Annotated in this window: 55 protein-coding genes (2 of these 55 running past the window's edge); 26 read left to right on the forward strand and 29 right to left on the reverse strand. The window is 61.5% G+C overall.

The genetic code is table 11. From position 1 onward, the window contains the following. The 3 genes from ACTJK9_RS02740 to ACTJK9_RS02750 form a co-directional block, all read right to left on the reverse strand. A protein-coding gene (locus tag ACTJK9_RS02740; protein WP_440811943.1) for an NAD-dependent epimerase/dehydratase family protein crosses the window boundary here: on the reverse strand, positions 1–227 show its beginning. It extends 598 nt beyond the left edge of the window; only the first 227 of its 825 coding nucleotides appear in the window; its start codon is at positions 225–227; its stop codon lies off the left edge, out of view. Between the two features lie 149 nt (positions 228–376). Next, a complete protein-coding gene (locus ACTJK9_RS02745; RefSeq protein WP_440811946.1) occupies positions 377–1,672 on the reverse strand; it encodes an OprD family porin in 1,296 nt (431 codons plus the stop codon). Positions 1,673–1,843: 171 nt separating this feature from the next. Beyond that, positions 1,844–2,794, reverse strand: coding sequence for a polysaccharide deacetylase family protein (locus ACTJK9_RS02750; RefSeq protein ID WP_440811948.1), 951 nt, complete (start codon positions 2,792–2,794; stop codon positions 1,844–1,846). 203 nt (positions 2,795–2,997) lie between these two features. On the opposite strand from ACTJK9_RS02750, the gene ACTJK9_RS02755 reads away from it, so the two are divergent. Both ACTJK9_RS02755 and ACTJK9_RS02760 read left to right on the forward strand, forming a co-directional pair. Then, a complete protein-coding gene (locus tag ACTJK9_RS02755; RefSeq protein ID WP_085613195.1) occupies positions 2,998–4,653 on the forward strand; it encodes an MFS transporter in 1,656 nt (551 codons plus the stop codon). Further along, complete coding sequence (locus tag ACTJK9_RS02760; RefSeq protein ID WP_039767224.1) at positions 4,650–5,792, forward strand: HlyD family secretion protein; 1,143 nt, start codon at positions 4,650–4,652, stop codon at positions 5,790–5,792. The genes ACTJK9_RS02755 and ACTJK9_RS02760 overlap by 4 nt, the downstream gene beginning before the upstream one ends. Before the next feature lie 2 nt (positions 5,793–5,794). Here the strand turns inward: ACTJK9_RS02760 and copD are convergent, their stop codons facing one another. From copD to ACTJK9_RS02775, 3 genes are read right to left on the reverse strand one after another with little or no spacing between them, the layout of a single operon-like run. After that, entirely contained in the window at positions 5,795–6,652 is an 858-nt protein-coding gene (gene copD, locus ACTJK9_RS02765; RefSeq protein WP_085613193.1) for a copper homeostasis membrane protein CopD, read from the reverse strand. A 3-nt stretch (positions 6,653–6,655) separates the two neighbouring features. Further along, positions 6,656–7,018, reverse strand: coding sequence for a copper homeostasis periplasmic binding protein CopC (gene copC, locus ACTJK9_RS02770; protein WP_085613192.1), 363 nt, complete (start codon positions 7,016–7,018; stop codon positions 6,656–6,658). Positions 7,019–7,065: 47 nt separating this feature from the next. Further along, the gene (locus ACTJK9_RS02775; RefSeq protein ID WP_440811952.1) at positions 7,066–7,500 is read right to left on the reverse strand and encodes a GNAT family N-acetyltransferase; all 435 of its coding nucleotides are present in this window, start codon (positions 7,498–7,500) and stop codon (positions 7,066–7,068) included. 146 nt (positions 7,501–7,646) lie between these two features. On the opposite strand from ACTJK9_RS02775, the gene ACTJK9_RS02780 reads away from it, so the two are divergent. After that, positions 7,647–8,267, forward strand: coding sequence for a TetR/AcrR family transcriptional regulator (locus ACTJK9_RS02780; protein WP_007952885.1), 621 nt, complete (start codon positions 7,647–7,649; stop codon positions 8,265–8,267). A 109-nt stretch (positions 8,268–8,376) separates the two neighbouring features. Here ACTJK9_RS02780 and preA read toward each other — a convergent pair whose 3' ends face one another. The 3 genes from preA to hydA all read right to left on the reverse strand — a co-directional run bounded on the left by preA (position 8,377) and on the right by hydA (position 12,625). Then, a complete protein-coding gene (gene preA, locus ACTJK9_RS02785) occupies positions 8,377–9,651 on the reverse strand; it encodes an NAD-dependent dihydropyrimidine dehydrogenase subunit PreA (RefSeq protein WP_440811955.1) in 1,275 nt (424 codons plus the stop codon). Beyond that, a complete protein-coding gene (locus tag ACTJK9_RS02790; RefSeq protein ID WP_440811957.1) occupies positions 9,652–11,019 on the reverse strand; it encodes an NAD(P)-dependent oxidoreductase in 1,368 nt (455 codons plus the stop codon). A 166-nt stretch (positions 11,020–11,185) separates the two neighbouring features. Beyond that, entirely contained in the window at positions 11,186–12,625 is a 1,440-nt protein-coding gene (gene hydA, locus ACTJK9_RS02795; protein WP_440811959.1) for a dihydropyrimidinase, read from the reverse strand. A gap of 620 nt (positions 12,626–13,245) precedes the next feature. Between hydA and ACTJK9_RS02800 the strand changes: the two genes are divergently transcribed. Then, positions 13,246–14,730 carry an NCS1 family nucleobase:cation symporter-1 gene (locus ACTJK9_RS02800; protein WP_440811962.1) on the forward strand — a complete coding sequence of 495 codons (1,485 nt, stop codon included), beginning with the start codon at positions 13,246–13,248 and terminating at the stop codon, positions 14,728–14,730. 30 nt (positions 14,731–14,760) lie between these two features. Further along, positions 14,761–16,044, forward strand: coding sequence for a Zn-dependent hydrolase (locus tag ACTJK9_RS02805; protein WP_440811964.1), 1,284 nt, complete (start codon positions 14,761–14,763; stop codon positions 16,042–16,044). A gap of 60 nt (positions 16,045–16,104) precedes the next feature. Here the strand turns inward: ACTJK9_RS02805 and ACTJK9_RS02810 are convergent, their stop codons facing one another. Continuing rightward, positions 16,105–16,311 (reverse strand): hypothetical protein, encoded by a 207-nt coding sequence (locus ACTJK9_RS02810; RefSeq protein ID WP_221397613.1) that lies wholly within the window; start codon positions 16,309–16,311, stop codon positions 16,105–16,107. A gap of 170 nt (positions 16,312–16,481) precedes the next feature. On the opposite strand from ACTJK9_RS02810, the gene ACTJK9_RS02815 reads away from it, so the two are divergent. The 4 genes from ACTJK9_RS02815 to ACTJK9_RS02830 all read left to right on the forward strand — a co-directional run bounded on the left by ACTJK9_RS02815 (position 16,482) and on the right by ACTJK9_RS02830 (position 19,973). Then, positions 16,482–17,972 carry a helix-turn-helix transcriptional regulator gene (locus ACTJK9_RS02815; RefSeq protein WP_085613185.1) on the forward strand — a complete coding sequence of 497 codons (1,491 nt, stop codon included), beginning with the start codon at positions 16,482–16,484 and terminating at the stop codon, positions 17,970–17,972. Positions 17,973–18,162: 190 nt separating this feature from the next. Further along, positions 18,163–18,405 (forward strand): DUF1652 domain-containing protein, encoded by a 243-nt coding sequence (locus ACTJK9_RS02820; protein ID WP_085613184.1) that lies wholly within the window; start codon positions 18,163–18,165, stop codon positions 18,403–18,405. 708 nt (positions 18,406–19,113) lie between these two features. Continuing rightward, the gene (locus tag ACTJK9_RS02825; protein WP_221397611.1) at positions 19,114–19,335 is read left to right on the forward strand and encodes a hypothetical protein; all 222 of its coding nucleotides are present in this window, start codon (positions 19,114–19,116) and stop codon (positions 19,333–19,335) included. Then, on the forward strand, positions 19,320–19,973 hold the full coding sequence (locus ACTJK9_RS02830) for a trimeric intracellular cation channel family protein (RefSeq protein ID WP_236189071.1): 654 nt from the start codon (positions 19,320–19,322) through the stop codon (positions 19,971–19,973). Before ACTJK9_RS02825 ends, ACTJK9_RS02830 begins: the two co-directional genes overlap by 16 nt. Positions 19,974–20,019: 46 nt before the next feature. Here the strand turns inward: ACTJK9_RS02830 and ACTJK9_RS02835 are convergent, their stop codons facing one another. The 4 genes from ACTJK9_RS02835 to ACTJK9_RS02850 form a co-directional block, all read right to left on the reverse strand. Next, positions 20,020–20,787, reverse strand: a complete 768-nt coding sequence (locus ACTJK9_RS02835) for an SDR family oxidoreductase (protein WP_064597516.1) — start codon at positions 20,785–20,787, stop codon at positions 20,020–20,022. Between the two features lie 38 nt (positions 20,788–20,825). Continuing rightward, entirely contained in the window at positions 20,826–21,893 is a 1,068-nt protein-coding gene (locus tag ACTJK9_RS02840) for a phosphotransferase family protein (RefSeq protein ID WP_085648346.1), read from the reverse strand. Positions 21,894–22,109: 216 nt separating this feature from the next. Then, the gene (locus ACTJK9_RS02845) at positions 22,110–23,078 is read right to left on the reverse strand and encodes a 2-hydroxyacid dehydrogenase (RefSeq protein ID WP_440811970.1); all 969 of its coding nucleotides are present in this window, start codon (positions 23,076–23,078) and stop codon (positions 22,110–22,112) included. Between the two features lie 172 nt (positions 23,079–23,250). Beyond that, entirely contained in the window at positions 23,251–23,634 is a 384-nt protein-coding gene (locus ACTJK9_RS02850) for a tautomerase family protein (RefSeq protein WP_064597510.1), read from the reverse strand. 274 nt (positions 23,635–23,908) lie between these two features. Here ACTJK9_RS02850 and ACTJK9_RS02855 point away from each other — a divergent pair, with 274 nt between their 5' ends. The 3 genes from ACTJK9_RS02855 to ACTJK9_RS02865 all read left to right on the forward strand — a co-directional run bounded on the left by ACTJK9_RS02855 (position 23,909) and on the right by ACTJK9_RS02865 (position 25,858). Continuing rightward, entirely contained in the window at positions 23,909–24,103 is a 195-nt protein-coding gene (locus ACTJK9_RS02855; protein ID WP_064597508.1) for a hypothetical protein, read from the forward strand. Positions 24,104–24,151: 48 nt separating this feature from the next. Then, positions 24,152–24,322, forward strand: a complete 171-nt coding sequence (locus ACTJK9_RS02860; RefSeq protein ID WP_167443778.1) for a hypothetical protein — start codon at positions 24,152–24,154, stop codon at positions 24,320–24,322. A 255-nt stretch (positions 24,323–24,577) separates the two neighbouring features. After that, entirely contained in the window at positions 24,578–25,858 is a 1,281-nt protein-coding gene (locus ACTJK9_RS02865; RefSeq protein ID WP_440811974.1) for an HAAAP family serine/threonine permease, read from the forward strand. A 168-nt stretch (positions 25,859–26,026) separates the two neighbouring features. Here ACTJK9_RS02865 and acnB read toward each other — a convergent pair whose 3' ends face one another. Beyond that, on the reverse strand, positions 26,027–28,636 hold the full coding sequence (gene acnB, locus ACTJK9_RS02870; protein WP_039767143.1) for a bifunctional aconitate hydratase 2/2-methylisocitrate dehydratase: 2,610 nt from the start codon (positions 28,634–28,636) through the stop codon (positions 26,027–26,029). 469 nt (positions 28,637–29,105) lie between these two features. Here acnB and ACTJK9_RS02875 point away from each other — a divergent pair, with 469 nt between their 5' ends. After that, on the forward strand, positions 29,106–29,576 hold the full coding sequence (locus ACTJK9_RS02875) for a DUF1289 domain-containing protein (protein WP_039767141.1): 471 nt from the start codon (positions 29,106–29,108) through the stop codon (positions 29,574–29,576). 126 nt (positions 29,577–29,702) lie between these two features. On the opposite strand, the gene ACTJK9_RS02880 is transcribed toward ACTJK9_RS02875, so the two are convergent. Continuing rightward, the gene (locus ACTJK9_RS02880; RefSeq protein WP_085610661.1) at positions 29,703–30,566 is read right to left on the reverse strand and encodes a universal stress protein; all 864 of its coding nucleotides are present in this window, start codon (positions 30,564–30,566) and stop codon (positions 29,703–29,705) included. A 159-nt stretch (positions 30,567–30,725) separates the two neighbouring features. Between ACTJK9_RS02880 and ACTJK9_RS02885 the strand changes: the two genes are divergently transcribed. From ACTJK9_RS02885 to ACTJK9_RS02895, 3 genes are all read left to right on the forward strand, one after another. Next, the gene (locus ACTJK9_RS02885) at positions 30,726–31,334 is read left to right on the forward strand and encodes a tRNA-(ms[2]io[6]A)-hydroxylase (protein WP_085610660.1); all 609 of its coding nucleotides are present in this window, start codon (positions 30,726–30,728) and stop codon (positions 31,332–31,334) included. A 140-nt stretch (positions 31,335–31,474) separates the two neighbouring features. Next, positions 31,475–32,182: a winged helix-turn-helix domain-containing protein gene (locus ACTJK9_RS02890; protein ID WP_440811977.1), complete on the forward strand. Its 708-nt coding sequence runs from the start codon at positions 31,475–31,477 to the stop codon at positions 32,180–32,182. Beyond that, complete coding sequence (locus ACTJK9_RS02895) at positions 32,183–33,469, forward strand: ATP-binding protein (RefSeq protein WP_440811979.1); 1,287 nt, start codon at positions 32,183–32,185, stop codon at positions 33,467–33,469. Positions 33,470–33,503: 34 nt separating this feature from the next. Here ACTJK9_RS02895 and ACTJK9_RS02900 read toward each other — a convergent pair whose 3' ends face one another. Then, positions 33,504–34,403, reverse strand: a complete 900-nt coding sequence (locus tag ACTJK9_RS02900; RefSeq protein WP_440811981.1) for a bestrophin family protein — start codon at positions 34,401–34,403, stop codon at positions 33,504–33,506. A gap of 29 nt (positions 34,404–34,432) precedes the next feature. Beyond that, the gene (gene moaA, locus ACTJK9_RS02905; RefSeq protein WP_440811983.1) at positions 34,433–35,431 is read right to left on the reverse strand and encodes a GTP 3',8-cyclase MoaA; all 999 of its coding nucleotides are present in this window, start codon (positions 35,429–35,431) and stop codon (positions 34,433–34,435) included. A 356-nt stretch (positions 35,432–35,787) separates the two neighbouring features. On the opposite strand from moaA, the gene ACTJK9_RS02910 reads away from it, so the two are divergent. The 4 genes from ACTJK9_RS02910 to ACTJK9_RS02925 all read left to right on the forward strand — a co-directional run bounded on the left by ACTJK9_RS02910 (position 35,788) and on the right by ACTJK9_RS02925 (position 40,810). Next, positions 35,788–38,112 (forward strand): FdhF/YdeP family oxidoreductase, encoded by a 2,325-nt coding sequence (locus tag ACTJK9_RS02910; RefSeq protein ID WP_221397604.1) that lies wholly within the window; start codon positions 35,788–35,790, stop codon positions 38,110–38,112. Positions 38,113–38,221: 109 nt separating this feature from the next. Continuing rightward, positions 38,222–39,637 (forward strand): cytochrome ubiquinol oxidase subunit I, encoded by a 1,416-nt coding sequence (locus tag ACTJK9_RS02915; protein ID WP_440811986.1) that lies wholly within the window; start codon positions 38,222–38,224, stop codon positions 39,635–39,637. Between the two features lie 17 nt (positions 39,638–39,654). Then, positions 39,655–40,671 carry a cytochrome d ubiquinol oxidase subunit II gene (gene cydB, locus ACTJK9_RS02920; protein ID WP_221397602.1) on the forward strand — a complete coding sequence of 339 codons (1,017 nt, stop codon included), beginning with the start codon at positions 39,655–39,657 and terminating at the stop codon, positions 40,669–40,671. Then, positions 40,658–40,810 carry a DUF2474 domain-containing protein gene (locus ACTJK9_RS02925; RefSeq protein WP_074688757.1) on the forward strand — a complete coding sequence of 51 codons (153 nt, stop codon included), beginning with the start codon at positions 40,658–40,660 and terminating at the stop codon, positions 40,808–40,810. Before cydB ends, ACTJK9_RS02925 begins: the two co-directional genes overlap by 14 nt. 84 nt (positions 40,811–40,894) lie before the next feature. Here ACTJK9_RS02925 and ACTJK9_RS02930 read toward each other — a convergent pair whose 3' ends face one another. Next, positions 40,895–41,746, reverse strand: a complete 852-nt coding sequence (locus ACTJK9_RS02930) for a CAP domain-containing protein (protein WP_064597492.1) — start codon at positions 41,744–41,746, stop codon at positions 40,895–40,897. A 199-nt stretch (positions 41,747–41,945) separates the two neighbouring features. Between ACTJK9_RS02930 and ACTJK9_RS02935 the strand changes: the two genes are divergently transcribed. Continuing rightward, a complete protein-coding gene (locus ACTJK9_RS02935; protein WP_085610654.1) occupies positions 41,946–42,566 on the forward strand; it encodes a cell wall hydrolase in 621 nt (206 codons plus the stop codon). Here the strand turns inward: ACTJK9_RS02935 and ACTJK9_RS02940 are convergent. Continuing rightward, positions 42,563–43,450, reverse strand: coding sequence for a LysR family transcriptional regulator (locus ACTJK9_RS02940; protein ID WP_085610653.1), 888 nt, complete (start codon positions 43,448–43,450; stop codon positions 42,563–42,565). The two genes, ACTJK9_RS02935 and ACTJK9_RS02940, sit on opposite strands and share 4 nt — an antisense overlap. A 103-nt stretch (positions 43,451–43,553) precedes the next feature. Between ACTJK9_RS02940 and ACTJK9_RS02945 the strand changes: the two genes are divergently transcribed. Next, positions 43,554–44,954: an MFS transporter gene (locus ACTJK9_RS02945; protein ID WP_085610652.1), complete on the forward strand. Its 1,401-nt coding sequence runs from the start codon at positions 43,554–43,556 to the stop codon at positions 44,952–44,954. Here the strand turns inward: ACTJK9_RS02945 and ACTJK9_RS02950 are convergent. From ACTJK9_RS02950 to ACTJK9_RS02965, 4 genes are all read right to left on the reverse strand, one after another. Continuing rightward, a complete protein-coding gene (locus ACTJK9_RS02950) occupies positions 44,899–46,314 on the reverse strand; it encodes a heavy metal sensor histidine kinase (protein WP_440811992.1) in 1,416 nt (471 codons plus the stop codon). The two genes, ACTJK9_RS02945 and ACTJK9_RS02950, sit on opposite strands and share 56 nt — an antisense overlap. Further along, a complete protein-coding gene (locus ACTJK9_RS02955; RefSeq protein WP_236189051.1) occupies positions 46,311–46,982 on the reverse strand; it encodes a heavy metal response regulator transcription factor in 672 nt (223 codons plus the stop codon). The genes ACTJK9_RS02950 and ACTJK9_RS02955 overlap by 4 nt, the downstream gene beginning before the upstream one ends. Positions 46,983–46,994: 12 nt before the next feature. After that, on the reverse strand, positions 46,995–47,252 hold the full coding sequence (locus ACTJK9_RS02960) for a DUF2790 domain-containing protein (RefSeq protein ID WP_064597487.1): 258 nt from the start codon (positions 47,250–47,252) through the stop codon (positions 46,995–46,997). A 147-nt stretch (positions 47,253–47,399) separates the two neighbouring features. Continuing rightward, positions 47,400–48,113 (reverse strand): murein L,D-transpeptidase catalytic domain family protein, encoded by a 714-nt coding sequence (locus ACTJK9_RS02965; protein ID WP_064597485.1) that lies wholly within the window; start codon positions 48,111–48,113, stop codon positions 47,400–47,402. Between the two features lie 151 nt (positions 48,114–48,264). Between ACTJK9_RS02965 and ACTJK9_RS02970 the strand changes: the two genes are divergently transcribed. Then, positions 48,265–49,878, forward strand: coding sequence for a L,D-transpeptidase family protein (locus ACTJK9_RS02970; protein ID WP_440811996.1), 1,614 nt, complete (start codon positions 48,265–48,267; stop codon positions 49,876–49,878). A 3-nt stretch (positions 49,879–49,881) separates the two neighbouring features. On the opposite strand, the gene ACTJK9_RS02975 is transcribed toward ACTJK9_RS02970, so the two are convergent. Beyond that, positions 49,882–50,397: an HvfX family Cu-binding RiPP maturation protein gene (locus ACTJK9_RS02975; RefSeq protein WP_440811999.1), complete on the reverse strand. Its 516-nt coding sequence runs from the start codon at positions 50,395–50,397 to the stop codon at positions 49,882–49,884. Between the two features lie 58 nt (positions 50,398–50,455). Beyond that, positions 50,456–50,659, reverse strand: a complete 204-nt coding sequence (locus tag ACTJK9_RS02980; protein ID WP_007950576.1) for an HvfA family oxazolone/thioamide-modified RiPP metallophore — start codon at positions 50,657–50,659, stop codon at positions 50,456–50,458. A gap of 241 nt (positions 50,660–50,900) precedes the next feature. On the opposite strand from ACTJK9_RS02980, the gene glsB reads away from it, so the two are divergent. Both glsB and ACTJK9_RS02990 read left to right on the forward strand, forming a co-directional pair. Then, positions 50,901–51,809, forward strand: a complete 909-nt coding sequence (glsB, locus tag ACTJK9_RS02985; RefSeq protein WP_440812003.1) for a glutaminase B — start codon at positions 50,901–50,903, stop codon at positions 51,807–51,809. A 69-nt stretch (positions 51,810–51,878) separates the two neighbouring features. Beyond that, a complete protein-coding gene (locus ACTJK9_RS02990; RefSeq protein ID WP_440812006.1) occupies positions 51,879–53,381 on the forward strand; it encodes an aldehyde dehydrogenase family protein in 1,503 nt (500 codons plus the stop codon). Positions 53,382–53,429: 48 nt separating this feature from the next. Here the strand turns inward: ACTJK9_RS02990 and ACTJK9_RS02995 are convergent, their stop codons facing one another. From ACTJK9_RS02995 to cynS, 3 genes are all read right to left on the reverse strand, one after another. Further along, on the reverse strand, positions 53,430–54,089 hold the full coding sequence (locus tag ACTJK9_RS02995; RefSeq protein ID WP_440812010.1) for a carbonic anhydrase: 660 nt from the start codon (positions 54,087–54,089) through the stop codon (positions 53,430–53,432). An 11-nt stretch (positions 54,090–54,100) separates the two neighbouring features. Further along, positions 54,101–54,337, reverse strand: a complete 237-nt coding sequence (locus tag ACTJK9_RS03000) for a DUF2790 domain-containing protein (RefSeq protein ID WP_064597472.1) — start codon at positions 54,335–54,337, stop codon at positions 54,101–54,103. A gap of 84 nt (positions 54,338–54,421) precedes the next feature. Further along, positions 54,422–54,886 (reverse strand): cyanase, encoded by a 465-nt coding sequence (gene cynS, locus ACTJK9_RS03005; protein ID WP_011334741.1) that lies wholly within the window; start codon positions 54,884–54,886, stop codon positions 54,422–54,424. A 119-nt stretch (positions 54,887–55,005) separates the two neighbouring features. On the opposite strand from cynS, the gene cynR reads away from it, so the two are divergent. Continuing rightward, on the forward strand, positions 55,006–55,124 hold the 5' portion of the coding sequence (gene cynR / locus ACTJK9_RS03010) for a transcriptional regulator CynR (protein WP_440812013.1). The gene runs 760 nt beyond the window's last position; the window shows 119 of its 879 coding nt (coding positions 1–119); its start codon is at positions 55,006–55,008; the stop codon falls past the right edge of the window.

Genomic DNA, 55,124 nt, shown 5'->3' on the forward strand with positions numbered 1-55,124 from the left:
GCATCCACGCCTTCGACCAGCTGATGCACGGCAGCTTTGTCGGCGAGGTCGCAGAGCACGACTTCTTCCCGGTCATCGATGGCCGGGGCGAGGGCCGCGATGTCCGACAGGCGCAGCACGTTGGCATACGGGCGCAGACGTTCACGCAAGACTTTGCCCAGGCCACCGGCGGCGCCGGTCAGCAGCAGGCGATTGAACGGAGTTGGGGCGGTGGAGGTGGACGTCATGGCAATCCCTTACACGTTGTTATTAGGTTTGTTGTAGGTTGTCGTATGACTGCGCTGAAGTATCGGTAGGGTTTCCGGAACTTGTCAACGCGACTTTCGGTGTAAGTGACGGAAGGCCGATTCACCCTCCGTTCACCCCATGCCAGGGTTTACAACAACGAAATCGGGTAACTGATGAAGATCCGGTTCTCGTCGAATTCATTGGTGCTGAAGTCCCGGCGAATTGTCGCGTTGCGCCATTTGACGTTGAGGTTCTTCAGCGGACCGCTCTGCACGGTGTAGGCCAGCTCCGACTCGCGCCCCCATTCCTTGCCGTCGGTGATGGTGCCGGTGTGCACGTTGTCACCGCTGATGTAGCGGTTCATCAGCGTCAGCCCGGGGACGCCGAGGACTACGAAGTTGTAGTCGTGGCGGATCTGCCAGGAACGCTCCTGCGCGTTGTCGTAACTGGCGTTGTAGCTGTCGTTGGCCAGGGTGCCGCCGCTGGTGCCGTTGACGCGCATCCAGGCATCGTCGCCGCTGAGCTTTTGCAGGCCGATGTAGAACGTGTTGCCGCCGTACCGGGCCGAGAGCATGGCGAATGCGGTTTTGTTGTCGAGGTCGCCGGCCTGGGCGCTGCCGTCTTCCTTGCCCGTGAAGAAACCGAGGTTGGCGCCCAGCGTCCAGTCGCCCAGTGGCTGGCTGTGGCTGAGGTTGAAGTACTGTTGTTGGTAGATGTCGCTGAGTTCGGCGTACCACAGACCGACAAGCGTGCGTTTGTCGTTGAAGGTGTATTCGCCGCCGCCGAAGTTGAAACGGTCGGAGGTGAAGGCGCCGCGGCCGTTCATCGACATGTCTTCCATGCTGGCATCGTTGCGCGGGCTGTTGCCACGGAACTGGCCACCGTAAAGGGTCAGGCCATTGATTTCGGTAGACGTGATCTGGCCGCCGCGAAACGTCTGCGGCAGGGAGCGGCCGTCGTCCGAGCGCAGGATGGGCAACACCGGCATCCACTCGCCGACCTTCAATTCGGTCTTCGACACCTTGGCCTTGAGTGCTACGCCGAGGCGCCCGAAGTTGTCCGCCGGACGCCCGTCATCGTGAATCGGCAACAACTGCGTACCGCCCGTACCTTTACCGCCATCGAGCTTCTGCGAATACATACCCAGCACGTCCAGGCCAAAGCCGACGGTGCCCTGGGTGAAACCGGATTTGGCGTCGAGGATGAAGTTCTGCGTCCACTCTTCAGCCTTGCCCTGGGGATAGTTCGGGTTGACGAAGTTGCGGTTGAAGTAGGCGTTGCGCAGGTTCAGCGTGGCTTTGCTGTCTTCGATGAAGCCTTCGGCGTCGGCGCTCATCGGCAAGGCGAGGGCGAGACTGCCGCAGCCGATCAGGCTCAGGGTGGAACGCGGGCGGGGGATGGAAAAACGGGACGTGCGGACGGAATTGCAGACGAGTGTGCTCACTGTGACGCTCCCTGTTTCATTTGTTGTTTTTATTATTTGTTATACGTCGTCGTACAACATGGTTGCGGATATTTGCGAGGTTTTCCGGAAAAGTCAACAGGGTGTCGTACGATGACTTTGGGTGAGCGGGCAGCCCTCAAAGCGCTGTGAAGAGGGCTGCTGTCGGCACGTTTACTGGTTGTAGAGCGCTTCAGTGTTATCGATCAGGGGATTTTTTTCGGTCAGCACGATCTGCGCGATCTGATCCTTGCGCATGAAACTCACCTTCGAATGCGACTGGGCGTACCGGATGAAGCGCTCCATGGCCTCGATTATCGCCGGGGTGCCGCCGATGCGGTCGTGCAGACTCACCGACATCATCCGCCGCTTGCTCGCGCCTTCGGCGTAGAGGCGATCGAATTCCAGCACCAGTTGCTGATAGAACTGTTCGGCGGAGAAATGCCGGCCCTCGACCAGCACGATGTCGTTGTTGCGCAGGGTGTACGGCACCACGGCGAATGTGCGTCCACGAACCATGGTCACGAACGGCTCGTCGCGGCTGACATCGTCGATGTGATAGGTGAAATTCAGATCCTGCAGCACCTTCAACGTATTGGGGCTGCGGCGCAGCCAGTTGGCGTTGTAGCCGACCGAGCGCTGGCCGGTGATTTTCTCCACCGCGGCGACGCCGTCGCCGATGAACTGTTTTTCCTGGGCGTAATTCATGTTGTACGAGTCGGCCCAGCGCATGCCGTGGGCCGCCAGTTCATGGCCGCGCTCGGCAATCGCCTTGGCCAGTTCCGGGTGCTTGAGCGCCGCTTCGCCGACCACGTGGGAGGTGACTTTGATGCCGGTGCGATCCCACAGATCGAGCATGCGCCACAGGCCTTCCTTGTAGCCGTAATCGAACCAGGTCTGCGCCGGTAGATCCGGGTAGCCTTTTGGCAGCGGTGTACCGGAAAACGGACTTTCAGCGCCTTCGGGCTGACCGCCGGTTTCGAATTGCATCGACACCGAAATCACCAGTTGCGAGCCGTCCGGCCACGGGCGTTCCTGGGCAAAAGCGAGGGCTGGCAGCAACAGCGCGGCGGCCAGCAGGTTTTTCAGCAGACGCGGGGAGCGTTGCCAACGGGGAGAGGTCATATCGGGCACCTTGCAGGTTGAGAAGTGCTGCAAGGTTGGCATCCGCTACGCTTGGGAAAAATCCGCTGCGGGCGAGATGACCTTTAAACAAAATTTACGAATCCACCCAAAATCCCTTGTGGGAGCAGGCTCGCTCCCACACTGGATAGGTGTTTGGCCAGGATTTGCGGCACACTTAAGCGACTACAAGACAAGGCCTTTCAATGGATCAATACGCCCCGCGCAACTGGCAGCCGCACGAGAAGCCCAGTCTGCCCGGTTCCCCCTCGACGCCGCTGCACTCCAACCCCAAGCGCCTGGCTTATGCGTTGGTGGGCTTGCTGGTGGCGGTGACCGGTGGGCTGGGTAATGCGCTGGTGGTCGCCAACCTGCCTTATCTGCAAGGCGCGCTCGGGGCGACCACGGCGGAGATGGCCTGGCTGCCGGCGGCGTATGTGATGACCAACGTGTCGATGAACCTGCTGCTGGTGAAGTTTCGACAGCAGTTCGGCCTTCGGGCGTTCACCGAGGTGTTTCTGGTGCTGTATGCGCTGGTGACCTTCGGCCATCTGTTCGTCAATGACCTGAATTCGGCGATCGCCGTGCGTGCGGCCCACGGCATGGTTGGCGCGGCGCTCAGTTCGCTGGGCCTGTATTACATGGTGCAGGCGTTCCCGGCCAAATGGCGGATGAAGGCGTTGGTGCTGGGCCTGGGCACCTCGCAACTGGCCTTGCCGCTGGCGCGGCTGTTTTCCGAAGACCTGTTGCAGATTGCCGAATGGCGCGGCCTGTACCTGTTTGAACTGGGTATGGCGCTGCTGTCGTTGGGCTGCGTCCTGATGCTCAAACTGCCGCCGGGTGACCGGTTCAAGACCTTCGAACCGCTCGACTTCCTGACCTTCGCGATCCTCGCCAGCGGCGTCGCGCTGTTGTGCGCGGTGTTGTCCCTGGGGCGGATCGACTGGTGGCTGGAGGCCGACTGGATCGGTATCGCCCTGGCCGCGTCGATTGCGCTGATTCTCGCGGGGCTGGCCATCGAACATAACCGCAGCAACCCGATGCTGATGACCCGCTGGCTCGGCAGCGGGGTGATGATCCGCCTGGCGCTGGCGGTGATCCTGATTCGCATGGTGACCTCGGAGCAATCCACCGGCGCCGTGGGCTTCATGCAGAACCTGAACATGAGCAGCCAGCAGCTTCATAGCCTGTATGTGGTGATGCTGATCGGCAGCGTCGCCGGGCTGCTGACCAGTGCGCTGACCATCGACCCGAAACACCTGTTGATGCCGCTGATCATTTCGCTGGCGTTGATGGCCACCGGCTCGATCATGGACAGCTCATCGAACAACCTGACCCGCCCCGGCAACCTGTATTTCAGCCAGTTCCTGCTGGCGTTCGGCAGTACCTTTTTCCTCGGCCCGACCATGGTGCTGGGCACGCGCAACGTGCTGACCAATCCACGCAACCTGGTGAGCTTTTCAGTGTTGTTCGGGATCTGCAACAACCTCGGCGGCCTGATCGGCGCGGCGTTGCTGGGGACGTTCCAGATCGTGCGCGAGAAGTTTCATTCCAGCCATATCGTCGAGCAATTGGTGATGTCCGACCCGCGTGTCGCCGCCCGGGTACAGAGCGGCGGATCGGCGGTCGGCTCCGTGATTGCCGACCCGAGCCTGCGCAACCTGCAAGGCATTCGCAGTCTGGCCAATGCCGCCACCCGCGAAGCCAACGTACTGGCCTATAACGATGTGTTCATGCTGATTGCGGTGATCGCGATCCTGACCATGATCTGGATTTCCATCCGTGCGCTGTGGCTGATCAGTACCACCAAAGCCGTCGCCCCGACACCTTCCGTACCTTCCAGCGGTGCCACTTCTTCATGACCGAACCGACCACTACGACCACCAATGCCATCGCCGCCACCCCTGAAGGTGTGGCGCCGCCGTCATCACCGAACACCGAGCCGCGCTCGTTGCGGGTGCGGATCATCTCATCGCTGGGGTTTGCCGCGATTGCCATCGTCGGCGTGCTGATCGTGCTTTACGCCTGGCAACTGCCGCCGTTCAGCAGCGCAGTTGAGACCACCGAAAACGCCTTGGTGCGCGGTCAGGTAACGATCATCGGCCCGCAGCTCAGTGGCTATGTGTTTGAAGTGCCGGTGCAGGATTTCCAGTTTGTGAAGGAAGGCGATTTGCTGGTGCGTCTCGATGACCGCATCTATCAGCAACGTCTCGACCAGTCGCTGGCACAACTGGCGGTGCAGAAGGCCTCGCTGGCCAACGTGGTGCAGCAGCGCAACAGCGCCGAAGCCACTATCAAGTTGCGGCAGGCGGTGGTGGCCGACAGCGAGGCGCAGTTGCGCAAAAGCGAGGCGGATCTGCGACGCAACAAGGCGCTGGTCAATGACGGCTCCGTGTCCAAGCGTGAGATGGACGTGGCGCTGGCCGCCAATGCGCAAAGCATTGCGGCGGTGGCGCAGGCCAAGGCCAATCTGGAGATCGCCCGACAGGATCTGCAAACGGTGATCGTCAATCGCGGCTCGCTGGAAGCGGCGGTGGCCAGCGCCGAGGCGGCGGTGCAGCTGGCGCGGATCGACTTGTCCAACACCCGGATCATTGCTCCGCGTGACGGTCAGCTCGGGCAGATCGGCGTGCGTCTCGGCGCCTACGTCAACTCCGGGGCGCAGTTGATGGCGCTGGTGCCGAACCAGAAATGGGTGATCGCCAACCTCAAGGAAACCCAGATGGACAATGTGCGCGTCGGGCAGCCGGCGAGTTTCACCGTCGATGCCTTGAACCACCGCAAATTCACCGGCCATGTGCAGCACATCTCGCCGGGCACCGGTTCCGAATTCGCGTTGTTGCAGGCCGACAACGCCACCGGCAACTTCGTGAAAATCGCCCAGCGAGTGCCGGTGCGCATCACCATCGATCCGGATCAGCAGGAGAGCGAGCGCCTGCGGCCGGGGATGTCGGTGGTGGTCAGCATTGATACGGCGGCGGGTGACACCCAGAAACACTGACCTCAGGCGGCGATCATCGGCGGCAAGGTGCCAAGCACGGAAACCGCCGCCACGGCGCCGATCCCCAGCAGCCATTCGAGCATGACGCTGCGCTTGAGGGTGTCGAGCCGCTGTTCGCAATCGTTGATCCGCAGGCGATTGAACAGCGCCAGGGCGAGCATGCCAAACACCAGCAGCGCCTTGATCAACAGGATCAGGGCGAAGCCCGAGAACAGCGGTGTCGGCCACCATTGGCCGGTGAGCACGCGCACGTTGATCAAACCAGTGATCAGCAGGCCGGCGACCAGTGCGTAACCGAGCCCGCTGAAACGCTGCAAGACTTCGCGCATGTCTTTGTCAGGTTGGCGCAGGATCATCACCAGCATCAACAACCCACCGAGCCAGGCGCCGACGCAGGTCAGGTGAATGACCTGATTGAGGATCAGCATCTGGCCACTGAAACCGTCGAGCATCGCGCCGTGTCCGACTGGTGCCAGCGTCATCAGCAGCAGCGCGCTCAGGCCCAACCGCAATGGCCGGTTCGAACGCCACGGCGTAAACAGCAACGCCAGCAACAGGGCATTGATCAGCAGATGCCAGCGCCAGACCTGACCGAAAAACGTATGACCGAGAACCAGCTCGACGGTGGGCGGATCAAACGCGGCAGCCGCCGAACCGGCCATGCTTGCGGTAATCAACAACGCCCAGGTGACGCCGCTGGCCAAGGCAATCGCCGCCAACCAGCGGGACAGTCGCGCCAGCTGCCGATCCAGCGCCGGCGCTTCACCTTTGAGCAGCAGCGGCCGGAACAGCCAGGCCCCGAACAGCATCAACACCACGATGAAATGCAGGAACCGGCACAGCAGCAGCGCTTCACTCATGAATTACTGGCCAACCTTGAACTGATAGGCGCCTTCGCTTTTGTGTGTGTCGACCGACACCGCATGCCATTCGACCTTGTATTCGCCAGCGGTCAGCGGTGCTTCGGGGGTGACGATCAGGGTTTTCTTGTCACCTTCGGTGGTCAGCGGTTTGACCGCCACCGGCTTGCCGTCGTGGGTCACGGTGACTTTGGTGAAGCTGGCTTCGACGCCTTCGGAAAACACCAGGCGCAGATCTGCCGGTGCGGCGACGGTGCTGTCGGCAGCCGGAGTCTGGCTTTTCAGATGGGCGTGTGCGAACGCCTGGGAAGTGACGATCAGCGAAGCCAGCAGCGCGCCAGCGGTGAAGAGTTTTTTCATCGGCATGGAAAGATTCCTTTCAGTGAAATGGCGGGCTGAGTATAGAACCTGGATCACAGGGCTTTCAGGCGCATGTGAATGACCGGAAAGGGCCGGCCTTCGCCGTCGAGTGCCGAGCGGCCGATGTCTTCGAATCCGTAGTGACGGTAGAAGCCGTGGGCTTGCGGGTTCTGTTCGTTGACGTCGACCTTCAGCAGTGGGCGGCGGACATGGTCGAGCAAGCGCCGGCCGATCCCCTGGCCACGCTGAGCCGGGTCGATGAATAGCATCTGCACGGTGTCGTCGTCGGTGGCGATGAAGCCTGCCGGGGAGTGATCGGGGTTTTCGAAAACCTGCACATCCAGCGCGGGCAGGTAGGTGTCACGCACCAGCGGGAACAGCCGATGGATATCGTCTTCCGGGAGGAAATCGTGGGTGGCGCGGACCGAGCGCTCCCACAGTGCGGCGAGCTGCGGATCATCCGCAGCGACGCGCTTTCGAATGGTCATGGACAGATCCTTCAGTGTCTGACGGGGAGAAGGAGGGCGATCCTAAACCAGAAAAAAGCCCAAGTGTGTGAAGAATCGTTCTTGGCTGTCGCCCCTTGCCCAGAGCGGATGCTAGTCTTCAACCACGTTGTCTTCAGGGAGCCCTCATGGGCAATCACAAGATCGAAATCCGCCGCACCAACGTCGACAAGATCCTGCTGGCGGCGGAAAAAGTCTTCGCCGAAAAAGGTTTCGGCGGCACCGCCATGGCCGACATCGCTGCTGAAGTGCAATTGCCGCGATCCAACCTGCATTACTACTTTTCGACCAAGAGCGAGCTGTACAGCGCGGTGCTGTTCGACCTGCTGGAAGTGTGGAAGCAGGACGCGCTGTGCTTCGAGATGTTCGACGATCCGCGCGTGGTGCTCAGCAGCTACATCCGCGCCAAGATGAACCACTCGCGCAGCCGGCCTTACGGGTCGAAAGTCTGGGCCAACGAAATCATCCACGGCGCGCCGACCCTCGGCGAGGCGCTGGATGTGAGCCTGTACGACTGGGCGAAGATGAAGGAGGCGAAGATCCGGCAGTGGGTGGAGGACAAGCGGATTCTGCCGGTGGAGCCGTCGAGCCTGCTGTACATGATCTGGGCCTCAACCCAGCACTATGCCGACTTTGATCATCAGGTGAATATTCTGAATGAGCACCAGCCGTTGTCGGACATGCAGTTCGAGCGGGCGGTGCAGACGGTGACTAGCGTGATTTTGCGGGGGATCGGATTAGAACCGTAACTGATCGTTCCCACGCTCCGCGTGGGAATGCCTCAAGTGACGCTCCGCGTTCCAGTGGGACGCAGAGCGTCCCGGGCTGCATTCCCACGCGGAGCGTGGGAACGATCATTCAAGGGCTGACGTGATAGGGATTGCGCGGATCATGATTCCAGTCCAGAAACGGCTTGCCCGTTTCCATCGGCACCATCTCGATGCAATCCGCCACCGGACAAGTGATCTGGCACAGATTGCACCCCACACACTCATCATCGATCACTTCATATTTATGCGTACCATCGGCCTGTTTCAGGCTGATGATCGCCTGGTGTGACGTGTCCTCGCAGGCAATGTGGCAACGCCCGCAACCGATGCACGCCTCCTGGTCGATCTTCGCGATCACCTGATAGTTGATGTCCAGGTACTTCCAGTCGGTCGTATTGCCCACCGCACGCCCGGAAAACTCGGCGATGCTGGCGTAACCCTGACTGTCCATCCACCGCGACAGGCCATCCTTCATTTCATCGACAATCCGGAAGCCATGCAGCATCGCCGCCGTGCACACCTGCACCGCGCCGCTGCCCAAAGCGATGAACTCCGCCGCGTCGCGCCAGCTGCCAATGCCGCCAATGCCGCAGATCGGCAGGCCCTGGGTCTGCGGATCACGGGCGATTTCCGCGACCATGTTCAGCGCGATCGGCTTGACCGCCGAACCGCAATACCCGCCGTGGGTGCTTTTGCTGCCGACGGTGGGCAGGGCGACCATGCGTTCCAGGTCGACGCTGGTGATCGAGTTGATGGTGTTGATCAGCGATACTGCATCCGCGCCACCCCGGTGCGCAGCGCGGGCGGCGACGCGGATGTCGGTGATGTTCGGCGTCAGCTTGACGATCACCGGCAGCGAGCAATAGGTCTTGCACCAGCGCGTAACCTGTTCGACGTACTCCGGCACCTGACCGACCGCCGCGCCCATGCCACGTTCCGGCATGCCGTGGGGGCAGCCGAAATTCAGTTCGATGCCATCAGCGCCGGTGGCTTCCACCAGCGGCAGGATGTGTTTCCACGACTCTTCGACGCACGGCACCATCAGCGAAACGATCAGCGCGCGGTCCGGCCAATCCTTTTTCACCTGAGTGATTTCCCGCAGGTTGATTTCCAGCGAGCGGTCGGTGATCAATTCGATGTTGTTGATGCCCAGCACTTCGCGGTTGTTGCCGTAATGCGCCGAATAACGCGAAGACACGTTGACCGCCGCCGGGTCTTCACCCAGGGTTTTCCAGACCACGCCACCCCAGCCGGCTTCGAAGGCGCGCACCACGTTGTAGGCCTTGTCGGTCGGCGGCGCGGAGGCCAGCCAGAACGGATTGGGGGCTTTGATACCGGCGAAGACAATCGAGAGATCGGCCATTTACGCAGCCTCCACATTGAGCATCAGTTGAGCGTTGATCGCCTCGGCGGCGCGCTTGCCGTGTTGCACCGCTTGCACGGTCAGGTCCTGATCGAGGCCGGTGCAGTCGCCGCCGGCATAGACGCCGGGGATGCTGGTGCGCAGGTTTTCATCGACCTGAATCCGTTCGCCCTGACGCTTGAGTTCGCGGGCCAGTGGGTCGGCGAGGGCGCTGCCGTCGAAGGCCTGGCCGATGGCTTTGAAGATCGCATCGGCGGCCAGCTCGAACGTTTCGCCAGTGGTTTGCAGGCGACTGTCCACCAGATGGGTGCGGGCGAAGCGCATGCCACGCACCTTGCCTTGGGCATCGAGCAGCACTTCATCCGGTTGCGCCCAGGTCAGCAGCCGCACCTGATTGGCCTTGGCGATGTCCTGCTCGTGGCCGGTGGCGCCCATGTCCGCTGCGCCACGGCGATAGACCAGGTTGACGTCGCTGGCACCGAGGCGGGCCATTTGCACGGCCATGTCGATGGCGGTATTGCCGGCGCCGAGGACGATGCAGCGCTCGGCCAGCGGCAGTTGCGACAGGTCGTCGGCCTGACGCAGTTCGCGGATGTAGTCGGTGGCGGCGAGCAGGCCGGGGGCGTCTTCGTGGGCCAGGCCGAGTTGCTTGCTCGCATTAAGACCGAGGCCGAGGAACACTGCGTCGAACTGTTGATGCAGTTCGCTCAAAGTCAGGTTGTCGCCGAGTTTCTGTCCGTGGCGGATTTCGATGCCGCCGATCTGCAGGAGGAAATCCAGCTCCTTCTGCGCGTAGTCGTCGACCAGTTTGTATTTGGCGATCCCGTATTCGTTGAGCCCGCCAGCCTTCTCCCGCGCTTCGAAAATCACCACGTCATGGCCGTGCATCGCGCTGCGATGTGCGCAGGACAAGCCCGCCGGGCCGGCACCGACCACGGCGATGCGTTTGCCGGTGGCGGCGGCGCGCTGGAACGGGTGCTCGGTGAAGTGCGCGTTGTCCACGGCATAACGCTGTAGCAGGCCGATCAGCACCGGCGCGCATTCGTGGGCGTTGTTGCGCACGCAGGCTTGCTGGCAGAGGATCTCGGTCGGACAGACTCGGGCGCAACTGCCGCCGAGGATGTTTGCCGAAAGGATTTTCTGCGCCGCGCCTGGCACGTTGTCCTGATGGATATTGCGGATGAACGACGGAATGTCGATCTCGCTCGGGCACGCGTTCACGCACGGCGCGTCGTAGCAATACAGGCAGCGCGAGGCTTCCAGATGTGCCTGGCGGTCGTTGAGCGGCGGCGCCAGATCGGTGAAATGGCCGGCGAGGGCGGCCGCACTTTCGTGTGGGTGCGGGAGATGGTTCAGGGTCTCGATCACGGTTTTTTGCCTCACGGTTATTTGAGGTTTTCCGCCTCTGTCGGGCAGTGGTTTTTTGTGGTGCTGAACCGGCCTTATCGCTGGCAAGCCAGCTCCCACAGGGATCTACGGCGCGCATAAAAACCTGTGGGAGCGGGCTTGCCCGCGATGAGGCCGAAGGCCGCTTTCAGCGTTTCACAGCAGTAGGCTTATGTTGCTCAGCCCGCTTGCTCAGCAAATCAAACACCGCCGGATACGCCGGCCGTTCGATATAGCGGCCTGCGCCACGCTCGGCGCGCAGGTCGCCGTCGGCCCAGACCACCCGGCCCTGGCTGACGGTATGGCTCGGCACACCGGTCACGGTCTTGCCTTCGAAGATGTTGAAGTCCACCTGCTGATGGTGGGTCTTGGCAGAGATGGTGCGAGTGCCTTGCGGGTCCCACAGCACCAGGTCGGCATCGGCGCCGACGCGGATCGCGCCCTTGCGCGGATAGAGATTGAAGATTTTCGCGGTGTTGGTGGAGGTGAGGGCGACGAAGTCCTGCATCGACAACCGCCCCGAGTTCACCCCTTCATCCCACAACACCGCCATGCGGTCTTCGATGCCGGCGGTGCCGTTGGGGATCTTGCTGAAATCGTCGCGGCCGGCGGCTTTCTGCTCGGCGCAGAAGCAGCAGTGGTCGGTGGCGGTGGTGTGCAGATTGCCGCTCTGCAAGCCATGCCAAAGCGCGTCCTGATGCCCGCGCGGACGGAACGGCGGGCTCATCACGTAACCGGCGGCGGTCTGCCAGTCCGGGTGCTGGTAGACACTGTCGTCCAGCAGCAGATGCCCGGCCAGCACTTCGCCGTAAACCGGTTGGCCCTTGCTGCGGGCATAGGTGATTTCGTCGAGGGCCTCTTTGGTCGAAACATGCACCAGGTACAGCGGCGTGCCGATGGTTTCAGCGATCCGGATTGCCCGGCTCGCGGCTTCACCTTCGACCTGAGATGGCCGCGACAGCGGATGCGCTTCCGGCCCGGTGATGCCCTGGGCCATCAACTTGCGTTGCAGGTGATAAACCAGCTCGCCGTTTTCCGCGTGCACGGTCGGCACCGCGCCGAGCTCCAGGCAGCGCTCGAAGCTCGCCACCAGCGTGTCATCGGCGGCCATGATCGCGTTCTTGTAGGCCATGAAATGCTTGAAGCTGTTGATCCCGTGATGGCTGACCAGCTCGGCCATTTCCTCCCGCACCTGCTCGCTCCACCAAGTGATCGCGACGTGGAAGCCGTAGTCGGAGGCGGACTTTTCCGCCCAGCCGCGCCACTGGTGAAACGCCTCGAGCAGCGATTGCTGCGGATTGGGAATCACGAAATCGATGATCGAGGTGGTGCCGCCGGCCAGGCCAGCGGCGGTGCCGCTGTAGAAGTCTTCGCTGGCCACGGTGCCCATGAACGGGAGTTGCATGTGGGTGTGCGGATCGATGCCGCCGGGCATCAGGTATTGACCGCTGCCGTCGAGCATTTCGGCGCCGGCGGGAACATCCAGGTTTTCACCAATGGCTTTGATCACGCCGTCAGCGCAATAGACATCGGCGCGGTAACTTTCATCATGGGTAACAACGGTGGCGCCACGGATCAACAGAGACATTCCGAGTTCCTCGCAGGCATGACCGACTTGTGCCGGTTCTAGTGTTTTATTGTCTGCAGCGCCAAATGCGTAATCTTGTCAGCGCTGTCAGGAATAGACGCTAGTCGCAGTTCTGCAATTGATCAAGATTATTTTTTATAAGCTTATGACTGTTTTAAGTGGCTGATAAATAAAGATAAAAATACGAAATCACCAAAATGGTGAGGCGCTTCACCATTTTGACGCACTTGACAGGTTGGAAATATGAGCAAGATTTCCTATGTGAAATCAGCCGCTTGAAGTTAAGCGGAGAGTGAGGCGTCCTGAAGAAAAATAATGCAGTGCACCAGATTGAGTCCTGACAGTTCGGACAACTTGCCTGGCATTTAGCCTGAGTGTTCAGTCAAGTTTTCGCGGCCTCACAAGGTGAATAATTAAAACTGATAAACATCAGTCAGTTACAAAAAGATCGAAGCACGGCCCCAGCGCCAAGCGGTTCCCCCGGCACGTTTATTGATGCCGCCGCTGACACCATGGCCGGTGCATGAAAGTTGTCAGTTCCTCCGGCCATCGTCCGGCTCGCACCTGCGTGTGCAGCCGCCTGATGAGCAAAAAATAATCAGAAGAACAGTGGAGCGGCCATGCAACAGAACAGATCGCAAGTGACCGAGCGCGACGGCTTGTTCGAACTCGAAGCCGGCAGCGACGTCCTCGACAGTCCCCGTTACAACCACGACATGGCACCGACCAAGGTGCGCGAACGAACCTGGAACAAATGGCACATCACCGCGCTGTGGGTCGGCATGTCGATCTGCGTGCCGACCTACACCCTCGGCGGCGTACTCACCGCGTATTTCGGCCTGAGCGTCGGCGAAGCCTTGCTGGCGATTCTGTTTGCCAACGTCATCGTCCTGATTCCTCTCACGCTCAACGCGTTTCCCGGCACCAAATACGGGATTCCGTTTCCGGTGCTGCTGCGTTCGTCGTTCGGCATTCTCGGCTCCAACTTACCGTGCCTGATCCGCGCGCTGGTGGCGTGCGGCTGGTTCGGCATCCAGACCATGTTCGGCGGGCTGGCGATTCACCTGTTTCTCGGCTCGGTGTTCGAGGGCTGGAAATCCCTCGGCGGGACGGGAGAGGTGATCGGTTTCATGGTCTTCTGGGCGCTCAACCTGTGGGTGGTGATCCGTGGCGCCGAGTCGATCAAGTGGCTGGAAACCCTGTCGGCGCCGCTGCTGGTGGCGGTTGGCATCGGGTTGCTGGTGTGGGCCATGCCGAATGTGTCGATGACCGAGTTGCTGGCGATTCCGCCGAAGCGTCCCGAAGGCGCGAGCGTGGTGAGCTACTTCGCCGCCGGGCTGACGGCGATGGTCGGTTTCTGGGCCACGTTGTCGCTGAACATTCCTGACTTCAGCCGTTATGCCCGCAGCCAGAAGGATCAGATCCTCGGGCAGATTTTCGGTCTGCCGCTGACCATGTTCCTGTTCGCCGCACTGGGCGTGGTGATGACCGCCGCCTCGGTGAAACTGGTGGGCGTCAGCGTCTCCGATCCGGTGACTTTGATCGGTCATATCCAGAGCCCGGTATGGGTCGCGGTGGCCATGGCGCTGATCATCATCGCTACGCTGTCGACCAACACCGCCGCCAACATTGTTTCGCCAACCAACGACTTCCAGAACATCGCGCCCAAAGTGATCAACCGCACGAAAGCGGTGATTCTCACCGGGTTCGTCGGGCTGGCGCTGATGGGCCATGAGCTGCTGAAGAAGCTCGGGCTGATCGTCTCCGATGTCAGCCTGGAAACCGTGTATTCGAACTGGCTGCTGGGCTATTCCAGCCTGCTCGGACCGATTGCAGGGATCATGGTGGTGGACTATTTCCTGATCAAGAAACAGCAACTGGACTTGGCCGGCCTGTACCGCGACGACGTGTACCCGGCGTGGAACTGGTCCGGATTCATCGCCTTTGGCGTGCCGGTGGTGCTGACCCTGCTGTCGCTGGGCAGCAGCGCATTCAGCTGGTTCTACAGCTACGGCTGGTTCACCGGCTCGGCGCTGGGCGGGTTGATCTATTACGGGTTGTGCGCGATGCGTGCGACGCCGGTGGCCGTCAAATCGCCGTTGTAATTCCCATAAGAACTGCCTGAGGAGATCCCCATGAACGCAGCCGTAGACGTTCTGCAATCGACCCATCAGCACATCAACCGCGACCGCTTATGGGCGTCGCTCATGGAGCTGGCGAAGCTCGGCGCGACGGTCAAGGGCGGGGTCTGTCGCCTGGCCCTGACCGACCTCGACCGCCAGGCCCGCGACCTGTTCGTGCAATGGTGCAAGGACGCCGGTTGCAGCGTCACGGTCGATGAAGTCGGCAACATCTTCGCCCGCCGCCCCGGCCGCAACCCGAACCTGCCCCCGGTGATGACCGGCAGCCACATCGACACCCAGCCCACCGGCGGCAAGTTCGACGGTTGCTTCGGCGTGCTCGCCGGGGTCGAGGTTCTGCGCACCCTCAACGACCTCGGCGTGGAAACCGAGGCACCGCTGGAAGTGGTGGTCTGGACCAACGAAGAAGGCTCGCGCTTCGCCCCGTGCATGATGGGCTCCGGCGTGTTCGCGGAAAAATTCACCCTCGAAGAAACCCTGGCCAAGGTCGATGCCGACGGCGTAACGGTTGGCGAAGCGTTGAACGCCATCGGCTACGCCGGGCCGCGCAAGGTCAGCGGGCACAAGGTCGGCGCCTATTTCGAAGCGCACATCGAGCAAGGCCCGATTCTTGAGGACGAACACAAAACCATCGGCGTAGTACTCGGCGCACTGGGGCAGAAGTGGTTCGACCTGAAACTGCGCGGCGTCGAAGCCCACGCCGGTCCGACCCCGATGCACCTGCGCAAGGACGCTCTGGTCGGCGCCTCGGTGATCGTCGGCGCGGTCAATCGCGCTGCCCTCGGCCACCAACCCCACGCCTGCGGCACGGTCGGTTGCCTGCAAGCCTATCCCGGCTCACGCAACGTCATTCCCGGCGAAGTGCGCATGACCCTCGATTTCCGGCATTTGGAACCGGCACGCCTCGACTCGATGATCGCCGAGGTCAAGCAAGTCATCGAAGCCACCTGCGAAGAACACGGCCTGACCTATGAACTGACCCCGACCGCCGACTTCCCGCCGCTGTACTTCGAAAAAGGCTGCGTCGAAGCCGTGCGCGGCGCCGCCAAAGGTCTGGGCCTGTCGCACATGGACATTGTCAGCGGCGCCGGCCACGACGCGATTTTCCTTGCCGAACTCGGCCCGGCCGGGATGATTTTCGTGCCGTGCGAAGGCGGTATCAGCCACAACGAAATCGAAAACGCCGCGCCGGACGATCTGGCGGCCGGCTGTGCGGTGTTGCTGCGGGCGATGCTGGCGGCTTCGGCGGCGGTGGCGGGCAAGCAACGCGCGGCGTAAAGCCAGGGTTGAGTAGGCAAGAGATTGTGGCGATCTGGCAGATCGCCACAGACACCCGGCTCAAGTTGTTCTTTTGTGGCTCACCGCTGCCTTGCGCCGTTCCTTGCCATCCGGGCTGCCGATGTTCAACAGCCTTCTTTCGATCATCACGTTTTCCAGTGCCTGCCGCTCTGCCGGGTCCATCTGGTGTTCGCGCTTTTTCAGCTCCAACAGAATGGGTGTGGACCACGTGCGATAGGTCCGTTCGGTAATACGGTCGCTCGTCATTTGTCTCTCCTTGATCAGATGCCCGGCCGCAGGCGCGGACACAATCCGTCGAGGTACTAACGTTAGACGAGAAAGCCGCGAGGCGCGAATAGTCAACGCTCAATCGTGGTTGGCACGATCACAACCGTCCGCGGTCGTAAATTTCACATGCGCGTACTTGTGGAGAATCAATGAGCCGGGACGTCCTGACCACCGAAACCAATCGCCGTCAGTTGCAGCAAATCATTGCCGGGCTGTCCGACGGGGTGATTCTGCTGGAGATCGACCAGACGATTCTCTGGGCCAATGAAGCGGCGCTGGCGATGCATGGCGTCAGCCGCATCGGAGAGCTGGGCAACAACGCCGGGGAATATGCCGAGCGCTTCAATCTGCGGTATCGCAACAACCACGCGCTGGCACCGGAGCAGTACCCGATCTGCCGTGTGGCCGCCGGCGAAACCTTCAGCGACGTGCTGGTCGAAGTCTCCCCGTGCAGTGACGAGGAACGCACCTGGGTACACAGCGTGCGGAGCATGGTGCTTACCGATCGCGACGGCGACATCGAGTCGCTGGTGCTGATCATGAGCGACGTCACCGATTGGGCCAACGCCGAGCAGCGCTTTGAAAAAACCTTCAATGCCAACCCGGCGCCTGCGGTGATCTGCCGCCTCAGCGATCTGCGTTATATCAAGGTCAATCCGGGATTTCTGGAAATGACCGGCTACGCCCGCGATCAGGTGATCGGCGCCTCGACTTATGAGCTGGATATTCTCGAACGGGCCGAGCGCAAGGATCTGGCGATCCAGCGCCTGCGTGATGTCGCGACCATTCCGCAGATGCAGGCCGAACTGCGTCTGCCGGACGGTGGCAGCAAACAGGTTATCGTCGCCGGCCAGCCGTTGGTGCTCAACGACGAAGACTGCATGCTGTTTTCGTTCGTCGACATGGAGCCACGGCACAAGGCCGAGGTCGCCCTGCGCCAGAGTGAGGAACGGTTCGCCAAGGCCTTTCGCCTGACGCCGGTGCCGATCCTGATTTGCAGTGCCGACGAGCAGCGGCTGATCGATGTCAACCAGGCCTTCCTCGATACCTTGGCTTACGACAGCGACGACGTGCTCGGCAAGACCGTCGCGCAACTGGACTTCATCGATGAACAGGCTGAGCGCGCCCGCTTGCTGGCGGCGCTGGAGAAGACCGGCCGGGTCGATCGCGCCGATATGCGAATCCGCAAGAAAAACGCCGAAGTGCTGGAGTGCGCGGTGTCCGCTGACACCGTCAACATCCAGGACACGGTGTGCTATCTGCTGGTGCTGATGGACATCACCGAGCGCAAGCACACTGAGCTTGAACTGGTGGCAGCGATTGAAGAGGTGATGAAGGATGCGTCGTGGTTCAGCCGCACGCTGATCGAAAAGCTGGCCAATGTGAAGAAGATCAACTCGCCGCAGTTGCCCAGCGTTTCGTTCACCGATCTCACCGCCCGCGAGCGCGATGTTCTGGGGCTGATCTGCGAGGGGCTGGCGGACAAGGAAATTGCTGCACGGTTGAAACTGGCGCCGAATACAGTACGCAATCATGTGGCGACGGTTTATTCCAAGCTGGATGTGCACAGCCGCAGCGAGGCGATTGTCTGGGCCCGCGAACGGGGGTTGTTCTCGGGGAGCAGCCGGGGACAGCGTTAAGGTGCAAATGCACTAGTTCATGGGGTGCAAATTCGGGTGTCTGACGAGGCAGGCAGTTCTTAGTCTGATGGGGTGCGATGCGGGTTTCGTTCGTGATCGTGTCCCTTCCGTCGTTGTTATTGGATCAGACCATGAATGTGTTGTTTGTCATTGAACCTGGCGTGTTGCGTCGATTTTCGGAGCTGGCGCGATGATTTATCTGGCGCAGTTGCGGGCGCAACTTGAGCGTAGTTTTTCGCCGTTGGCTTGTGAGTGTGTGGTGGATGGGGATCATTCCCTTACTGTGAAGTTGTATCACCCGGCTTCAGGGCAGGTTGATCTGGTGATCAGTGGGTTGAGTCTGGATGCGTTGCGTACTTCGGAGGCGGTGGATGCTTTGGTTGATGAGCTGCGGTATGAGCTTGAGAGTAATTCTTTGCGTTCGCCCAGTTAAACTTGGCGGCCTTTGGGCCGACCAGGTTCTTGTTCGGTTTGGGTGAATATCCGTTGCTGCGGTAACGGCTTCTTGGGGTTCCGCCCTTACGGCGGGTCACTTTTGGCAAACGCCCCAAAAGTAACCAAAAGGTCTGTGCCCTGACGTACGGCCCTCGCTGTGGCTCGGGTTCCTTCGCTCCGGGATTGATCCGGGGGCATCGCCTACGGTTTGCTTCGCTGCACCTCCTCTCGATGTGTTTGGCTTCGCCAAACGGTCGCTGCGCTCCCCCCCCCGGATCAATCCCTCCACTCAGCCTGCCGACGGGGCCAGCACGTCAAAAGCCTTACTCGAGCTAACGCTCATCGTGGTGAGTGGTGAAGAGCGCTAAGCCGACTTGTGTGCTCTTCAAAGCTTGAGTTCGCCTCGATGGTTCAGGTCGATATAACTTGAATGAGCAACTCCGTAGGCTCCCTCTCCCTACGGGCGGTCCGACGTTTCGGGAGGGCTGGGGTGAGGGCTGGTTCTCAAGGCTGTCCTCGATTTGTCGGACCCCACGATCCAATCACCAACCCCACCCCAAAATCGACAGCCAATTCCCCCCAGTCCCACCATTTCACTGGCACTCACACCCCACTGGTCTATAAGGAATGAGTAGTTCGGTTTCCATAGCCGGGCGTTGTCCTGCTCGGCGACGGGAGTTTTCTTCCATTCATCGCGGGTCATCCTATGAACAATCCTGGGAAACGCGTGTGTGCTTCGTTGTTGTCGGCTTTCGGTCTGGTGCTGCTCAGTGGTTGCGCCAGTCCGCCACCCCCTCCGCCGGCAGCACCGCCTCCGCCACCTGAGCGCACTTGTCAGGTCATGGAAAATACCGAGGTCGCCGGTGATGCCTATGCCGACGGGCAAGTGACTCGACACATCACCAAGACCCGTTGCGTCACTCAATAAGCCGGGCGCCGTTGAAGGCGCGGGTCGAGTGGATTGTGCTGGTGGCCGATCTGGTTGGCACCGCAGTCTTTGCCGTGGAAGGCGCGATTGCGGCGATGCGCAGTCAGCTCGATCTGCTCGGGGTGATGGTGATTGCGTTCATCGTCGCGCTCGGTGGCGGGGTGACGCGTGATCTGTTGATCGGTGCTACGCCGCCCAAGGCTGTGGCGGACTGGCGCTATCCGGCGCTGGCGTTTGCCATGGGCGGGGTGGCGTTTGTTTTTCATGAGCTGGTACTGGGCTGGTCCGGTTCGACCCTGATCGTGCTGGATGCGGCGGGATTGGCGCTGTTTGCCGTGGCCGGGGCGCAGAAGGCGTTGAATTTCGGGATCTCGCCGTTTGTGGCCATGTTGATGGGCACGATTACCGGGGTCGGTGGCGGGGTGTTGCGTGACATTGTGCTGGCGCGGGTGCCGGTGGTGTTGCAGGCGGATCTGTATGCCAGTTCGGCGTTTGTCGGGGCGGCGGTGTTGATTGTCGGGCGCAGGCTGGGTGTGCCGCCGGTGGCGGCTGCGTTGCTGGCGGGGGCGGCGTGTTTGTTGTTGCGGTTGTTGTCGGTGCATTTCGGCTGGCAGTTGCCGAAGGTTCTGGAGGCATGAAGAGGGCAGCCCTCGGGCTGCCCTTTTCTTTTGCGTCAGAAGCGGCTCAGGACAGGAATCCGCCGTCCACGTTCAGCGACACGCCGGTGGTGTAGCTCGACGCGTCGCTCGCCAGGTACAGCACGGCGCCGGCCATTTCGCTCGGGTCGGCGACGCGTTTGAGCGGGATCTGCGTCAGGGCCTGTTTCAGGATCGCGTCGTTCTTAACCAAGGCCGAGGCGAATTTGGTGTCGGTCAGGCCCGGCAGCAGGGCATTGCAGCGGATGCCGAACTGCGCGCATTCCTTGGCGAAGACTTTGGTCATGTTGATCACCGCAGCCTTGGTCACCGAGTAGATGCCCTGGAAGATCCCCGGCGAGATGCCGTTGATCGAGGCCACGTTGATGATGCTGCCGCCGCCGTTTTCGCGCATCAGCTTGCCGGCTTCCACCGACATGAAGAAGTAGCCGCGGATGTTCACGTCGACAGTTTTCTGGAAGGCGCCAAGGTCGGTGTCCAGCACGTTGCAGAACTGTGGGTTGGTCGCGGCGTTGTTGACCAGGATGTCCAGCCGGCCGAACTGTTCCTTGATTCCGGCGAAGACCTGGCTGATCTGTTCCATTTCGCCGATGTGGCAGGCGATTGCTGTGGCCTTGCCGCCGTCGGCGATGATGGCATCGGCCACGTGCTGGCAGCCTTCGAGTTTGCGGCTCGAAACGATGACATGGGCGCCTTGCTGGGCCAGCAGTTTGGCGATGGCCTCACCGATGCCGCGGCTGGCGCCGGAGACGAAAGCGATCTTGCCGTCGAGGTCGAACAACTGAGTCTTGGACATGGGATTCCCTTGTAGTAAACCTTGTTATAACGCCGTCATCAGAGGCTGGATTTGGCAATGACCTGCAGGCTCATCTGCTCCAGCAGTTTGTTCATGTGAATGAACTGCGCGAAGCGTTTGTCCTGGGTCTGGCCATGGAAGAAGCGGTAGTAGATCTGCTGCACGATGCCGGCCAGGCGGAACAGGCCGTAGGTGTAGTAGAAGTCGAAATTGTCGATCCGGATCCCCGAACGCTCGGCGTAATAGTCGACGAATTCGCGGCGGGTCAGCATGCCCGGCGCGTGGCTTGGCTGGCGGCGCATCAGTTGCACCGGTGCCGGGTCGTCGGCCTGGATCCAGTAGGCGAGGGTGTTGCCCAGGTCCATCAGTGGATCGCCGAGGGTGGTCAGTTCCCAGTCGAGCACGCCGATGATCTGCATCGGGTTGTTCGGGTCGAGGATGACGTTGTCGAAGCGGTAGTCGTTGTGGACGATGCTGGAGGTCGGGTGGTCGGCCGGCATCTTGTCGGTGAGCCAGGCTTTGACCTGTTCCCAGTGCGGAGCGTCCGGGGTCAGGGCTTTTTCGTAGCGCTCGCTCCAGCCTTTGATCTGGCGGGCGACGTAGCCTTCCGGTTTGCCCAGATCGCCCAGGCCGCAGGCGTTGTAATCGACCCGGTGCAGTTCGACGAAACGGTCGATGAAACTCTTGCACAGGGCTTCGGTTTTCGCTGAATCCAGCCCCAGTTCAGGCGGCAGGTCCGAGCGCAGGATGATCCCCTTGACCCGTTCCATCACATAGAACTCGGCGCCGATCACCGAATCGTCGGTGCAGTGCACGTAGGCTTTTGGGCAATACGGGAAACCGTCGCGCAACTGGTTAAGGATGCGGAATTCGCGGCCCATGTCGTGGGCGGATTTGGCCTTGTGGCCGAACGGCGGACGGCGCAGGACGAATTCCTGGTCCGGGTATTCCAGCAGGTAGGTCAGGTTCGACGCGCCGCCGGGAAACTGGCTGATCTGCGGTGTGCCGGTCAGGCCCGGAATATGAGCCTTGAGGTACGGATCGATCAGGCTGGCATCGAGTTCTTCGCCAGAGCGGATACGGGTGGACTGGTCAGTAAGCGCCATGCTTATCCCTTCTGCTTATTTTGGAGGCCAGACATCATTGGCTAATCTAATGGCGCGCTCGGGTCGTCACAAGCGCGGTCCGGTCTTATAGGTTAGCGTGTTGGACGGTAATCAACTTTAGGAATGGGCGTGGCGTCCCGCAGCCCAACGCCGCCACGCTTGGCGTGATTTCGGCAGACGCCGAATCCCGGCGTCTTGAACTTTGCCTGGCGCGCTTTAGTGCACGCGCTGGTTGTTCAGTTTCGGCGGCAACTGGAGGGGCGTCAGCACCGGTTGGCCGGAGAAGAAAGCCACCAGATTTTTGCCCACCAGTTCCACGGTGCCCTGGGTGGCTTCCGGTGATAATCCGGCGACGTGCGGGGTCAGAAGCACATTGCTGAGGTTTTTCAGTGCATCGGGCACTTGCGGCTCGTGATCGAACACATCCAGCGCCGCCCCGGCGATGCGACGTTGTTCCAGTGCGCTGATCAGTTCAGCGGTGGCGATGACGCTGGCGCGGGCAATGTTGACGATAAAACCGTTGGGCCCCAGGGCATCGAGCACCGGGCGGGTCACCAGATGCTGGCTGCCGATGCCGCCGGGCGTGGCGACCACCAGAAAGTCCGAGGCCCGGGCCAGTTCGGTCGGGGTCGAGCAGAAGGCGTAAGGCACATCACTGCGCACCTGACGGTTGTGGTAGCTGATCTCCATGTCGAAGCCCAGGCTTGCGCGTTTGGCGATCGCCATCCCCACCGCGCCCAGTCCGAGAATCCCCAGGCGCTTGCCGGCCAGTGACGGGCGCATGATTTTCGGCCACTCGCCCCGACGCACGGCTGCGTCGCAGCGCGGTATGTCACGCACCAGCGCCAGCAGCATGGCCATGGCGTGGTCGGCCACCGACGAAGCATTGACGCCGGCGCCGTTGGTCACGATCAGACCCCGGTCGCTGGCGGCCTGCAGGTCGACCTGCTCGTAACCGGCGCCGATCACGCAGATGATTTTCAGCGCGGGCAATGCGGCGATCTCTTCAGCATATAAACCCAGCGGGCCGCGGGTCAGCACCGCGTCAATCCGCGCCCCGTGGGTGGCGATGGCTTGCGCGCGTTCGGCAGGGGTCGGCGCGAGAATCAGGTGAAAACCCTGATGTTCAAGAATCGGCAAATAGTCATTGATGGTTTCAACCAGTACCAGAACGGTGGCGGGCATTACTCGGCTCCTGTGATCGTCGGTCTTCGGGCGCAAAAGTCGGTTCAGAGTGCTGACTCCAGAGCGGTTTGGCAATGGCTGGCGCGGCCCCGCATCAGGCAGTGTAGGAGCTGACGCGGGGAGTGCGCGGGTGCTTCGTCAGAAGCTGACATCGGCGCTCACGTTCACTGAATCAGGTCACGTACTGGGCGATGCCGTTGCCGAACGACCAGTTCTCTTTTTTCACCTCCACCAGATTGATAAACACATCCTCCTGACGCACGGCCAGTTGCTGGTTCAGGTTGCGCGCGATGGTCTGGAACAGCCGTTGTTTCATCTCGACGGTACGGCCTTCGCTGATGGTCAGCTGGATGAACACGATGCCGTCGCTGCGCTGGATCCCCAGGTATTGCGGGTCATAGATCAAGTGCTGGTCGTCGTGCTCGGCCAGGACCTGAAAGTTGTCATGTTCCGGCACGTTGATCTCGCTGCGCAGGGCGGCGTAGATCACTTCGCCAATGCGTTTGGCGAACGTCGGGTCCGGGTTCTTCTTGATGTCGACGCGGACGAGGGGCATGGGATGGCTCCACAGGCGAGGGGGACTGGACGGGAATGTCAGTCAATTCGCCATTGGGTATAGCCGAAAAATGCCGGTCAGTGAGGTTGTTTAAAAACGTTAGGAAATGGACGCACCATCCTGCGGGATTTACGGATGTTGCCTACAAGTGCTGCCGGATTCATCCGCTATACGGCGGGGTGAGAAGCGCGGAACCATAGAGAGCAGGACGGGATGCGCTCTTCAGGACGGAGCGGCAACCCGGACGGAAATTGCCATCAGCCAAGGAAGGCCAATGCTTCAGAACAACCGTGAAAACCTGGAACTCGACAGGCTGCATAACGAAACGCGAAAACTGGTGGCTGAGCGGCAGAAGCTTCTGGCGGAAGAGAAGAAGCTGAAGTGGGAGACGTATTTCTATCCAGTCGCGGTGGTGGCCGGCGTGTTGACGGCAAGCGCGGCGTTAGCGGGCGTCTTTTTCAAGTTTTGAATGTTCGTTTTCGCAATCTTCAGACACATGACCCAAAAGGAAATCAACATGAGCACCTATGACGCCAAAGCCAGAATGGAGCAATTGGAACGGGAACACGATGAGTGGGCCGAAAAAATACGGATCAAGAACAGGAAAGAAATGCGCCCGATCTGGGGTTTGCTGGGGTTGGGCATCTTTTGCATGTCCCTCGGCTTCATGTTGGCCCGATCGATCTGATCGGGTTTTCCCATGGCACATTCGGCGCCGGTACATTCCATAAAACGACATATGGCGTATCTGGCGCCGACAGTCTTTTTCCCAAAAGCGACAAGCCACCGATCTGCTCCGCACAACCATTCCTCAGCTAAGTCTTTGCTTCTGCTCATTTATCGCGGAGAATCGCGCCCCTGTTTCGGCCGGAGCATGTCTGTCGGTTTTTTCCGACGCGTCCTGACCGAGTGGCAAGTGACCGGAATGCGGAGATCCGACCGGATGAATGATCAGGCCAATAGCGTCGAACAACGCTTTGATGCGGCAGCACCAGCCGAACTGTCGAGCTGGAATCGCCATGACACTACCTGGATGTTGGGACTGTTCGGGACGGCCATCGGCGCCGGTACCCTGTTTTTGCCGATCAACGCAGGTCTGGGTGGCTTCTGGCCGCTGGTGATCCTCGCGCTGCTGGCCTTCCCGATGACGTTCTACGCACACCGCGGCCTGACCCGCTTCGTGCTTTCCGGTCGCGAAGGCGCCGACATCACGGACGTGGTGGAACAGCATTTCGGCATCAAGGCCGGCGCGCTGATCACCCTGCTGTACTTCTTCGCTATCTTCCCGATCCTGCTGATCTACAGCGTTGGCCTGACCAACACGGTCGCCAGTTTTCTCGAGCACCAACTGCACATCACGCCGCCACCGCGCGCGCTGCTTTCGTTCGTGCTGATCCTCGGCCTGCTGGCCGTGGTGCGCTGCGGCGAGCAAGTGATCGTCAAGGCCATGAGCCTGATGGTGTATCCGTTCATCGTCGCGCTGCTCTTCCTGGCGGTGTACCTGATTCCGCACTGGAACGGCGGCATCCTGACCACCGCTTCGCAAGTGCCGGCACCGTCGGCGCTGCTGCACACGCTGTGGCTGGCGATTCCGGTGATGGTGTTCTCTTTCAACCACTCGCCGATCATCTCGGCGTTTGCTGTGGATCAGAAGCGTCGTTACGGCATTCACGCGGATGAGCGCAGCTCGCAGATCCTGTCCCGCGCGCACCTGCTGATGGTGGTGATGGTGCTGTTCTTCGTGTTCAGCTGCGTGCTGACCCTGTCGCCGGAGCAACTGGCGGAAGCCAAGGCGCAGAACCTGTCGATCCTGTCGTACCTGGCCAACCACTTCAGCAACCCGACCATCGCGTTCGCGGCGCCACTGATTGCGTTCGTGGCGATCTCCAAGTCGTTCCTCGGCCACTACATCGGTGCCAGCGAAGGCCTGAAGGGCTTGATCGTCAAAAGCGGCAAGCGTCCGGGCGCCAAGGCGCTGGACCGCATCGTGGCGGCGTTCATGCTGGTGGTGTGCTGGATCGTGGCGACCCTGAACCCGAGCATCCTCGGCATGATCGAAACCATCGGTGGCCCGGTCATCGCGGCGATCCTGTTCCTGATGCCGATGTACGCGATCCGCAAAGTGCCGGCGATGGCCCGTTATCGTGGGCAGATGTCGAACGTGTTTGTCACCGCAGTGGGTCTGGTGGCCATTTCGGCGTTGATCTATTCGCTGACGGCGTGAGATCCAACACAAGATCCCGTTTGATCTTGTGAAACAGAAAGGCCGATCTGCCTCGCAGGTCGGCCTTTTTTTGTGCCTGCGATCTTCGCGGGGCGAGGCCCCATCCGGCAGGCATAAAAAAACGCCGCTCATCTCGCGATGGGCGGCGTTTTTCATTGCGTTGCAGCGTTAGGCTTGAACGACAGGGATCTTGGCGTTCGCAGCCGCTTCACGGAACTCGGCAATCTGGTCGAAAGACAGGTAGCGGTAAACATCGGCCGCCATGCTGTCGATCTTGCCAGCGTATTCCATGTACTCCTCGACGGTCGGCAGGCGACCCAGGATCGAAGCAACGGACGCCAGCTCAGCCGAAGCCAGGTAGACGTTCGCGCCGTCGCCCAGACGGTTCGGGAAGTTACGGGTCGAGGTCGACACCACGGTGCTGTTCGGCTCAACGCGTGCCTGGTTACCCATGCACAGCGAGCAGCCTGGCATTTCCATGCGGGCGCCGGCTTTGCCGTAGATGCCGTAGTAGCCTTCTTCGGTCAGTTGGTGAGCGTCCATCTTGGTCGGCGGCGACAGCCACAGACGGGTTGGCAGCTGACCCTTGACCTGATCCAGCAGTTTACCGGCAGCGCGGAAGTGACCGATGTTGGTCATGCACGAACCGATGAACACTTCGTCGATCTTCTCGCCAGCAACGCTGGACAGCAGACGGGCGTCGTCCGGGTCGTTCGGCGCGCACAGCACAGGCTCGCTGATGTCGGCCAGATCGATTTCGATGACTTCGGCGTATTCGGCGTCGGCATCGGCTTCCATCAGTTGCGGGTTGGCGATCCAGGCTTCCATCGCTTGAGCACGACGCTCCAGGGTACGCGCATCGCCGTAGCCTTCGCCGATCATCCAGCGCAGCAGGGTGATGTTGGACTGCAGGTACTCGGTGATCGACTCTTTCGACAGCTTGATGGTGCAACCGGCAGCCGAGCGTTCGGCCGAGGCGTCGGACAGTTCGAACGCCTGTTCCAGAGTCAGACCTTCCAGGCCTTCGATTTCCAGGATGCGGCCGGAGAAGGCGTTTTTCTTGCCTTTCTTCTCAACGGTCAGCAGACCGTTCTGGATGGCGAAGTAAGGAATGGCATGAACCAGGTCACGCAGGGTGATGCCAGGTTTCATTTTGCCTTTGAAGCGCACCAGGATCGATTCCGGCATGTCCAGCGGCATGACGCCGGTGGCAGCGGCGAACGCGACCAGGCCGGAACCGGCCGGGAACGAGATGCCCATCGGGAAACGGGTGTGCGAGTCACCACCGGTACCCACGGTGTCCGGCAGCAGCATGCGGTTCAGCCACGAGTGGATGATGCCGTCGCCCGGACGCAGGGAAACACCGCCGCGGGTCATGATGAAGTCAGGCAGGGTGTGGTGGGTGGTCACGTCGATCGGCTTTGGATAAGCCGCGGTGTGGCAGAAGGACTGCATTACCAGATCAGCGGAGAAGCCCAGGCACGCCAAGTCTTTCAGTTCGTCACGGGTCATTGGACCGGTGGTGTCCTGAGAACCTACGGTGGTCATCTTCGGTTCGCAGTAGGTGCCAGGACGAACGCCTTTGCCTTCTGCCAGACCGCATGCCTTGCCGACCATTTTCTGCGCCAGGGTGAAGCCCTTGGTGCTTTCAGCCGGTGCTTCAGGCTTCTTGAACAGGTCGAACGCTGGCAGACCCAGTTCGGCGCGAGCCTTCTCGGTCAGGCCACGGCCGATGATCAGCGGGATACGGCCGCCGGCGCGGACTTCGTCCAGCAGCACCGGGGTCTTCATTTCGAAGGTGGTGATGACTTCGTCGGTACCGTGCTTGCAGACTTTGCCTGCGTGCGGGTACAGGTCGATCACGTCGCCCATGTTCATGTTCGATACGTCGAACTCGATTGGCAGTGCGCCGGCATCTTCCATGGTGTTGTAGAAGATCGGGGCAATTTTGCTGCCGAAGCAGAAACCGCCAGCGCGCTTGTTCGGAACGTAAGGGATGTCGTCGCCGAAGAACCACAGGACCGAGTTGGTCGCCGATTTACGCGAGGAACCGGTACCGACCACGTCACCGACGTAGGCGATAGGGAAGCCCTGGCCGCGCATTTCTTCGATCTGCTTCATCGGGCCGGTCTTGCCTTGCTCGTCCGGAACGATGCCGTCACGGGCCATTTTCAGCATGGCCAGGGCGTGCAGCGGGATGTCTGGACGCGACCAGGCGTCTGGCGCAGGGGACAGGTCGTCGGTGTTGGTTTCGCCAGTCACCTTGAAGACGCGCAGGCTGATCTTGTCGGCCAGCACCGGGCGCTTCTTGAACCACTCGCCGTCAGCCCAGGATTGCAGCACGGCCTTGGCGTGAACGTTGCCGTTCTTGGCCTTTTCAGCCACGTCGTGGAAAGCATCGAACATCAGCAGGGTGTGCTTGAGTTCCTCGGCGGCCACTGGCGCCAGCTCGGCATTGTCCAGCAGTTCAACCAGGGTCACGATGTTGTAGCCGCCCTGCATGGTGCCGAGCAGTTCTACAGCGCGCTTCTTGTCCAGCAGAGGGGAGGAGACTTCGCCCTTGGCCAGTGCGGAGAGGAAACCGGCCTTGACGTAGGCGGCTTCGTCCACTCCTGGTGGTACGCGATTGGTGATCAGGTCAACGAGGAAAGCTTCTTCGCCAGCCGGAGGATTCTTCAGCAGCTCGACCAGGCCTGCAGTTTGTTCGGCGTTAAGCGGCTGGGGAACGATACCCAGGGCTGCACGCTCTTCGATATGTTTGCGGTAGGCTTCAAGCACAGTTATTACCCTCATCAGTGGTCCCAAATGGGTGTCCGGGACGCTCATCCCGAAATTGCCGTACTCATGCTCCTCACGACGTTGTGGGTCGTTCGGCCAGAATTACCGGCAATTCCTTACAGAAGCTGCTTTCAAAGTTTTACGCCTGCAGAACGGGGAGCTGATGAGGGTTGGCGTATGGCTTTTCCCCGCTGGAAAAACCTTACGCCAACACCGCTCTGAAGGAACGACTGTGCTCGTGACGCTTTGAAAACAGCTTCTAACGGACATTGGCGCCTAAAAAGGCTGGCTGATTCTACGGCAAAAAAAATTTAAAGGTAAGTCGCGCTCTATTGGACTTTGGTTGCGTTGTGCGCGGCTGGGGCAAACCCTGATCCGGCGCTTGTCCCTGACGTTTGAGGGGTGATGAATGGCGGACAAAGGGCTAACATGCCGACCTGTTCCGCGTTTCAAGTGTTTTGCCCACTCTATGCCCAATCAGACCATCAAGACCCCTTGCGTCGGCCTCTGCTCCACCGTTTACGGTGATCTGGTGTGCCGTGGCTGCAAGCGTTTCCACCACGAAGTGATCCATTGGAACGGTTACAACGAGGAGGAAAAGCGCGCGGTCTGGCTGCGTCTTGAGCAATTGCTGTCACAAGTGATGGCGAGCAAGGTCGAGGTCTTCGATCCGGCGCGTCTGCGCCTGCAACTGGAACAGCGCAAGATCCGCTTCGTGCCGCATCAGTCGGAATATTGCTGGGCATATCAGCTGATCGCCCGGGGCGCGCGGGTGATCATTAATCTGGAAGCCTACGGCATGGTGCTGCTGCCGGAGTTTCGCGACTGGAACCTGCCGGAACTGCGCGATGCCATTGATCGGGAATTTTTCCTGCTGTCGGAAGCGCACTATCAGCGCTACATCGCCCCCGGTTTTCTCAAGGATGCCCTCGGCGACTAAAGGTCAAAAGCTTCGCGAGCAAGTCGAATCGTCGCACCGTCGCTCCCACATTGGATTAATGCCGTTCACAAAACCATTGTGGGAGCGGGCTTGCTCGCGAAGGGGCCGATTCAGGCACCGCGGGCCTTAATGTTTGACCGCCAACTCGACCAAATGGTCTTCAACCTCCTGAGGCTTGAGTATCAGCACGTCACTTTCCAACGTATCCAGCACCTGTTCAGCCGTGTTGCCGATCAAGGCACCGGATACCCCGCTGCGCGCCACGGTGCCAATCACCGTCACCGCCGCCTGCAGCTTGTGCGCCATGAACGGAATCAGCACGTCTGCCGGGCCTTCCTCGACATGCAGATGAGCGTCATCAATGTCGAATTCAGCCTGAAACGCCCGGCATTGCTCGCGATAGCGCGCCTCGATGGTTTCCTTGAGCTGGAACGTCGGGTCGGCCGCCGACAGCATCGGCGACGGATGAGCGGTAATCACGTGAAGGTGCCCCTTGGCCAGGCTGGCGATGTCGAACCCATGGTCGATGATCGTGGTGTGCAGATGACGGTGTTCGCCGTCGGCATTGCCCACGTCGACCGCTGCAAGAATCACCTTGTCCTTCCACGAACCGGCGGTCTTCACCAGCAGCACCGGAGTAGGGCAGTGGCGCAGCAGCTTCCAGTCCGCCGGGGTCAGCAGGGCCTTTTTCAGCGAGCTGTCGGGGAAATGCTGTTTGATCACCAGCCCGCAGCCTTCGGCCTGCTGCACGTCGATGATGGTTTCGTGCAGGCTCTCGTTCCACGCCTGTTCGGTGGTGACGCTGTAGCCGTCGGCCAGCAGCGCGGCCTTGAGCACGCTGAGCATGCCGGCGTGATCGTGCTTCTTGTCGCAGACCAGCAGGTGCAGATGGGCCTGGGTCACCCCGGCGATCAGCTTGGCGCGCTTGAGCGCCAGGCTTTCCGCGTGTTCGGGTTCGATGACCACCAGAATGCTGCGAATGGCTTGCATGAGTGAGTCTCCAGCAATGAAAAGGCACGGCGTTGCACAACTATAGTTGCTGCGCATCCGTCTGCGACTTGATGCATATCAACGCCGGCCGCTGGTGGTCTGCGGGCAGGCCGGTATAATCGGCGCCCTTCGCTCGAACACCTTTTGACCGTGAGCCCCATGATCCTTCCCGAAATCCACGAATTCCTTGGTTGCCGCACGCCTGACGCCTGGGTCCAGGCCGCGCTGGCCGATCAGGAAACCCTGCTGATCGACCACAAGAACTGCGAGTTCAAGGCCGCCAGCACCGCGTTGAGCCTGATCGCCAAGTACCATTCCCACGTCGATCTGATCAACATGATGTCGCGTCTGGCCCGGGAAGAACTGGTGCACCACGAGCAGGTGATGCGCATCATGAAGCGACGCAAGATTGAACTGCGCCAGCTGCATGCCGGCCGTTATGCCTCGAGCCTGCGCAAAGTGGTGCGCAGCCATGAACCGGTGAAACTGGTCGACACCCTGGTGGTCGGCGCCTTCATCGAAGCGCGCAGTTGCGAGCGGTTCGAAGCGCTGGTGCCGCATCTGGACGAAGAACTCGGCAAGTTCTACTTCGGCCTGCTGAAAAGCGAGGCCCGGCATTTCCAGGGTTACCTGAAACTGGCCTACCAGTACGGTGACGCCAAGGACATCGCCCAGGTGATCGAGAAAGTCCGCGCCGCCGAGCAGGACCTGATCGAATCGCCGGACGAGGAATTCCGCTTCCACAGCGGCGTACCCGTCGCGGCATGAATTGTTAAAAACTCTTAAGAGTATGAAACATCAACGAAAACCGGCCCCGGAGGCCGGTTTTTGCTGCCTGCGATAAACGACTCGCCCGCGAATGCCGCCATAATGGCGCCCACTTCACAAAGCGGTTGGCGGCGGTTGTTATGGATAACCTGGGTTTTGGCAGAGTCCTGCTGGTGGAAGACGATGAGCGGCTGGCCGCGCTGATCGCCCACTTTCTCGAACAACACGGCTACGAGGTACACACGGTGCATCGCGGCGATCTGGCCGTGGCCGCGTTTCTCGAATTCAAGCCCAAAGTGGTGGTGCTCGACCTGATGCTGCCGGGGCAGAGCGGCCTGCACGTGTGTCGGGAAATCCGCAGCGTGTCGGACACACCGATTGTCATCCTGACGGCCAAGGAAGATGACCTCGACCACATTCTGGGCCTGGAGTCCGGCGCCGATGACTACGTGATCAAACCGATCAAGCCGCCGGTCCTGCTCGCGCGCCTGCGGGCCCTGCAACGCCGGCAGGTGCCGGACAGCGGCGTGGTCAGTTCACTGGAGTTCGGCAACCTGATCATCGACCGCAGTTGCCGCGAAGTGCGTCTGGCGGGCGAGCTGATCGAGCTGACCACCATGGAATTCGAACTGCTTTGGCTGCTGGCCAGCGCCGCCGGCAAGATCCTGTCGCGCGATGACATTCTCAACCGCATGCGCGGCATCGCGTTCGATGGCCTCAACCGCAGCGTCGACGTTTACATCAGCAAGTTGCGTAACAAACTCAAGGACAACCCTCGCGAACCGGTGTGCATCAAGACCGTGTGGGGCAAGGGTTACCTGTTCAATCCGTTCGCGTGGGAGTTGTAGATGCTGCGGTTATTTCTCGGGCTGTTTCTGGTGATGACGGTCGGGCTGGTGGCGGCGCTGCAAACCGTCGAACACACCTTCAACGCGTTGCTCGACAACCAGATGCAGGCCTACAACCGTGAAGCGGTGCGCGGTCAGGCCTGGTCGCTGGTCGAACACATGCGCGACCAGCAGGGCGCGGCGCGTGAGGCGCAACTGGAGGCGTTGCGTCCGCACTACGGGCTGACGTTGAGCCTGGTCGAGGCTGACCAATTGAACCTCACTGATCAGGAAAAAGCCGAACTGGCCCAGGATGTGTTGGTTATTCGTGACGATTACACCCAGTTCATCAGCAACATCGACGGAGGTTCGCAGTTGCTCAGCATCAAGCTGCCGCCCGAGCCGAGCCTGATGCCGTTCTACATTGCCGGGGCCTACCTGATGCTGGCTGTATTGCTGGGCATCGTTCTGTACTTTTGGGTTCGCCCGCACTGGCGCGATCTGGAAAAACTCCGGCTGGCCGCCGAGCGTTTCGGCGACAACGACCTCTCGGTACGGATCCAGCTGTCCAAACGCTCGAACATCCGCGACCTGGCCGGCCACTTCAACCTGATGGCAGCGCGCATCGAGGGGCTGATCGCCAATCAGCGCGAACTGACCAACGCCGTCTCCCACGAACTGCGCACGCCGATTGCCCGGTTGTCGTTCGAGCTCGATCAACTCAAGCAGCAACCGGACGCCAGCCAGAACCGCGAACTGATCGCCGACATGTATGCCGACCTCGGCGAGCTGGAAGAAATGGTCTCCGAACTGCTGACCTACGCCAGCCTCGAACGTGGCGCGACGGTGATTACCCGCGAAAATATCCAGGCGGCCAACTGGCTGGACAGCGTGGTCGGCAGCGTAGCCCTGGAGGCCGAGGCGGCCGGTGTGCAATTGCTGATCGTTGATTGCCGAGTCGATGAAGTACGGATCGAACCGCGGTTCATGGCGCGGGCGGTGATCAATCTGCTGCGCAATGCCATTCGCTATGCCGAGCAGCGGGTCGAGGTGTCGCTGGTGCGCATCGGCGATCAATACGAAGTGCAGGTCAACGACGACGGCCCGGGCGTGCCGCTGGAAGGACGGGAGAAAATCTTCGAACCGTTCTCGCGCCTGGACGCCAGCCGTGACCGCCGCACGGGCGGCTTTGGCCTCGGTCTGGCGCTGGTGCGGCGGGTGTCTCAATCCCATGGCGGGCAGGTCGACGTCGGCGATTCACCGTGGGGCGGGGCATCGTTCCGCATGACCTGGGCGCATCTGGATTGATGAGTTTCCCTCCCCGGAAGGGGGAGGCAGTCGATTAACTGAGGACGTAGTCCACCGGTTTCAGCGCTGGCGGCAACGGCTCAGTCCCCAGCTCCGCCAGAATGTCCCGCTCGATGCTGCGCACCAGCGCATCGGTCGGCAAGTCGTTTTCATCCCGGCCGAACGGGTCTTCCAGTTCATCGGCAATCGCATCCAGACCAAAAAAGGTGTAGCTGACAATCGCCGTGAACAACGGCGTCAGCCAGCCCAGCGGTTCGGCCATGGCGAACGGCAGCAGGATGCAAAACAGATAAATCGTGCGGTGCAGCAGCAAGGTGTAAGGGAAGGGCAGCGGCGTGTTCTTGATCCGCTCGCACACCGCCTGCGCCTGGGTCAGGCTGGTCAGGTGATTGGCCAGCAGCATGTAGCGCCATTCGCTGAGCTCGCCTGACTCATGCAGATCGGAACATTGCTGACCCACCGTCTGCAGGATGCGCCCGCTGTAGTCCGGCACCTGCGCGTCGTGCTGCGGGGTGATCCACTCGGCGCTGGCGGCGGCTTCGTTTTCCCGGCGCAAGCGCGCATTCAGCGCGTGGGCAAAACCTGCGAGGTTGAGCAGCAACAGACGGCGCTGCGCCGATTCGCGAATCACATGGGTTTCGCGAATCATCGAGCGCACATGCACGATCACTTCACCCCAGGCCTTGCGCGCTTCGTACCAGCGGTCGTAACAGGCGTTGTTGCGAAAATTCATGAAGATCGACAGCGACAGGCCGAGCAGGGTGAACGGCGTGGCGTTGACCTTGGTGAAGTTGCTCGGGTGGAGCATTTCCACCAGCACGATGGCCGACGCCAGCAGCGTCACCATCAGGGCGCGCAGGGCGATGCGCTTGGCAATCGAGCCTTTGAGGGTGAAGAGAATGGCGAATTGATTGACCTTGGGTCGGATGATCATGCGGCTCTCTGCCTTGCAAAGGTGGCGGATCAGCCGCCGGTCATGTTCATGAAACGCACCACTTGCACGTCGTCGTTCACTTCAAAGTTGTGCCGGTAAGGCTTGAGTTTCATCGCTTCGATGATGGCTTTCTCCAAGCGTTCCGGTTGACCCGGATGGGCACGCAATACCGCCTTCAAGTCCACCGAATGCTCGTTCCCCAGACACAGTAGCAAACGCCCCTCGACCGTCAGCCGCACCCGGTTGCAGGTGCCGCAGAAATTGTGGCTGTGGGGCGAAATGAACCCCAGCCGGATGTGCGGCGCTTCGGCCAGCCGCCAGTAGCGCGACGGGCCCTGGGTCGATTCGGCGGAGTCGATCAGGGTGTAGCGCTCGGCGATCTTTTCGCGCACCTGAGTGCTGGAAAAGAACGACTCGGCGCGGCTGTGTTCGCTGATGATCCCCAGCGGCATTTCCTCGATGAAGGAAATATCCAGATCCCGCTCGATGGCGAACTGCACCAGATCATTGATCTCGTGATCGTTGCGGCCCTGCATCACCACGCAGTTGAGTTTAGTGCGGGTAAATCCGGCGGCGCGTGCGGCGTCGATGCCGTCGATCACCTGGCCCAGGTCGCCGGTGCGGGTCATCTGTTTGAAGCGCTCGGCATCAAGGCTGTCGAGGCTGACGTTGAGGCGTTTGACCCCGGCATCGAACAGCGGGCTGGCCAGTTTGCCGAGCTGCGAGCCATTGGTGGTCAGGCACAGTTCGCGCAGGCCGGGCAGGGCGGCGATCTGCTTGCACAAGCCGACGACACCGGGACGAATCAACGGCTCGCCGCCGGTCAGGCGAATCTTGCGGGTGCCCAGTGCAACGAAGCTTTGCACCAGTTGATAGATCTCCTCCAGCGTCAGCACCCGTTGGCGCGGCAGGAACTGCATGTCTTCAGCCATGCAATACACGCAGCGGAAGTCGCAGCGGTCGGTGACCGACATGCGCAGGTAGTCGACGCGGCGGTTGTAACCATCGATCAAGACGCGCTCTGACATGACAGCCTCGCTTGGGTGAAATCCGCTATTGAAGGGATTGGGTCGGCGCAGATTATGAGCAACTTGAGACAGCGTCCAATCACTCTTGATTACCGGCCGATTGATGCTGTCGATGATGAAAATATTATTCGTCATTTTTCCCTTCCTGGCTTTGCAAGTGCCCGGATTTAAAGGGATTAAGTCGGTGATAGATGCTTTCGATAACGCAGTCATTAATAGCGATTAGACAAGGTTTTGCAGCGGTTCCTATCCTTGGCTCCGTCAAACGAAACGACCGCTTTTTAACTTGAAAGTCAGTCGTCGCTGTTTAAACCCGATCAGGTTTTTGCCTGTGTGCATCGTCATGGAGAAGTCCCATGTCACAAGTCGACCGTTACAAACCCTACAAGGGCGCCGCTGCGGGTTGGGGCGCTGTCATCAGCCTCACCAAGAACTGGCTGGGCAGTGAAAACGCCCTGAAAAACATCCGCGCCATGCTCAAGACCAACCAGAACGGCGGCTTCGACTGCCCAGGTTGTGCCTGGGGTGAAGCACCCGGCGCGAGCATGTTGAAGTTCTGCGAGAACGGCGCCAAAGCGGTGAACTGGGAAGCCACCGGCCGCCTGGTCGATCCGGCGTTCTTCAACAAGTACACGGTCTCGACCCTGGCCGAGCAAAGCGATTACTGGCTTGAGTATCAGGGCCGGATCACCCATCCGATGCGCTACGACGCGCGGGTCGACCGCTATGTCGAAACCACCTGGGACGACGCCTTTGCGCTGATCGCCAAGCACCTCAAAGGCCTGAAATCGCCCCACGAGGCCGAGTTCTATACCTCGGGTCGCGCCAGCAACGAAGCGGCGTTTCTCTATCAGTTGTTTGTCCGTGCCTACGGCACCAACAACTTCCCGGACTGCTCGAACATGTGCCACGAAGCCAGTGCGGTGAGCATGGGCGAGAGCCTCGGCGTCGGCAAAGGCACGGTGGTCTATGAAGACCTGCACCATGCCGACGCGATTTTCGTGATCGGCCAGAACCCCGGCACCAACCACCCGCGCATGCTCGAACCGCTGCGTGAAGCGGTGAAGCGCGGCGCTCAAGTGGTGTGCATCAACCCGCTCAAGGAACGTGGGCTGGAGCGTTTCCAGAACCCGCAGAACCCGATCGAGATGCTCAGCAACGGCTGGGAAGCGACCAACACCGCGTACTTCCGCCCGGCACTGGGCGGCGACATGGCGATGATCCGCGGCATGGCCAAGTTCCTGCTGGAGTGGGAGCGTGAAGCCCAGGCCACCGGCGGCGAGCCGGTGTTCGATCACGCCTTCATTGCTGAGCACACGTCGGGGCTCGACAGCTACCTGGCCGAAGTCGATGCCACGAGCTGGGAGCACATCGTCGAGCAGTCCGGCGTGCCGCTGCATGACATCGAACTGGCAGCGCGCATGTACGCCCGGGCCAAGAGCGTGATCATGTGCTGGGCCATGGGCCTGACCCAGCACGTACACTCGGTGCCGACCCTGCAAGAAGTCATCAACCTGCAACTGCTGCGCGGCAACGTCGGCCGTCCGGGCGCCGGGCTGTCGCCGGTGCGTGGGCACAGTAACGTGCAGGGCGACCGCACCATGGGCATCAACGAACTGGCCCCGACCGAGCTGATGGACGCCCTGGAAAAGCGCTTCAACTTCAAGGTGCCGCGCATGCACGGCCACAACACGGTGATGGCGATTGGCGCCATGGAACGCGGCGAAGCCAAGGTGTTTATCGGGCTGGGCGGCAACTTCGCTCAAGCCACGCCGGACACGCCGCGTACCCACGCCGCGATGCGCAAACTGGACCTCACCGTGCACATCTCGACCAAGCTCAACCGTAGCCATCTGGTGACCGGGCGTGATGCGTTGATCCTGCCGTGCCTGGGCCGTACCGACATCGATGTTCAGGCCGAAGGCCCGCAAGGCGTGACAGTGGAAGACACCTTCAGCATGGTGCACTTGTCGTTCGGTCAACTGAAGCCGAAGTCGGCGCATCTGAAATCCGAGCCGGCGATCATTGCCGGAATCGCTGCCGCCACATTGGGCAAACACCCGATCGACTGGGAATGGGCGGTCGGCGACTACGGACGCATCCGCAACCTGATCGCCGACGTGATTCCGGGCTTCGAGAATTTCAACGAGAAGCTGCTGATCCCCGGTGGTTTCCACCTCGGCAACAACGCCTCCGACCGGGTCTGGAACACCGAATCCGGCAAGGCCCAGTTCACCCCGTGTGTGCTGCCGGAGCATCTGATCAGCGAAGGCGTGCGTAACCTGCCGGTCAAACCGCATCTGATCCTGCAAACCATGCGGTCCCACGATCAGTACAACACCACGCTGTACGGCCTCGACGACCGTTATCGCGGGGTCTACGGTATGCGCGACGTGGTATTCGCCAACGAACAGGACATCCGCCGACTCGGTTTCGAACCGGGGCAAAAGGTTGATCTGGTGGCGCTGTGGGGCGACGAGCGCGAGCGTCGGGTCAGCGGTTTCACCTTGATCGCCTACGACATTCCCGCCGGGCAGGCTGCCGCGTACTACCCGGAAACCAACCCGTTGGTGCCGCTGGAAAGCTACGGCGACCGCACCTACACGCCGACCTCCAAATTCGTGGCGATCCGCCTCGAAGCGGCCGAGGCGAGCAACCTGATCCCGTCGTCGGTGGCCTGACCGAACCACGCGATCCAACCCTTTTGCATTTTGACTGGCTGCAGGCGTTCGCGCCTGGCGGTGGCCCGGCCGTGTGCTGCCGCTTTTCAGCCTTGATGAGGACATCATCATGTTCAACCTGGAGGCACTGGACCTGGCGCGAATTCAATTCGCGTTCACGGTTTCGTTCCACATCATTTTCCCGGCGATCACCATTGGTCTCGCGAGTTTCCTGGCGGTGCTCGAAGGCCTGTGGCTGAAAACCCGTAACGACACTTACCGCGATCTTTACCACTTCTGGTCGAAGATCTTCGCCGTCAACTTCGGCATGGGCGTGGTGTCGGGGCTGGTCATGGCGTACCAGTTCGGCACCAACTGGAGCGGATTTTCCGACTTCGCCGGCAGCGTCACCGGGCCGTTGCTGACCTATGAAGTGCTGACCGCGTTCTTCCTCGAGGCCGGGTTCCTCGGGGTGATGCTGTTCGGCTGGAACCGCGTGGGCCGTGGCTTGCACTTCTTCGCCACGGTGATGGTCGCCATCGGTACGCTGATCTCGACCTTCTGGATTCTCGCCTCCAACAGCTGGATGCAGACCCCGCAGGGCTTCGAGATCGTTGACGGCCGGGTGATGCCGGTCGACTGGCTGGCGATCGTGTTCAACCCGTCGTTCCCGTTCCGTCTGGCGCACATGGCGATTGCCGCGTTCGTTGCCACGGCGTTCTTCGTCGGCGCTTCGGCGGCCTGGCATTTGCTGCGCGGCAACGACAGCAAACCGGTGCGCAAGATGTTTTCCATGGCGCTGTGGATGGCGTTGATCGTGGCGCCGATTCAAGCGGTGGTCGGTGACGCCCATGGCTTGAACACCCTGGAACACCAACCGGCGAAAATCGCCGCCATCGAAGGCCATTGGGAAAACGCCGACAACGGTCCGACCCCGTTGGTGCTGTTCGGCATCCCCGACATGCAGGCGGAAAAGACCAAATACGCGATCGAGATTCCGTACCTCGGCAGCCTGATCCTCACCCACAGCCTCGACAAGCAGATTCCGGCGCTCAAGAGCTTCCCGAAAGAAGACCGGCCGAACTCGACCGTGATTTTCTGGAGCTTCCGCGTGATGGCCGGGCTGGGCATGTTGATGATTCTGGTCGGTGTGCTGGGCCTGGTGTTGCGGCGCAACGGCAAGGTCTACCGTCATCGCGGCTTCCAGCGGCTGGTGCTGCTGATGGGGCCAAGCGGACTGATTGCGCTGCTGGCGGGTTGGATCACCACCGAAGTCGGGCGTCAGCCGTGGGTGGTGTACGGCCTGATGCGCACCCATGACGCGGCGTCCCATCACTCGGTGGCGCAGATGAGCACCTCGTTGGCGCTGTTCGTCGTCATCTACTGCTCGGTGTTCACCGTGGGCATCGGCTACATGATGAAACTGGTGAGCAAGGGCCCGCAGCCGCACCACGAACATCCGCCCGAAGGCACTCAGGTGCAGACCCCGCGCCGGCCACTTTCGGCGGTCACCGACAACCTCGAATCCGCGACCCGGATCCACTGAAAAAGGAGCGTTGAGTCATGGGTATTCAAGGTATTGATCTCTCGTTGATCTGGGGCGTGATCATTGCCTTCGGGGTGATGATGTACGTGATCATGGACGGCTTCGATCTGGGCCTCGGGATCCTGTTCCCGATGATCAGCGACGAGCAGGAGCGCGACGTGATGATGAACACCGTCGCACCGGTGTGGGACGGCAACGAAACCTGGCTGGTGCTCGGCGGGGCGGCGTTGTACGGCGCGTTTCCGCTGGCTTACGGGGTGATTCTGGAGGCGCTGTATCTGCCGTTGATCTTCATGCTGGCGGGTCTGATTTTCCGTGGGGTGGCGTTCGAGTTTCGCTTCAAGGCGCCGGCTGAAAAACGCCATCTGTGGGACTGGGCGTTCATTGGCGGTTCGCTGCTGGCGACGTTCTCCCAGGGCGTGGTGATCGGCGCGTATGTGTCGGGAATTCCGGTGGTGAATCGGGAGTTCGCCGGTGGCGGTCTCGACTGGCTGGCGCCGTTCCCGCTGGTCTGCGGCGTCGGTCTGGTGATCGCCTACGCCTTGCTCGGCAGCACCTGGTTGCTGGTCAAGACCGAAGGCATGCTCGAATCGCGGATGCGCCACTACAGCCGTCCGCTGGCGTGGCTGTTGCTGGCGATGGTGGTGGTGATCGGCGTGTGGACGTTGCAACTGCATCCGGAACTGGCCAGTCGCTGGTTCAACCATGCGCACCTGACCGTGTTCGCCGGGCTGGTGGTGTTGGCGGTGCTGGCGCTGTTCGGTCTGTTGCGTTCGCTGCGTCAGCGCCACACCCACTGGCCGTTCGTGTTCACCCTGGCGCTGATGTTCCTCGGTTACGTCGGCCTGGCAATGAGCATCTGGCCGAACATCATCCCGCCGTCGGTCAGCCTGTGGGCGGCGGCTTCACCGGCCACCAGCCAGCTGTTCGCCCTGATCGGTGCGCTGTTCATCCTGCCGGTGATCCTGATGTACACCTTCTGGAGCTACTACGTGTTCCGCGGCAAAGTGAGGATTGGCGATGGCTACCATTGAGATGCGTGAAGTGAAAAGCCGCTGGTACAAACGCCTGGGCTGGTTGCTGTTGATCTGGTCCGGCAGCGTGGTTTCGCTGGCGGTGGTGGCGAGTCTGCTGAAACTGGCGATGTATGCGGCGGGGATGAGGACTCATTGACCATAAAAAAACCGGAGCCTGGCTCCGGTTTTTTATTGCCTGCGGTTTACTTCCTCCCCTCGGGGGGAGGAACTGCCTTGAGGTTTACTCCCCGCCAAACATCGCAGTCCAGTAAATGCCGGCACTGCTCTTCGGATCGACTGCGTACGCAGCGCCGAGCTCACGATACTGAGGGTTCATCAGGTTGGCGCAATGACCGGGGCTGGCGAGCCAGCCGGCGACGACCTTCTGCACCGTGTCCTGCCCGGCGGCGATGTTCTCGCCGACCTGCTGGCCGCTGTAGCCGGCCAGTTCGGCGCGGTCGCCGGGAGTGCCGCCGTTGCGGTCCTTGTGGTCGAAATAATTGTTGTTGGCCATCTCGCGGCTGTGTTCCTGGGCAACGCCGCCAAGCACGGCGTTCCATGCCAGCGGCGTGGTCGCCGCGAATGCCTGACTGCCGCACTGGCGCGGTTGGGCGCGGGCGGCATTGAGTTGTTCGAGGAGTTTCTGGCCTTCCGCCTGACCGTCGCCGAGGCGGGCCGACAGCAGCGGTCGGGCCAGAGTGATGCGCCAGTCACGGTCGGCGCGACTGACACCGATATCGACGAACTGCGGATCCAGCACCACCTGACAGAAGCTCTCCTGAATCGCCTTCATCGCCGACGCCGCGTCCCGTGGTCCGTTCAGGGTGATCGCCTGCACGTTGACCATCGGGTAGCGAGCGCTGGACATCGCCTGCTGCAAATCCACCACGCCGGTGGCCGGCAGAATCAGGCGCGGATCGGCCGACAGCGGCGGCAATTCGCTGGACGCCTGGCTGCCACAACGCTGCGGCTGGCTGCGGTAGCTGTTGATCGATTCGATCAATTGCGACTCGTCGGTGGCCATGGCCGAAGTGGCCAGCGCCAGGCCCACGGACAACGCGGCGAGTCGCAGAACGGATGGCATGAAGCGCATGGAAATCTCCCTTGGGCTGAGTGCGCACATCATGCGCGAAAGGGCCCCGGTTGGTGCAATGTCTTTTTCTTCATGGCACGGATTTTTCTGCGGAACGATCCTGTGAAAATTGCCGTCTACACTTCGCGAAGAGCCCGGGATCCGGGCGTCTCAACCACGTAACACTTTGCCCGCAGCGGGCCCTGCCGGAAGAATGATCATGGGATTGAACGGGTTGCTTTGCTGTCTTGCGTTGACCCTGCTGAGCGGTACGGCACTGGCCACCGATCAGGCGCCGATCAAGGAAAAGGCTGAAGCGAAAGCCGAAGTACTGGAAGAGAAAGCGGCCGACAAACCCGACGCGCCCCCAGCACCCAAATCCGAAGCCATCACTCCGACCGAAGCCCAGGCGGTCGACCCCGCCGGCGCTGCGCCGCTGGACGATCCGATCACCTGTCTGGCACGCAGTATCTATTGGGAAGCCAAGGGCAAGGACACTGCCGACATGGAAGGCGTGGCCAGTGTGGTGATGAACCGTCTCGGGCATGACGGCTTTCCGGGCACGGTCTGCGAGGTGGTCAAGCAGGGCTCGGAAACCAGGAGTTGCCAGTTTTCCTGGTGGTGCGACGGGCGTCCGGATCAGGTCAAGGAGGACGCCGAATACGCGCTGGCCAAGGAAATCGCCGGCAAGGCACTGAACCGCCAGCTCACCGACCGCACCCATGGCGCCCTGTATTTCCACGACCGCAACGTTCATCCGAGTTGGGCGAAGGAATACAGAAAAACCGCCGAGACCAAGAAATTTCTGTTCTACAAACCCGCTGGCGGGGACGCGCGTTAGGCGCAGACTTCCCGCACACAATTGCGCAGCCAACGATGCGCCGGGTCGGCGTCCATGCGCGGGTGCCAGAGCATCGATACGCTGATGTCCGGCATCCGGAATGGCAAGGCGAAACTGTGCAGACCCGTTCGCAGTTTGCTGGTGTGACGCTCCGGGACAGTGGCGATCAGGTCTGATTCACGGACCAGCGTCAGCGCCGCCGAAAACCCGCCAAACGAGGTGACGATGTCCCGCGTCAGGCCGAAGGCGAGCAATGCTTCGTCCACCGGGCCGCTGCTGCGTCCACGGCGTGACACCAGAATGTGCTGGCCTGCGGCGAAGCGTTTGGCGCTGACCTTGCCGCTGCTCAACGGATGCCCCAAGCGCACCACACCAATCCACTGATCGCGGAACAGAATGCGGCTGTGCAGCGTCGGGTCGGTGCTGTCGTCGACCACGCCGGTTTCCAGATCCACCCGACCTACGCGCAACAGCGTGCTGTCCTTGTCGGCCTTTTGCACAAAGCGCAGGCGCACGCCGGGCGCCTCTTCGGCGATGCGGGCGAGCAGAGCGGCGGCGAAGGTTTCGACAAAACCGTCGGTGTTGCGCAGGGTGAAGGTGCGCCGCAACTGGCCGGGATCGAGCACTTCTGCCGGGCGCAAAACCGCTTCGGCTTCCTGCACCAGATAACTGACCCGGTCACGCAGCTCCAGCGCACGCGGGGTCGGCACCAGTCCTCGGCCGGCGCGCACCAGCAGCGGATCGCCGATAGTTTCGCGCAGCCGGGCCAGCGCGCGGCTCATGGCTGACGGGCTCAGACGCAGGCGTTCGGCGGCGCGAGCGACGCTGCCTTCGCTCAGCAGCACGTCGAGGGTGATCAACAGGTTCAGATCCGGTGCATTCATGACATGGCGTTCCATGCAGGTATCAAGTGCAAAGCATGCGTCTTGCGCCTTGTATTGTCGAGGCTCAGGCTATGTCCCATGACTTCTGCCTTGTGAGCCTCCCATGCACCGAGAACCCCTGAGCCCTTCAGCCCGCTGGGCGCTGACCAGTCTGGCGCTGTCGATGCTGATGCCGTCGCTCGACACCAGCATCGCCAACTCCGGATTGCCCACGCTGGCGGCGGCGTTCGATGCGACCTTTCAACAGGTGCAGTGGATCGTGCTGGCCTATCTGCTGGCGGTCACCACGTTGATTGTCAGCGTCGGGCGACTGGGTGACGGCTTCGGGCGGCGGCGTTTGCTGTTGATCGGCATCGGCATCTTTACCGCTGCTTCGCTGGCCTGCGCACTGGCGCCGAGCCTTGGCTGGCTGATCGGTGCGCGGGCGGTGCAGGGCCTGGGCGCGGCGATCATGTTCGCGTTGACGGTGGCGCTGGTGGCCGACGCGGTACCCAAATCCCGAGCCGGCAGTGCGATGGGCTTGCTGGCTACGATGTCGGCCACCGGCACGACCCTCGGGCCGTCGCTCGGCGGGCTGTTGATGGCGTATGTCGGCTGGCAGTCGATTTTTGTGATCAACGTGCCGTTGGGCTTGCTCAATGCGTGGCTGGTGTATCGCTATTTGCCGAAGGATCGGATCGTGCGCTCGGGTGTTGCATTTGATTATCCCGGCACCGCCGTGTTGATGCTGACGCTGGCGGCTTATGCGCTGGCGATGACAATCGAAGGACTTACCCCGACGTTGCTGTTGCTCAGCCTGTTGGGCGTGGGGTTGTTCATCCTGGTCGAGAAGCGGAGCAAGGCGCCGCTGATTCACCTGTCATTGTTCACCGACACGCGAATCAGCAGCAGTCTGGCGCTGACCTTGCTGGTGACCACGGTGATGATGACCACGCTGGTGGTCGGGCCGTTTTACCTGAGCCGAGGTTTGGGGCTCACCAGCACTCAGGTCGGACTGGTGTTGTCGATCGGGCCGTTGCTGGCGGCATTCAGCGGCGTACCGGCCGGGCGGCTGGTGGATCATTTCGGCGCGCGGCGGATGGTGCCGGGTGCGTTGTTCGGCCTGGCCTGCGGTTGCGGTTTGTTGGCGCTGTTTCCGGTGAGTTTCGGAGTGCTTGCATACGTGCTGCCGATCACGGTGGTGGCCTTGAGTTATGCGCTGTTCCAGGCCGCCAACAACACCGGGTTGATGTCCGGCGTTGCTCAGGATCAGCGCGGCGTGGTCTCGGCCATGCTCGGGCTGTCGCGCAATCTGGGGTTGATCACCGGGGCGGCGGCGATGGGCGCGGTGTTTGCACTGGCCACGGACGATCCGACTCAGGCACCGGCCGAAGTTATTGCGGCCGGCTTGCACATGACTTTCGGCGTGGCCTCGGCATTGATGTTCGCGGCGTTTGCGCTCGGTGCCTTCACACACCTGCGTCTCGCGTCTCCCGTGCCGGAAAGAACAGTTCAAAGCAGGTGATGCCGTCGGCGCTGCTGACGCTGTAGCGGCCCTGATGCAATTGCATGATGGTCGCGACAATCGACAGGCCCAGTCCGTTGGATTGGGCCGAGCGCTCGCGGGACGGATCGACGCGGTAGAAGCGTTCGAACAGCCGCGACAGGTGTTCGGCAGGAATGGTCGCGCCCTGATTGCGTACCCGCAGATAACTGCCGTCCGCTTCAGCCACGGCCTCGACCTGCAACGTCGAATCCGCCGCGCCATACTTGATCGCATTGGCGCACAGATTGGCCAGGGCCCGGCGCAGCAGCATCGGCTCTGCCCAGATCACACCGCTGCCACTGGCCTCGATGGTGACGCCGACATCGGCGGCCAGCCCTTCGAAGTAATCGGCAATGCGTTGCATCTCATCACCGGCGTCCAGTTCCTGACGCTGACTCAGCGCGCTGGCCGGGTCGGTGCGGGCGAGAAACAGCATGTTGTCGAGCATCCGCGCCAGCCGTTCGAGTTCTTCGACGTTGGAGGCGAGCAACTGTTGATAGGCGTCGACGCTGCGATTCTGTTGCAGGGCAACCTGAGTTTCACCGAGCAGGTTGTTGATCGGCGTGCGCAGTTCGTGGGCCATGTCGGTGGAGACCTGGCTCAGTTGCGCAACCCCTCGGTCGAGCCGGTCCAGCATCGCATTGAAGGCTTCGATCATCGGCTGCAATTCACGAGGCGTGCCTTGGCGGTCGAGGCGTTCGCCGAGGTTGGCGATGCCGATCCCGTGGGCATGCCGGGCAATCCGCCGCAATGGCAGCAAACCGCGATACACCAGCAGGCAACCCACCAGCGCCAGCACAATCGCTGCCAGTGACGCGAGGCCGTACACGCTGAGCCGGTAATTGGCGAGCATTGCCGTGCGCTCGGTCATCAGGCGTCCGGTGAGCACCTGCAGGTTGCCCAGATCGCCTGAGTCGATGGTCGCCGCCACCGCCGAAAACGGCACACCGTCGACGCTCGGCAAGTGCTGTACATCGCTCAGGGCCATCGGATGATCGATCGGTACGGCGGGCAAGTTCGGGGTGGCGAGGTTGCCGGGGTTGACCACCAGCAGCGGCGGCTGGCCGGGGGCGCCGATGGTCAGCAAGGCTTCGCGGTTGCCGAGCATGTTCTGAAACAGCGCCGGCTTGTTCTTGATCAGCTCCAGGGTGTTGCTGTCGTTGAGGAAGGTGCGCAACTGATCGACGCGACTGACCAACTGGATGTCGTCGCGGCGAATCAGAGCTGCTTCCAGCTGGTTGTACAGTGCCGCGCCCAGGCCTGCCAGAGCGGCGAAGGCAAGCACGGCGAAGACCAGCGCCAGGCGCAAGGTCAGGGAATACGTGCCGGCGACTTTCATGGCTGGGTATCGAAGCGGTAGCCGATGCCGCGCACGCTGTGGATCAGCTTGAGCGGGAACGGATCGTCGATTTTCGCCCGCAGGCGGCGCACGGCGACATCGACCACGTTGGTGTCGCTGTCGAAATTCATGTCCCACACTCGCGAGGCGATCAGCGAGCGCGACAGCACTTGCCCTGTGTGGGTGGCGAACAGTTGCAGCAGGGCGAATTCCTTGTTGGTCAGGGTGATCCGGTTGCCGGCGCGGCTGACCCGACGCTTGAGCACGTCGATCTGCAGATCGGCCACCTGCAATTGCTCATCTTCATGGATCGGCCCGCGCCGGGTCAGGGTGCGCAGGCGCGCCACCAGTTCGGCGAAGGAAAACGGCTTGATCAGGTAATCGTCGGCGCCCAGTTCCAGGCCTTTGACCCGGTCGGCGATGTCGTCGCGGGCAGTCAGGAACAGCACCGGCGTGTCGGTTTCCTTGCGCAGCCGGCGCAGCACTTCCCAGCCATCCATTTTCGGCATCATCACGTCCAGCACGATCACGTCGAAGTCGAATTCCAGCGCCAGGTGCAGACCGTCGGCGCCGTCCCGGGCCAGGCTCACGCTGTAGCCCAGTTCCTGCAGGCCGTTGAGCAAGTAATTGCCGGCCTTCGGTTCGTCTTCGACAACAAGGATATTCATGGCTACTGCGCCTCAATGGTCGTTGGTGCAGCCGCTGCCTTGCACTTGATAGTCCAGCACATGTTCACGGCCCTGGTGGTCGAGGTAGTCGAGCTGCGCGGGGATCACGCCGCAGGCCTGGGAAATATCGGTGCTGGAGAGGACTTTGTCGACATCCAGGTGCACGAAGAAGCCGGTTTTGTCATGAATGACGGCAGCGTCCGGCGCAGGTGCGGCGAACACGGAACCGGTGGCGAGGAGGGCGGTGAAGGCGAGGATCAGGGTTTTCATGATGGGTCACTCGAATCGTTGAAGTTGATCGGCGTTCTGGCCGGGACAACTTCAAGCTACCGGGCGATCCGCTCGGCAAACCGACAACTCGATGACAAATCTGTAATAAACCGAACCTGTGGGAGCCAGCGCACTCCCACAGCGTATTCAGCTGGCGTGAGTGCTGAGAATGCTCGCGATCTGTTGTGGCTGGCAGTTGAGGTACGGCGAGGATTTCAGCCACTGCTGATCCGGGTACCAGGAGAACATGAATTGGCCGTTCTTCAAGCTGTCGATCACCCGTTTGGCAACCTGCGGTCGCACCGCCGGGCAACCCTGGCTGCGGCCCAAGCGGCCGGTACGTTTGCTCCAGAACGGGTTCACGTAGTCGGCGGCATGGATCACGATGGCGCGGTCGCGGGCCATGTCGTTGATGCCCGGTTCCAGACCGTCCATGCGCAGCGAGTAACCGTGGGTGCCCTGGTAACTTTCCTGGGTCCGGAACAGGCCGAGGCTGGACTGGAAACTGCCTTCACGGTTGGAGAACCGGGTGGCGAAGTTTTCCCCGGAGTTCGAGCCGTGGGCGACCAGATCGCGCAGCACCAGTTTTTTCCGGGTCAGGTCGAAGATCCACAACCGGCGCTCGGTGGACGGCTGCGAATAGTCGATGATCGCCAGATGACGAGACTGCTTCGCGCCGTTGTTGATCGCACATTGCATGGCGCTCAAGGCACCTTTCAGCGCCTGGGGATTGAGTTCCGGAGCGGCGTGCGCGAGGCTGGTGTAGAGAACCGGCGAAGAGGTGCCGGCGGCAAAGGCTGGGCTGGTCAGCACGCCAAGGGCGGTGGCAGTCAGCAGAAGTCGGCGCAAAAACGTCAACATTTAAAGTGAGTCTCCACTTGCTACTTGTTTGGCACTTAGGCTCCTGACGTCCAGTCGACCCCGGCAGACCCGCGAATCGGGCCTGACTGTTCACCGCACCTGAGGTAAGGTTGACCGTCAATCAAGACGGCCATGGATTGGAGTAAAGCAGTTGTTCAAAAAGTACGCATGCTACTTGAGCATTTGTTTGCTCGCTGCGCCGTTTGTCGCTTGCGCCGAGGAACCGTTGCCGGAACTTCCGACGCTGCCGCCCGTGCCGACGGAAATGCCCATCGAACCGCAGAGCCCGTTGCAGGCTGCGCTGATCAGCCTGCCCCAGGCGTGCCCGACGATCGGCACCAGTCTCAACGGCCCGGCGCTGGATCAGTTGCGCGCGTTCTACCAGCAGCAGGACTGGCTGCCGGTGTGGGCCGATGGCGGGCAATTGCCGGCCTTGCATGCGCAATTGCAGCTGTTGGCCGACGATGGCCTGAACCCGAAACGCTATCCGGTAGCGCTCACCGCGCCGCAGGACGGCGAACTGTGCGCCGATATCGAGATCAGCCGTTACTACCTGCAAGCCCTGCAGGATCTGCATTACGGCCGCCTGTTGCAATCGCACTTCGAACCGCTGTGGCATTCCGACGAAACGCCTCGCGACCGTCAGGCTGAATTGTTGGCGATCGCCGTGCCGGGCGTGCACAACGTTCCCGCCGCCTTCGATCTGGCCCGGCCGCAGTTGGCGCAGTACCAGAACCTGCGTCATCTGTATGCCGCGCAGCGCCTGCAAGCCCTGCCTCAGTGGACGTCGGTGGGCAACGGCCCGTTGCTGCGTCCGGACATGGAAGACAAACGCGTGCCGGAACTGGCCCGCCGGCTCTACAGCGAAGGTTATCTGAGCAGTGTGGTCGGCACGCCGGACAACGCTTATCACGGCGTATTGGTGGAGGCGGTGAAGCGTTTTCAGGCCAACCATTCGTTGCAGGCCGACGGGGTGGTCGGGCCGGGAACGATTGCCGAACTCAACATCAGTCCGCTGACTCGCCGTGAACAATTGCGGGTCAACCTAGAACGTTTCCGCTGGATGGCCCAGGACATGGAGCCGGACGGTTTGCTGGTCAACGTCGCCGCTGCCGAGCTGACGCTTTATCAGGGCGGCCTGCCGGTGTGGCAGACCCGCACCCAGGTCGGGCGCGCCGAACGCCAGACCCCGCTGCTCAAATCCCGGGTCACGCGCCTGACGCTGAACCCGACCTGGACCGTGCCGCCGACCATCTGGAAGGAAGACAAGCTGCCGGAGATCCGCAAGGATCAGACCTTCCTCAGCCGCCAGAACCTGCAAGTGCTCGACGCCAACGGCCAGCCGCTGGCCGCCGCCGACATCGACTGGGACAACCCCGGCAACATCCTCCTGCGTCAGGACGCCGGGCCACGCAACCCGCTGGGGCAAATGGTCATTCGGTTCCCCAACCCGTTCTCGGTGTACCTGCACGACACGCCGAGCAAGGCGCTGTTCGACAAGGGGCCACGGGCGTTCAGCTCCGGCTGCGTGCGGGTCGAGCATCCGATGAAGCTGCGCGATTTCCTGCTCAGCCCGGCGGAAAAGGCGCGCACCGACACCTTGTTGGCCACCGGCACCACCCATGAATTCCGCCTGAGCAATCCGGTGCCGATCCTCATGACTTACTGGACCGCACAGGTCGATGGCCAGGGGCGTGTGCTCTACGCGCCGGACATCTACAGCCGGGACAGTGCGTTGCTGGCCGGGCTGGACCGGGCGCATTGATCCTCAGTGGCTGGCGCGTTTCCAGAAAAACCGCGCCAGCCACGCATCCACGCTCAACTTGCCGGCCCCGGCAAACACCAGCGGCAGCAGCGCAGCCAAGTAAATCGCCGGCAGTTTGAAGTTTCCGAAGCCCTTGTTGGTGATCGCATAACCCTGGGCCAGTTCACTCAACGATGACCAGTCCGCCGGCCAGTGCACGGCAGCGGTGGCGACGACGGTCACGACAATCAGCGAAATCGCCGAAATCCGCGTGCCGAATCCGATCAGGATCGCCAGCGCGCAGATCAGCTCGGCCCACATCGACAGTTCCCAGTTCAGCGTGGCCGGCAAGTGGTCGAAGGGAAACGGGAACCGCTCCTGAATGTCTTCGAACCAGTTCTGGCCGTTGAATTTCTCCAGCCCCGATTCGAAAAACTCCCAGGCGATGAACAGGCGCAAGGTCAGCGGCGCGAGCCACTGGCCGGCGCGGTCGAGGTTCCAGTGCAGGCCTTTGACGGCCGACGAGAGAGCTGTGGTCATGGCAAGGCTCCATTCATTCAAGGGGAAAACGGGGCACCGGCGTGCCCCATGAAAAGGGTTACTCGCCGGCGCCGCACTTGCCTTCGCCGCATTTGCCTTCCGAGGTTTTTTCCGCCGAGTCGGCTTTGGCCTGGGTCTGGCTGTAGCCGTGATCCAGTTGCTTGACGCTGAACGCTTCCGAGGCCGAAGCCGCGTTGGACAGAGCCAGGCCACCGGCAAGCAGAAGGCCGAGCGTCAGGGAGGTTTTCGAGAGCTTGGTCATGGTGAATCTCCAATGCGATAGGTGAGTTCAAAGGCTTGATCGGGGTTGCCGATCGACAGGCGTATTTGAGCGTCAGGCTGTATCGCGGATGTGTCGCAAAGGGCCGGATTTGTGCGCGGGATGTGTCGGGCGTCGGGCCGTACACACTGCGATACACAGCGCCGGTGTGATTCGATTGCCGGGCGCAGCGTCTAGCCACCGTGTCCCCGCAATCCCATGGGGCGAGACTTCGAGACCCGGCATGCAAGCGCTGTTGAACGAGATCCTTGACGCTGTCCGGCCCCTGATCGGGCAGGGCAAAGTGGCTGACTACATTCCCGCCCTCGGCACCGTGCCGGCCAATCAACTGGGCATCGCCGTGTATGGCAACGACGGCGAGATGTATTGCGCCGGCGACGCCGAGACGCCGTTCTCGGTGCAGAGTATTTCCAAGGTATTCAGCCTGGTGCAGGCCATCGAACATTCCGGCGAGGCGATCTGGGAACGCCTGGGCCACGAGCCGTCCGGCCAGCCGTTCAACTCGCTGGTGCAGCTGGAATTCGAACGCGGCCGCCCACGCAATCCGTTCATCAATGCCGGGGCGCTGGTGATCTGCGACATCAACCAGTCACGTTTTGCCGCACCGGCCTTGTCGATGCGCGACTTCGTGCGGCGGCTGTCGGGCAATCCGCAGGTGATGGTCGACGGCAAGGTCGCCGACTCCGAATACCAGCACCGCGCGCGCAACGCAGCGATGGCGTACCTGATGCAATCCTTCGGCAATTTCCACAACGACGTTGAAGCGGTGCTGCGCAGCTACTTCAGCCACTGCGCGTTGCGCATGAACTGCATCGATCTGGCCCGGGCCTTTTGTTTCCTGGCCAACGACGGCTTCTGCAAACACAGCGGCGAGCAGATTCTTACTCGCCGCCAGACCCAGCAAGTCAACTCGATCATGGCCACCAGCGGCCTGTACGACGAGGCGGGCAACTTCGCCTACCGCGTTGGTCTGCCGGGCAAGAGCGGCGTCGGTGGCGGTATCGTCGCGGTGGTGCCGGGGCAGTTCACGGTGTGCGTGTGGTCGCCGGAGCTGAACGCGGCGGGCAATTCGCTGGCGGGGATGGCGGCGCTGGAAATGCTCAGTTCGCGGATTGGCTGGTCGGTGTTCTGAACCCGTGTTGCGTTGAGGGAGGCCAACCTATACATTTTCCGGCCGCCCTCAATATGGTGAATCCGCTCCATGTCTCTCGCGCTCGAACGTCTCGTCGCTGGCACGCCTATCCCTTTCGCCGGTAACCGCGTCACCGTGGTCAGCCCCGAACTGGCCGAGCGTTTCCGACCCGGCGACCATCTGCTGGTGGAGCAGGTGAGCGGCGAGCTGTTGCTGATTCCGGTGGCGGATCAGCAGGCAGCCTCGGTGGCAATCGAGCGTGCAGCGGTGGCGTTTACCGCGTTGTCCGCGGTGTCGGACGAGGCCATCAGCCGCTTCTTCGATCTGTTTGCCCAACGTCTGGAAAACCCGGACGCCTGGGCACTGATCGAAACCGCCAACCTCGCCGACATCGAACGGGCCAAGGCGCGCGGCCGTTCCACTACCCGCTTGCTCGCCGACGAGCGCATGCGCCGCGACATGATCGCCGGCCTGCGGGCCTGGCGTGATGCGCCGGCCACCCGCGGCAAAGTCATCAGCAGCGTCGAACATGACGGCTGGAAGGTCGAGCAGGTAGTGTCGCCGCTGGGCATCGTCGCGTTCGTGTTCGAAGGCCGGCCAAACGTCTTCGCCGACGCCGCAGGCGTGTTGCGCACCGGCAACACCGCCGTGCTGCGTATTGGCAGCGATGCGCTGGGTACCGCGCAAGCCATCGTCAGCCACGCCCTGAACCCGGCGTTGGTCGATGCCGGTCTGCCGGCCGGTGCGGTGTCGCTGGTGGAGAGCGTCAACCACGCCGCCGGTTGGGCGATGTTCGCCGACCGGCGTCTGTCGCTGGCGGTGGCTCGTGGTTCGGGGCGTGCGGTCAGCCAGTTGGGCAGCATCGCCCAGCAGGCCGGCACCGCCGTCAGCCTGCACGGCACTGGTGGCGCGTGGCTGATCGCCGACCGCGAGGCGGACGCCAAGCGCTTTGCCGCTGTGGTGCGCAACTCGCTGGATCGCAAGGTTTGCAACACGCTGAACGTCTGCCTGATCCAGCGCGACCGTGCTGCCGAACTGGTGCCGCTGTTCCTCGACGCCTTGCAGCAGGCCGGCACCGCGCGTGGCCAGGGCTGCAAATTGCATATCGTCGAAGGCAGCGAAAGCTACCTGCCGAGCGACTGGCGGAACGCGACGGTCGAGGTCTATCGCGCCGAGGGTTACCAGACCGAAGCCCTGGCCGAACCGCTGTCGGAAGCCCAACTGGGCCGCGAGTGGGAATGGGAAGAAACCCCGGAAACCAGCCTGATGATCGTCGACGATCTGGATCAGGCCATCGCGCTGTTCAATCGCTACAGCCCACAATTCACGGTGTCGCTGATCAGTGAAGACGCGGCGGTTCAAGAGCGCTTCTACAGCGCGGTCAACGCGCCGTTCGTGGGCAACGGGATCACCCGTTGGGTCGATGGCCAGTACGCGCTGAACAAGCCGGAACTGGGCCTTTCGAACTGGGAAAGCGGCCGCCTGTTTGCCCGCAGCGCGATCCTCTCCGGTGACGGCGTGTTCACCGTACGCAGCCGCATGACGCAGATCGATCTGGGCGTAAAACGCTGAACAGAACAACGCCGCGCCCGTCGCAATGGCGGGCGCGGCGTTGTGTTTTCAAGCCGCATCGACTGCCTGACCGTACACCGCGCAAGTCGACGGTTGCTCGGCCAGCGAGACAAAGGTGCGACGGTCGGCACTCAGTGCGTCGATCGAGCCGGTCTCGATGTCGTACACCCAGCCATGCAGATTCAGCAGGCCTTTCTCCTGAGCCAGGCGCACGCTCGGGTGAGTCTGGATATTCGCCAGTTGCGCGATCACGTTTTCCCGCACCATCGAACTCAGCCTGGCGGCGTCATTGGCGTGTAGCCGCGATTCGTTGACCACTTTCGCCGACTCGGCGTGTTGCAGCCAGCCGCTGACGGCGGGCAGGTGATCCATGCATTTGCACTGGGCGATGGCGGTCATCGCGCCGCAATCGGAGTGGCCGCAGATCACGATGTCGGTTACGCCGAGCACGGCCACCGCGTATTCCACCGTCGCCGAAACCCCGCCCGGATGCGGGCTGTAGGACGGCACGATATTGCCGGCGTTGCGGATCACGAACAGCTCGCCGGGTTCTTGCTGGGTCAGCAGTTCCGGTATTACACGGCTGTCGGAGCACGTGATGAACAAGGTGCCCGGGGTTTGGGTGGTCGCCAGGTGTTTGAACAGCTCGGTGCGTTGCGGAAACGCCTCGTTCTGGAACTTCAGGAAGCCTTCGATCAGGTTTTTCATGGTGTGTCCTCTCAGTTCGAACAGCCGGTGCCGAATTCGCTGTATTGAAGAATGTGTTTTGCGCCGTGGCTGTCGAGGTAAGTCATTTCGACCGGCACTACGCCGCAGACGTCGGCGACCGGGGTGATGCTCACGACTTGCGCGATGTCCAGCGACATGCCGTAGCGGTAGGCGACGGCCTCTTCATCAGCCTGGGCCTGGGCGGCGAGGCCGGCGAGCAGGGCCAGGGTCAACAGAATTTTTTGCATGGGGCAGCCTCCAGACAGATGTGGTGATGACTTGGCAAATCAGGTTTGGAGGGGCCCGCACGCGGGGTGCGGGCCCGGGAGGGATCAGAACGGACGCAGCGGGAGGAACTTGCCGTCGAGGGTGACCACGGCGCGGGAACCGCCTTCAGGGTCTTCGACTTTCTTGATGTCGAGCTTGAAGTTGATCGCGCTGATGATGCCGTCGCCGAACTGCTCGTGAACCAGCGCCTTCAGGGTGGTGCCGTAGATCTGGATCATCTCGTGGAAGCGGTAGATGGTCGGGTCGGTCGGCACGCCGTCGAGGCTGCCGCGCAGCGGGATTATTTGCAGGGCGGCGACGTCTTCGGCGCTCAGCTCAAGCTTGTCGCCAACCACTTCGGCAGCGGCTTTGGGCAGTGGATGCTGGCCGAGGAGGGCGGCGGTGACGTAGGCCAGGCTCAGGCCGGTGCCGTCGGCCAGATCCTGCCACGACAGGTTTTTCTGAGCCTTGGCATCCAGGGCGCGGGTGGTCAGGGCGATGCGGCTGTCGTTGTAGGCTTGGGATTGCATGGTGCTTCTCCTTTCGGGGTTGGCTTGCTGTGTGGGATTCATCTTCTGCCGATTGATCCATAGCGTCCAAGACCGATATACAATGCCAAGCATAAGTACTGCCTATAGATGGAGCGTCCATGCTGCTGCGACATTTGCGATACCTGCTGGCCGTGGCCGATCACGGCGGCTTCACCCGGGCGGCCGAGGCGTTGCACGTGTCGCAGCCGACCTTGTCGCAACAGATCCGCCAACTGGA

Origin of the sequence: Pseudomonas sp. 22082, from assembly GCF_052046055.1 — a bacterium.
GTDB classification, from domain to species: Bacteria; Pseudomonadota; Gammaproteobacteria; order Pseudomonadales; family Pseudomonadaceae; genus Aquipseudomonas; species Aquipseudomonas pharyngis.

Excerpts from the sequence above, each read along its gene's own strand:
- ACTJK9_RS02750 (WP_440811948.1), bottom strand. The coding sequence starts at position 2,794 with ATGACCTCTCCCCGTTGGCAACGCTCCCCGCGTCTGCTGAAAAACCTG.
- ACTJK9_RS02755 (WP_085613195.1), top strand. The coding sequence starts at position 2,998 with ATGGATCAATACGCCCCGCGCAACTGGCAGCCGCACGAGAAGCCCAGT.
- ACTJK9_RS02760 (WP_039767224.1), top strand. The coding sequence starts at position 4,650 with ATGACCGAACCGACCACTACGACCACCAATGCCATCGCCGCCACCCCT.
- copD (WP_085613193.1), bottom strand. The coding sequence starts at position 6,652 with ATGAGTGAAGCGCTGCTGCTGTGCCGGTTCCTGCATTTCATCGTGGTG.
- copC (WP_085613192.1), bottom strand. The coding sequence starts at position 7,018 with ATGCCGATGAAAAAACTCTTCACCGCTGGCGCGCTGCTGGCTTCGCTG.
- ACTJK9_RS02775 (WP_440811952.1), bottom strand. The coding sequence starts at position 7,500 with ATGACCATTCGAAAGCGCGTCGCTGCGGATGATCCGCAGCTCGCCGCA.
- ACTJK9_RS02780 (WP_007952885.1), top strand. The coding sequence starts at position 7,647 with ATGGGCAATCACAAGATCGAAATCCGCCGCACCAACGTCGACAAGATC.
- preA (WP_440811955.1), bottom strand. The coding sequence starts at position 9,651 with ATGGCCGATCTCTCGATTGTCTTCGCCGGTATCAAAGCCCCCAATCCG.
- hydA (WP_440811959.1), bottom strand. The coding sequence starts at position 12,625 with ATGTCTCTGTTGATCCGTGGCGCCACCGTTGTTACCCATGATGAAAGT.
- ACTJK9_RS02800 (WP_440811962.1), top strand. The coding sequence starts at position 13,246 with ATGCAACAGAACAGATCGCAAGTGACCGAGCGCGACGGCTTGTTCGAA.
- ACTJK9_RS02805 (WP_440811964.1), top strand. The coding sequence starts at position 14,761 with ATGAACGCAGCCGTAGACGTTCTGCAATCGACCCATCAGCACATCAAC.
- ACTJK9_RS02810 (WP_221397613.1), bottom strand. The coding sequence starts at position 16,311 with ATGACGAGCGACCGTATTACCGAACGGACCTATCGCACGTGGTCCACA.
- ACTJK9_RS02815 (WP_085613185.1), top strand. The coding sequence starts at position 16,482 with ATGAGCCGGGACGTCCTGACCACCGAAACCAATCGCCGTCAGTTGCAG.
- ACTJK9_RS02820 (WP_085613184.1), top strand. The coding sequence starts at position 18,163 with ATGATTTATCTGGCGCAGTTGCGGGCGCAACTTGAGCGTAGTTTTTCG.
- ACTJK9_RS02825 (WP_221397611.1), top strand. The coding sequence starts at position 19,114 with ATGAACAATCCTGGGAAACGCGTGTGTGCTTCGTTGTTGTCGGCTTTC.
- ACTJK9_RS02835 (WP_064597516.1), bottom strand. The coding sequence starts at position 20,787 with ATGTCCAAGACTCAGTTGTTCGACCTCGACGGCAAGATCGCTTTCGTC.
- ACTJK9_RS02840 (WP_085648346.1), bottom strand. The coding sequence starts at position 21,893 with ATGGCGCTTACTGACCAGTCCACCCGTATCCGCTCTGGCGAAGAACTC.
- ACTJK9_RS02845 (WP_440811970.1), bottom strand. The coding sequence starts at position 23,078 with ATGCCCGCCACCGTTCTGGTACTGGTTGAAACCATCAATGACTATTTG.
- ACTJK9_RS02850 (WP_064597510.1), bottom strand. The coding sequence starts at position 23,634 with ATGCCCCTCGTCCGCGTCGACATCAAGAAGAACCCGGACCCGACGTTC.
- ACTJK9_RS02855 (WP_064597508.1), top strand. The coding sequence starts at position 23,909 with ATGCTTCAGAACAACCGTGAAAACCTGGAACTCGACAGGCTGCATAAC.
- ACTJK9_RS02860 (WP_167443778.1), top strand. The coding sequence starts at position 24,152 with ATGAGCACCTATGACGCCAAAGCCAGAATGGAGCAATTGGAACGGGAA.
- ACTJK9_RS02865 (WP_440811974.1), top strand. The coding sequence starts at position 24,578 with ATGAATGATCAGGCCAATAGCGTCGAACAACGCTTTGATGCGGCAGCA.
- ACTJK9_RS02875 (WP_039767141.1), top strand. The coding sequence starts at position 29,106 with ATGCCCAATCAGACCATCAAGACCCCTTGCGTCGGCCTCTGCTCCACC.
- ACTJK9_RS02880 (WP_085610661.1), bottom strand. The coding sequence starts at position 30,566 with ATGCAAGCCATTCGCAGCATTCTGGTGGTCATCGAACCCGAACACGCG.
- ACTJK9_RS02885 (WP_085610660.1), top strand. The coding sequence starts at position 30,726 with ATGATCCTTCCCGAAATCCACGAATTCCTTGGTTGCCGCACGCCTGAC.
- ACTJK9_RS02890 (WP_440811977.1), top strand. The coding sequence starts at position 31,475 with ATGGATAACCTGGGTTTTGGCAGAGTCCTGCTGGTGGAAGACGATGAG.
- ACTJK9_RS02895 (WP_440811979.1), top strand. The coding sequence starts at position 32,183 with ATGCTGCGGTTATTTCTCGGGCTGTTTCTGGTGATGACGGTCGGGCTG.
- ACTJK9_RS02900 (WP_440811981.1), bottom strand. The coding sequence starts at position 34,403 with ATGATCATCCGACCCAAGGTCAATCAATTCGCCATTCTCTTCACCCTC.
- moaA (WP_440811983.1), bottom strand. The coding sequence starts at position 35,431 with ATGTCAGAGCGCGTCTTGATCGATGGTTACAACCGCCGCGTCGACTAC.
- ACTJK9_RS02910 (WP_221397604.1), top strand. The coding sequence starts at position 35,788 with ATGTCACAAGTCGACCGTTACAAACCCTACAAGGGCGCCGCTGCGGGT.
- ACTJK9_RS02915 (WP_440811986.1), top strand. The coding sequence starts at position 38,222 with ATGTTCAACCTGGAGGCACTGGACCTGGCGCGAATTCAATTCGCGTTC.
- cydB (WP_221397602.1), top strand. The coding sequence starts at position 39,655 with ATGGGTATTCAAGGTATTGATCTCTCGTTGATCTGGGGCGTGATCATT.
- ACTJK9_RS02925 (WP_074688757.1), top strand. The coding sequence starts at position 40,658 with ATGGCTACCATTGAGATGCGTGAAGTGAAAAGCCGCTGGTACAAACGC.
- ACTJK9_RS02930 (WP_064597492.1), bottom strand. The coding sequence starts at position 41,746 with ATGCGCTTCATGCCATCCGTTCTGCGACTCGCCGCGTTGTCCGTGGGC.
- ACTJK9_RS02935 (WP_085610654.1), top strand. The coding sequence starts at position 41,946 with ATGGGATTGAACGGGTTGCTTTGCTGTCTTGCGTTGACCCTGCTGAGC.
- ACTJK9_RS02940 (WP_085610653.1), bottom strand. The coding sequence starts at position 43,450 with ATGAATGCACCGGATCTGAACCTGTTGATCACCCTCGACGTGCTGCTG.
- ACTJK9_RS02945 (WP_085610652.1), top strand. The coding sequence starts at position 43,554 with ATGCACCGAGAACCCCTGAGCCCTTCAGCCCGCTGGGCGCTGACCAGT.
- ACTJK9_RS02950 (WP_440811992.1), bottom strand. The coding sequence starts at position 46,314 with ATGAAAGTCGCCGGCACGTATTCCCTGACCTTGCGCCTGGCGCTGGTC.
- ACTJK9_RS02955 (WP_236189051.1), bottom strand. The coding sequence starts at position 46,982 with ATGAATATCCTTGTTGTCGAAGACGAACCGAAGGCCGGCAATTACTTG.
- ACTJK9_RS02960 (WP_064597487.1), bottom strand. The coding sequence starts at position 47,252 with ATGAAAACCCTGATCCTCGCCTTCACCGCCCTCCTCGCCACCGGTTCC.
- ACTJK9_RS02965 (WP_064597485.1), bottom strand. The coding sequence starts at position 48,113 with ATGTTGACGTTTTTGCGCCGACTTCTGCTGACTGCCACCGCCCTTGGC.
- ACTJK9_RS02975 (WP_440811999.1), bottom strand. The coding sequence starts at position 50,397 with ATGACCACAGCTCTCTCGTCGGCCGTCAAAGGCCTGCACTGGAACCTC.
- ACTJK9_RS02980 (WP_007950576.1), bottom strand. The coding sequence starts at position 50,659 with ATGACCAAGCTCTCGAAAACCTCCCTGACGCTCGGCCTTCTGCTTGCC.
- glsB (WP_440812003.1), top strand. The coding sequence starts at position 50,901 with ATGCAAGCGCTGTTGAACGAGATCCTTGACGCTGTCCGGCCCCTGATC.
- ACTJK9_RS02990 (WP_440812006.1), top strand. The coding sequence starts at position 51,879 with ATGTCTCTCGCGCTCGAACGTCTCGTCGCTGGCACGCCTATCCCTTTC.
- ACTJK9_RS02995 (WP_440812010.1), bottom strand. The coding sequence starts at position 54,089 with ATGAAAAACCTGATCGAAGGCTTCCTGAAGTTCCAGAACGAGGCGTTT.
- ACTJK9_RS03000 (WP_064597472.1), bottom strand. The coding sequence starts at position 54,337 with ATGCAAAAAATTCTGTTGACCCTGGCCCTGCTCGCCGGCCTCGCCGCC.
- cynS (WP_011334741.1), bottom strand. The coding sequence starts at position 54,886 with ATGCAATCCCAAGCCTACAACGACAGCCGCATCGCCCTGACCACCCGC.